Origin of the sequence: Bacillus sp. SM2101 (assembly GCF_018588585.1) — a bacterium.
GTDB classification, from domain to species: domain Bacteria; phylum Bacillota; class Bacilli; order Bacillales; family SM2101; genus Nanhaiella; species Nanhaiella sioensis.
Genome location: NZ_JAEUFG010000001.1, coordinates 230,685 through 288,355, shown reverse-complemented (window position 1 = coordinate 288,355; position 57,671 = coordinate 230,685). Strand labels below are relative to the sequence as shown.

The following is a 57,671-nucleotide window of genomic DNA, read 5'->3' as shown; positions in this document are numbered from 1 at the left end:
CTCCTGGTCCAGTAAATACAGCAACAGGTGTTGTATACGTAGCTGGAAATTTAGGCTGGGAAAATTATTCTCTAAAAAGTCACTTGGAAGCGATAACAGACCTTCCCGTTATTGTCGATAATGATGCAAATAATGCTGCTGCTGGTGAAATGTGGAAGGGAGCAGGAGGAGGAGCTGAAGACTTAATTTGTGTTACGTTAGGAACTGGAGTTGGAGGAGGTATTATTGCTAATGGTGAACTCGTCCACGGTATAAATGGTGCAGGTGGAGAAATTGGTCATATTACTTCTGTACTAGAAAATGGTGCTTTATGTAGCTGTGGAAAAAAAGGGTGTATTGAAACAATTGCTTCTGCAACTGGAATCGTTCGCGTAGCTAAGGAAAAACTTCAACAAACAACCGTTCCTAGTAAATTAAGAGAGTTTTCAGAACAGCAAGGACAAATTTCAGCAAAACTAGTTTTTGATACGGCAAAAGAAGGAGATCAATTGGCACTTGAAGTAATTGATTATATGGCCTTTCATCTAGGATTTGTTTTAGCTAGTTTAGCAAATGGTTTAAACCCTAAAAAAATAATTATTGGCGGCGGTGTATCACACGCAGGCGCAATTTTAGTGGATAAAGTAACTGAACAATTCAATCAATTTCTTTTTCCAAGGGTAGCACAAGGTGTATCTATTTCTTTAGCTACTTTAGGAAATGATGCCGGGGTAATTGGAGCTGCATGGTTAGTAAAAAAGAATGTATAAACAATAGGGGAAAACGCAAAGGTTGACACATAGTCAACCTTTTTTTGTTTCTCCTTTATTACATTGATTGATGCTTTACAAACTGAAAATTGAACCTAGTATCTTAGTGCTCATAGCACCTTTTTTACAAAACGGTTGAGTAAAACGACTTTTTTTCACCTAGAAAGGAGTCCATTGTTTTCATTTATGTGACAACATTGTAAGGAAAATGACATCTATAACGATAGAAGATGTAATACAAGTATATTACACTCATTATAGCTAGTTGAATGTCGATGTGTTAGATATACCCATTGACAAGAAGAGTAAGACAAAGTATTGTATATTCTGTACTATAACTGTTAGTACACATTTAACTTTCTTTAAAGGATTAGAGTTACAGTTCATTTATATTCAGTTGAATTTGCATTTCTTACTAACATTGATTTCTCGTTAACTTGTCATGTTTATTATACTTAGGCTATTTTTTATAACCTTTGTTAACTGTTAAGTAGAAGGATGTTATGTTTTTAGATTTGACCGTTGATAAGAACAGCTACCACGAACGCTTTTATGTCATTGTATGGCTACACACAAGTTAGCGCAGCAACAGCGTAAATAGCGCAACATAAAAGCTGTCGAAAGATGGTTCATCTAGGTTGTGTTATTATTGGAACAATTCTGAATATAAAAGTACATGAAACTTTTTGTTAGTTCATTCGTCTAATTATAGTAACCGGTGAATAAGATAAAAAGATTATTTTAACAGTAGATAGTTAATTTTAATTTGCATTTTAGTAAAAAAAGTATTAAGATAACCATTAGTTGTTTTTGTTAATAGCCTATAAATGTAAAAAAATACAAAAAATTTTCCATTAGATATGCAATGATCTAGGGAGGAATTCAGTATGAAAAAATCATCATTGTCAAAAATGTCTATAATTCTTATAGCAACAGTTTTATTATGGATTAAGACATATATTGTCTATAAAACTAGTTTTGATATTAAAATTGAATCTTGGAAGCAAGAATTTATTCTTTTTATAAACCCATTAAGCTTTTTACTCATTGTATTTGGTATAGCACTGTTTATTAAAGAAAAAAGACGTAATCGATATATTCTTATTACGAGTTTTATTGTTTCTTTTATCCTGTTCGCAAATGTAATGTATTATCGAGAGTTTACAGATTTTATTACGATACCTTTACTCTTTCAAGCTAATAATCTAGCAGATTTAGGTAATAGTATCTTTGAGTTATTACATGTGACTGACATTTTTATGTTTGTAGATGTGCTCATCTTATATTTCATTATGCGTAAAAACAATATACGTACATCACTAACAACTTTTACAAACAGAGAACGTAGGGCATATTTTTTAATGGTCGCAGCAGTTGTATTTTTTAACTTAGGTCTTGCAGAAACAGAACGTCCTCAGTTGTTAACACGTACATTTGATCGTGAAATGCTTGTGAAAAATATCGGGTCGTACAATTATCACATATATGATCTTGTGTTAACGTCAAAAACAAAAGCACAAAGAGCATTTGCAGACAGCAGTGAATTTGTTGAAATTGAGAACTATTTAAATGCAAATTACACAGAGCCAAATGAAGACTTTTTTGGCATAGCAAAGGATCGCAATGTCATTATGGTTTCAATGGAATCTTTGCAAAGCTTTGTGATTAACGAAACAATTAATGGCGAGGAAATTACACCATTTTTAAATGATTTAATTGAAGAAAGCTATTACTTTGATAATTTTTACCATCAGACAGGTCAAGGGAAAACATCTGATGGAGAATTTTTAGTTGAAAACTCGTTATATCCTTTAGGTAGAGGAGCTGTTTTCTTCACGAATGCTGAAAACGAGTTCCGTGCAACACCAGAGATTTTAAAAGAAGAAGAAGATTATTATTCCGCAGTTTTTCATGCAAATAATAAAAGCTTTTGGAATCGTGATGTTATTTATCCTAACCTTGGATATGACCGTTACTTTTCATTAGTAGATTACGATGTGAACGAAGAAAATTCAATTGGTTGGGGATTGAAAGATATTGAGTTTTTTGATCAATCTGTTGAGAAGCTTAAAACATTACCTCAACCGTTTTATACAAAATTTATTACGTTAACAAATCATTTCCCATTTGAGCTAGATGAAGAAGATAAAATGGTAGATGAATTTACGTCAAACAGTCGTACACTTAATCGTTATTTCCCAACGGTAAGATATATGGATGAATCATTGAAAAGCTTTGTTGAACAATTAAAGCAAGAAGGTTTATATGAAAATTCTATTCTCGTGTTTTATGGTGATCATTATGGTATTTCAGAAAACCATAATAAAGCAATGGGTGAGTTTTTAGAGAAGGACATCACACCGTTAGATGTCGTACAATTACAAAAGGTTCCATTCATTATTCATATACCGGGTGTGACTGATAAAAATCCAGAAATGATTTCTAAAGTAACAGGTCAACTTGACGTGAAGCCAACACTTCTGCATTTATTAGGTGTCGATACGAAGGATGATGTGCACTTCGGATCTGATATTTTCTCAGAAGATAAACTAGATTTTATTGTGCTTAGAGATGGAAGCTTTATTACTGAAGATTATATATATACAAAATCTACATGCTATGATAAAGAGACAGGCGAAGAGACGGATGGTTCTAAGTGTGAGCCTTATGAAGAAAAAGCGAAGCAGGAGCTAGAGTACTCTGATAACATTGTCTACGGGGATTTATTAAGGTTTTACGATGGAACATCTTATAATGAAAATTTAACAGAAGAAAAATAGTAATGAGCTTATTAAACACCGAATGAAATACTAAACGCTATGGCCATATGAAGTTGGTCATAGCGTTTTTATTCATGTTTTACTATTGATACTCATATTGTTGTATTAGGCTGTTTTCACATTCGTTATAGCTTCCCTTACTACAATTATCACGTATAACTAGTTCTTATGGCATTTTTTCTTCTATAAACAATGACATTCCCATAAAAGCTTTTCTCAATAAACGAATGTAGTTCAACACGATAACAAGTTTAAAAAAGGCTATTTCCACACTAATAAATAAACACGGACACGTTTATAATATATCTTTTCATGATAGTCACATAAAACTTCTTTTCACTGTGGTAATTTCGTATAAACACAAAATGTACGAAAAGAGCCTTGTAGTAACAAGATATAAGGAGGAATTACTATTGAAAGTTATAGTAAGAAAAGGTGATACACTATGGTATTTCAGCCAATTATTTCAGATTCCTCTGCAACTTATCATTGATTCCAATCCACATAAGAAGCCTAATATTTTGTCTATTGGAGATGAGGTGAAAATACCAGGCTTTACTTTAAGACCATATACAATTAAACCAGGGGACATGTATTGGAATATTGCGCATAGGTTTAATTTAGCAACCGATGCCTTATTACTCGTAAATCAGCACGTAAATCCAAATAAGTTAAATATTGGCCAACAAATTTATATTCCTATTTTCATTTCAAATGGTGTCATCCATACTAATACCTTATACGATTATCAAGCATTGGTTAGAGATATTAATAAACTATGTAAGGCATACCCATTTATTAAATTAAATGAAGCTGGGAAATCAGTATTAAATTCAAACATACCCGAACTTATCATTGGCAGAGGTCCAAAAAAAGTTCATTGGAACGGTTCTTTTCATGCGAATGAATGGATAACAACAGCTATAATTATGCAATTTTTAAATGAGTATCTGTTATCACTCACAAATAGTGGGTACATTCGTGGAATTTTAACACAGAAGTTATATGATTCAGTTATGCTGTCAGTTGTCCCAATGGTAAATCCTGATGGTGTCAATCTTGTCATTAACGGCACACCAAACCAAATGCCTTATAAAACTGAAGTAGTTCAAATAAATAACGGAAGTATGAATTTTTCTGATTGGAAAGCAAATATTAGAGGTGTTGACCTTAATAATCAATATCCAGCAAATTGGGAAATTGAAAAAGAACGTAAAAAGCCAAAGGCACCAGCTCCTCGAGATTATCCTGGTGATGCCCCATTAACAGAACCTGAAGCAATAGCAATGGAAAAACTAACAGAAATCCGCAATTTTGACAGAGTGCTAGCATTCCATACACAAGGAGAAGAGATTTATTGGGGATATGAAGGTTATGAGCCTCCATACTCAGAAGCAATTGTAAAAGAATTCGTTAGGGCGAGTGGATATAAAGCGGTACGGTACGTTGATAGCCACGCAGGCTACAAAGATTGGTTTATCCAAGAGTGGAGAAGATCAGGTTTTACTATAGAGCTTGGAAGAGGAATAAATCCATTGCCGTTATCTCAGTTTGATGAAATTTATAATAAAACGGTTGGAATCTTTCTAGCTTCTATGTATATGTGATTTTTAGGTTTTTCTTGAAATGAAACCATTCACGCATCATAATCGTATATACAAGTAGGTGAGGTGAACGATAATATGCGTTGGTTTTGGTTTGTTTTTTCTTTAATCATAGTTGTAACAGTGGTTACTGGTTGTTTTATAAATAATGGTACAAAAACGATAGATAAACAACCTTCATTAAGATTTGTAAATGATCTAACTAAAGGGAAAATAGACCAGTTGTATACACCCAATTCAGCAATTCAACCAATTGATGTTGATGAACGCAGTATTCAAACGGTTGGGGATTGGTACGATGATACGACGATATTGTATATTACTAACGAGAATGAAGGTTCTACTGTGTATAAGCACAATATCTACTCAGGGAAAAAGGAACAACTATATAAGAGTAGCTCAGAAATTTCAACAATAAAAGGGAACCATAATCAAAGTTATTTCTTGCTACATACTTTACCGACTACGTATGAGGCAGAGCTTGTTATTGTTGATAAGGAAGGGAAAGAGGTATTCAAGTGGGCTACAGGTTCTTACGAATTAAACTATGAATGGAACCCTTATAATCCTGAGCTATTATATGTAACGACTTTTTTTGCTGATTGGTCCTTTGAAACTTATTTGTTAAATGTTTCTAAACAGAGTGTTCAAGAAAATACAATAGATATACCATTTATTCAATGGGCTGGAATTGAAGAAGTTACATATTTAAAGTGGAACCAAGATGAACCATCTTACTCGGCACCTTTATATGAACAAAACCTACAAACGAAACAAGGGCGGCATTTGATAGAGGACGTTTCGATGTATGCCACTACAAATAATCTCTTAATGACAATTACAACAGATGGTGACAGCATTGCTTATTATTCCTTTTATCAAGTTAGTCCTATTAACAAAATGACCCAAATGGAAATTCCGCTGTTAGCTCTTTATTCACAATGGTTTTTCCCTTATTTTGACTTTATTGAAAGTAAGGATGAATTTATCACGTTTGCTCCATACGGTAGTGGTAATTATGATAGCTATCACGATGATTTTGAGTTAATTACCTATTCCGTACTAACTGGTGAAAAAAAATCAATCTTGTCAAATATAGCAAATCTACCGATTAATATGTCGCCAAATGGTGAGCTTTGTTTGTATGGATACTATAATGAAAAAATTATTAATCTTAATGACAAAAATATCTATGAACTTGTTCAGCTATAATAAGTTTTCTGCGAGTAATTTCTTTTATATAAAGGCTGTTTTGGCATAAATTATTGTTTTTCGTAATAATAAAATACACATGTATTCAACTAGATTTCGTGTCATATTTTCTTCTATAGCCCGATACCTTTATCTTCTAATTAGGGACTATAGCAACAAAGTTTACGTGAAAAATAAAAAACCATCGATTTACTTGATCGATGGTTTAATTATTTTGTTAGCTCTTTTTAGTGGGCAACTGCAGGGTAGCCATGATTAATAACAGTCATCACAGTAAAGAAACCAAATACAGCGACTGTTCCAAAAGCAAAAAAGAATCCTAGGAAATTTTTGTTTTTAAGTGAGCTAACAACTCCAATTGCTGCCAAAATTGTAACTAACCCAAATATGAAGACAAGTCCCATCTGTACCATCTTTGTGCCTCCTTTAGATCTTATTAGCTTATATGTAAAGGCTCAAAACATTCCTATTATATTTTAATCGTTTTCATCTTATTTGTCGAGATGAAAAAATGACACTTCTATGTCATAAGCTTTAGCGATACCACATATTAACTCGATGTGTTGTTTATCAACAAAATATATGATCTTCTGGCCATCCTCGATTGCAACCACAAACTCATTTATTTCTATTAATGCCATTTCAATTTGTTGTGGTTTACCACTTTTCACTGTGAAGGGTGAAACCATATCATTGTATATATAGTATTTACCTTTTTCAGATATAAATCCATAATCAGTAAAAATAGTAGTTGGTATTATTTTTTCTGCATGATATAAAAAGTACTCTTCTATATCATAATCATATGTTAATAAATATTCTTTTGCTAATATAGCATCTTCTGAATCAGAAAAAAGTAACAGCTGTTGATCAAAATCAAAAGTGGTAATGTTACTTATTCTTGCTGTTATTTCTAATAAATGAGTAGAGTCATCTACTTCTTCCGGCATTTCTACTCCATAATATGTGATCAATTTCTACACTCCTTAAAAGTCAACCTTATTTCGATCTTTCTGAGCATCTTTAATTAGTGTAAAATAAGATTAGAATGACTGCAATGGAGGAATACAAAATGATGAATTGGGAGCAAATTCCGCTAGGTCCCTTACAAACAAATGCTTACATCCTTAGAAATGAACAAAATGAGTGTATTATCTTTGATCCAGGAAGTGAAGGAGATTCCTTTAATGAATTATTAACAAGAAAATCTCTGCAGCCTTTAGCAATTGTTCTTACCCATGCACATTTTGATCATATAGGTGCTGTTGAAGATGTAAGAAAAAAGTGGGGTGTCCCTGTTTATATCCATAAAGCTGAACAAGATTGGCTTACAAATGCTTCATTGAATGGTTCAGCATTTTTTTCATTAGGCGCTGTTGTTTGTGATAGACCTGCTGACGTAATCATTGACAAGGAACAACAACTAACGATCGGATCATTTCATTTTACTGTTTTTGAAACACCAGGGCATTCGCCTGGAAGTTTATCATTTTATTGTGAAAGTATTAAGACGGTTTTTTCTGGTGATACACTCTTTGCGGGTAGTATAGGGCGTACTGATTTACCTGGTGGAGACCATCAGCAATTACTGGATAGCATTCATGCAAAATTATTATCTCTTCCTGAAGATACGATAGTGCTACCTGGTCATGGACCTGAAACGACAATAGAAATTGAAATGAGTAGCAATCCTTTTTTAAACGGGTTTTAATACTATGGTGAATATGAACACTATTATTAAAGATGCGATTAGTTCAAGTCCAAACAAGATGATTTCTTTTGCACAATTTATGGAATTAGCATTGTATCATCCTAATTATGGCTATTATATGCGAGAACAAACTAAGATCGGTAAGAAAGGTGATTTTATTACGAGTAGTAATATTTCGAATGTTTTTGCTGTCTTGTTTACTAATATATTTATTGATTTAGTAGAACAGCAAAAAGTGTCCCCAACAATTGTTGAAATTGGTGGAGGCAGTGGTCGATTTGCAAAATTGGTACTAGAAGAATGGAAAGAAAGATCTCCCCAGACGTATGAGCAACTTACATATATATTGATTGAAACTAGTCCATATCATCGTGAGCTGCAAAGGCAGCTGCTCATAAATGAACAAGATAAAGTGATTCAGTTTGAACATCTTCAACAGTTCTGTGAAAATCACCCTTTTTATCAGGGGATTGTTTTTACGAATGAATTATTCGATGCTTTTCCAGTTGAAGTAATTGAAAAACGTAATGAGGAATTACATGAGGTTATGGTGACACTAAATGATGACAACGAAATCGAAGAATACTTCGTACCGCTTTCAAATAAAGAAATTATCAAATATTTAGAAGAACAGAACATTGAATTAACTAATGGTCAACGCTTTGAAATTCCGTTGCAGATGAAAAGTTTTATCCACCAGCTTAGTAGCAATCTAGAACAAGCGGTTGTATATACTGTGGATTATGGCTATACACATAAAGAATGGCAACATCCTGCTCATATGAGAGGAAGTCTTAGAGGATACCACCGTCATCAGCTCATTAATAATCCTCTATTAAACCCAGGAAATATGGACATCACGTCACACGTTCATCTTGATGCCGTTAAATATTACTACCGTAAGGCTGGATTTACCGAAGTCGCTATGTTGAGGCAGGATCAATTCCTGCTTGAGGCTGGTATATTACAATATTTACAAGACAATAATGATACGAATCCTTTTTCTGAAGTTAGCAAAAGAAATCGTGCGATAAGAAGTTTAATTTTAGATGGCGGGATAAGTTCATATTTTCACGTCATCATGATGCAAAAAAACATGGATATAGCTTGGGAAAAAAACGATATGTGTTAAAATGTTAAAAATTATAGGTATACTTCTACACTGGGTTGTATCTTTAGTATGTGGAAGTATTCTAAAATCTTAAATGAAAAAGTTCGTTATAATCAAAACAAAAAGCGATGGAAAACCATCGCTTTTTGTTCTTGATTATAATCTCTTAATGTCCTGCGCCAGGTACCATAAAGAATGTAGTATAGTATGTGAAGCCCGCGAAAAAAATTGTTAAGTAAGCACCAAATATATAAAGATACATGCGCTCAGTTAGTTTTAAATAACCTAAAATAATAAAGAAGGCCGTTTGAGCGAAGAAAAGCAATGCTACTTCATCCATGTGACCAATATAAAACATAACAGCAAATATACCTGTCCAAAACCCTAATACACGAAACATACGATCCATATGTATAAGTCCCTCCTTTATCCCCTTATATTCCACTTACATATTATAATGTACAATTCAGGCGATTGTAAACATAAGATTGATACTAGTTTGTGACTTTGACTTGATATGAACAAGAGTCACAGCCGTGAATAATATTATCTTTTTCGATTAGTTTTACATTATTGAATAATACTTCGAACATTCCATGTAAAAAAGCATAATGCATGCCACAAATAGCGTCAGTATGTTTATCAGCTAGTTCTTTAAATGGACAATTGAAGATTTGGAAAAAGATGATCGTTTTATCTTCATTATGCTCAAATTCAGGGTGAAAACCTAAAGTAGTAGCAGAATCTTTTAGTATTTTCAACTTATGTTCGAATGACAGTGCTGTAGTTTGTGTGTCATTTGGGTGAAGCTGTGAATCGATTATTTCTTGACCGAATGCTTTCCCTGTATCAAATAATGCTTCTTTTCCAGCCTCACCTAGTTTCATCATTGATTGTATGGCTACTTTTGCTAATAATTGATAATCGCGAAATGGGAAAAAAAGTTGTACCACATCATCAGATAAACGATATAAACGGCTTGGTCTACCACCTTTTCCCGTCTTCTTTGCCTCTGAAACAAGCATGTTAACATCTTCTAACTTAGACAAGTGGAGACGTGCGACATTCGGATGAATTTTAAACTCATCAGCAATTTCTTGAACTGTTACCTCGCTATGTCTTTTAGTTATATATTGATAGATGTAATAACGAGTAGGATCAGATAATACATTCGTAATTTTTAAAGTTTGTTCCATACAATTCACTCCTAACAATGGAATCTTAATTCCATTATAATACAGGCGTATATACATTTAAATGTTATTTACGTGGTAAACATTAGTTGTTCTAAATTGTTCACAATTTGTTGATTATTTTTATTATTGACAAATCAAGCTTATTTATTTACGTTGATTGTGGAGTGAACAAGATAGCTATTTATCGTTCAACTTCTAAAGGTGAAGCTCTTCTCTTGTTGATGCTTACATAATAAGCTAAGGTGGAGCATCCGATAGTTAAATTTACATCTTAATTTTATAAGGAAAAAAAGAAGGGAAATGGAGATTTATGTAGAAATATGTTTATGAACCAATATAAAAAGGAGGTCGATACATTTGCCAGCGATTGAACGAATTGGTGATCGCTTATTAACTGAAGCCCAACACTTGGGAGTATCTGATATTCACTTTATGCCTCGAAAGAAAGATGCTCTAATTCAATTTCGGCTAGACAACGAACTAACAGCAAAGGAAATGATAAGTAAATCAACTTGTGAACGATTAATAGCACATTATAAATTTCTTGCAGGAATGGACATTGGTGAAAGACGAAGGCCGCAAAATGGTGCATTATCAATGATTATTAATAGCAAAAGCCTTCAACTTCGGCTATCAACCTTACCTACGATTAATAATGAAAGCCTCGTTATTCGATTATTACCTTCAGATTCATTTTATCCACTCAACTTTTTAACCCTTTTCCCTAATACGACAAAAAAACTAATTTCTTTACTAAAGCATGCTCATGGGTTAATCATTTTTACAGGTCCAACTGGATCGGGGAAAACAACCACATTATATTCTTTACTTCATTCATCCCAACACCTAATAAATCGGAACATTATTACGCTTGAAGATCCAATTGAAAAAAGGAGTGATAAAGTCATCCAAGTACAGGTGAATGAAAAGGCAGGTATCACATACTCAAATGGTCTAAAGGCGATACTACGACATGATCCTGATGTAATTATGGTTGGAGAGATTCGAGACGCAGAAACTGCCAAAATTGCTGTCCGAGCATCACTTACAGGACATCTAGTGTTAACCACTATGCATACAAGAGAAGCGAAAGGCGCCATTTATAGGCTGTTAGAATTCGGTGTTCCATTACAAGACATATCTCAAACTCTAATTGCAATTACCGCTCAAAGGTTAGTGAACATTAAATGTCCATTTTGTACTGGGGAGTGTTCGAGATATTGTAAAACGTTACGCACATATAGGAGAACGAGTATTAGTGAGTTTGTGTACGGGAAAGTATTAACAAAAATGATTGATGAAGCTAAGGGAGATTCAGTAGACTATAGTTATAAAAAAATGAAAGATATCATTAGTAAAGCAATAGCTCTTGGATTTATCTCTACTAAAGAATTCGATAAATGGGTATACAAAGATGAAATCGAAAAATAAATGGAATTTGAAACAACAAGCCCAATTTTGTCGAAGGTTAGGTGAGTTGCTAGAGAAAGGGTATACGTTATCTCAAGGTATTGAGTTCCTCACTTTACAATTGTCAAAATCACAACAAGAAGATTTACAATATTGCATAGGAAAGATGAAAGAAGGTTACTTACTTCACGAGGTATTAGAGCATTTATCCTTTCATAGGGACTTACTGAGCTATTTATACTTTTCTGAGCAACAAGGTGAATTAGCAAAAGCATTGCTCGAAGGCAGTTCAATTATAGCCAAAAAAGACGCATATTATAAAAAGTTTATTAAGGTTATTCGTTACCCTGTGTTTCTAATCGTCGTAGTGTCGTTATTATTTGTGGCAGTGCAACAAGTATTATTGAATCAATTTGACCAATTAAATCAATCAATGAAATTAACAAAAACTACTTTCTCAACAATACTGCATAATGTGTACGCAATTACACCTTATATTTTTTTAACTGGATTGTGTGGCCTTATCTTATCGTTAGCGTTTTATTTTACCTTCTTCAAGAAACAATCTCCTATTTTACAAATGAATATCATTTGTAAGATACCGTTCCTTCATTCATCAGTAGCACAAATAAACTCCCAATATTTTTCTTTTCAATTAAGTACTTTACTTAGTGGTGGCCTATCCATTAATGAAGCACTGTTAATTTTTGAGCAGCAGTATCATTTAGCATTTTTTCAGATAGAAGCAGCTCGTATTCGTCAGCAGCTAACTTCAGGGGAATGCTTAGAGGCAATTATTAAATCCAGACCCTATTTTGAGAAAGAATTAGCCTTAGTTATTTCTCACGGACAATCCAATGGAAACCTTGCAAATGAATTGTATCATTATAGTCAATATACATTACTAAGAATCGAAGAAAAAGTGATGTCGTTTTTAAATGTTTTACAACCAGCTCTTTTTATAAGTGTAGGTATGATCGTTGTGTTCATTTATTTAGCTATCATGATTCCAATGTTTCAGCTAGTTAAAGCTTTATAGTATGTGTGAAAGAGAGGAGATAATGATGGATGAAAGAGGTTTTACGTTAATCGAGATGTTAATTGTCCTTATGGTAATTTCAGTGCTATTAATTATAACAATACCTAATATTACTAAACATAGTAAAGTGATAAACGAAAAAGGGTGTGATGCATTAATGAATATGGTACAAGCTCAGGTGAAAGCTTATGAGATTGAACATGAAACGATTCCGACAATAACTGAACTTTTAGAAGAAGGATATATTACGACAAATACGTGCCCAGGTGGAAATGTTATAGAAGTGGGTATCGATGGTAGTGTGAAGGAAGGTGATGTGACTGAAGAATGACAATGAGCGGGGTTATACATTAATAGAAGTAATAATTGTATTAGCTATTGTCTCTATTATGGCTTCCGTTTCAGTTCTACAAATTAATCCTGTTATTGAAAAAAGAAAGATGACACATTTTTTTGCCCAATTAGAAAATGATATTTTTTACGCTCAAATTTATGCATTGAGCAATGACAAAAGCATAACACTTCTTTTCTCAAATCAGCATTCAACATATTATGTTCTTTCTAATGGTATGAGCTCTCCTATCATGCAACGCTCATTTGACAAAAGTTTAATCATTGAAAAAGGAACATTAGGGTTAAGTATATCTTTTCGTAATAATGGTGCTATAAGGAAAGCAGGCACATTAATTGTAAATCATCGTAATAAGAAATATAAAGTTGTTTTTTTGCTTGGAAAGGGAAGGTTTTATGTTCAAGAATTGTAATGGCTTTTCTATGATTGAACTATTAATATCCTTAAGTATATGGCTCCTTCTGCTCCTCATATTATTACCTCCGCTAACTCATATTGTTCAGGAACGAAAAAATATTCAGTTGATCAATACTGCTAATCACATTGTATCGAATAGACTTCAAATTTATCATACAGAATCGTATTTTATAGATGAGCAAATTGAGGTTAGCAATTATAAGTTCACAGTTGCTTGGGAAGACGCGAATGAATTATTAGCTAAAGTATGTGTATCGTATACAGATTTTCGAAAGGAAGAAAAGAAAAGGTGTGGTTATACAAACAAATAATTCGAACTGCTAAAGGTTTTACGCTCATTGAGGTTTTGTTATCACTAGCTATTTTTTTATTAATTGTTGCATTTTTACCTACTATGATATCTATTATTCATCCAAATTATTACAATGATGATCAAATCAATAAGCAAGAATGGGAATTATTTTTACAACAAGCGCGTATTGAATTGAGAGAAGCAATTGCTATCAATGTCAATTCCAATACATTATATTTAACGACTAGTCAGCAAAAAATGATTTCCTATGAACAGTACAAGACTATACTTAGGCGTAGGGTAGATGAGACAGGCCATGAAGTGTTAATACAAAACATTTCCTCTGTCATCTTTCGTCCTGTTACAGAAGGTATTATTATCCAAGTTATCGATCTTAGTGGTGAATTATACGAAGAGCGAATTTCTTCAATGGTAACTCTGGAGGTGCCTTGCCGTGAAAAAGAATAATGAACATGGTTTTATTTTTCCAGTTACGTTAGTTATGAGCCTGTTATTTTTTTTAGTGCTACTTCATCAAATAGAAATGTATGTAGTAGAAAAAAACTTTTATCATGAAATAGAACAACTTTATATACTAGAAAACATTATGCAAATGGCTACTACAGATATTTTAAAGGACATTCATGACAATGCTCACCCTATTCGAAATAAAATATACACATATCCAAATGGACAAGCAATGTACTCAACAGAACAAATTGAGGAAGGTATGCTTAAAATATCGATTGAATGTAAAACAATACAAAAACGTCTTTACAATGCCTTCTTTATTTATGAATTAGAAGAGGGTAGAATAATAAAATGGGTAGAAAACCGTTAGTGAACTCGTACAAAAAATTCAAATGTTTTCGGCAATTAAGGAGGAAGTATTACAGCATTACATTAACTACATTATCATTTAAATACTTTATTACTGTGGGGGGATAAAATGAAAGCAGTTATCTTAACAGGCTTCATGGGTGCTGGAAAAACTTCTGTAGGAAAACGTTTAGGGGAAGAGTGGAAGTTACCAGTAATTGATACTGATGATTACATTGAAAAAAAAATGGGTAAAAAAATTAGTGAAATTTTTGAAGAGGATGGAGAGGATACGTTTCGTCAATATGAAAGAGAATTGCTACTTACACTACCAATAGAAAATGTTGTGATTACTACAGGTGGCGGAATCGTTATTCAAGAAGAAAATCGTAAATGGATGAATGAAAATGGTTTTGTTGTTTATTTACATTGTGATCTAGATCAGATTATTTCAAGAATAGAAGGGGACTCATCTAGACCGTTAATGAAAAATAACAAAGAACAGATTGAACAGATATTGACAACAAGACTTCCATATTACAAAGATTGTAATGTGACAATTGATACAACAAACAAAAGTATAGCGCAAATTATAGATGAAATTAATTTAGAGGTTAAAAAAAGCATAGGAGGAGATAATAAGTAGTAGATGGTAGGAGGTGTAGCTGTTGTCTACTAATGATTATGTAAAATACGTTACCCAACAAATTGTTAGTTATATTGATCAACCGAAGGAAGAAAGAAAAAAATATCGTCAGAAACGAAAAAATGAGCGTACTTCTTTTGGAAATCGATGGTTTGGTGTTTTGCCTTTCGCATTTTCGATGTTTGTTCACAGGAAGATAAAGACGAAGTAAACTCTCGACATTAAATGCTGTTTATTCTATTAGGAAATATAACTAGCGTTGGCATCTTTTCTTTTGTAACATGATGACTAACATATAAAGCAACTTTTTATAGTATAAACTTGGCGGTAATAGCAACAAAGTTTTTGAAAAAGGCTATACAGATAGCATAAGTGTTACACGCATATATGTGTATGTGATAGTTCTGAAAAACTGAATATGTTTGGATTAGAACATCTTCACTTATGAAGATGTTCTTTGTAGCGTTGAAAATGATAGTCAATTGAATGAAAAAAGTATAGCTAATTAGTCATCTATCCCTTACATTGTATATTCGTCCTGCATTTACTACTTATATATGACAGTATTTTATTTAAGGAGGGTATATGGGGTGATTCAAAAGGGTGACAAAGTGGTAATGCATAGTTGTGACGAGGCAATTAAACATAACGGTAAAATTTGGACTTGTAGAACTGATGAATATGAACGACATGGAGAAAGGCTTGTTTTTCTAAAAAATTATAGTGGCTGCTTCCCTATTGAGTATCTACAGAAGGTATATCTTAAATCAGAAAAACGAGAGCTGCTAAATAAATTAAACGAACAACAAGAAGAACTTGAAAGGCTAAAAGAGCAGTTAGACTGTTCTGTTGATGCTGCTACTGATTTTTTTGATGATAAAAGTTTTTATAAACATGAGTTGGAAAAAGCAAAAAGGGAAATTAAACATTTAACTGAAGAAAACAATAAACTTAAAAGGGAAATTAAACATTTAACTGAAGAAAACATTAAACTTAAAAGAGAAAGCAAGCATAACAATAAGGATAAAAAGAAGAATATGGAAGAGGAAAAAAAGGACGTTCAGCATGAGAAATATTTTACTGATAAAGATAATAAGAAACAAAAAAAAGAATCAAGAAAACAAGCGCTGGAAGAATATTTTGATAAGTAACCTTTAACGTGAGGCTGTTACTATATAGTTTAGGTAGGATAAACGTTGTTGCTATTGAGACTGATTAATAACAGCAACAAATAAATTTATGTAATTTACTTCATTGTAAATCTGAAAAGTTGCTACGAAAGCTTGATTTATACGTAATTATTTCTTATTACTAAATACAATAATCAATGCAAAAAATACCATTTATTATAAGTACATTACAAACACATATAGCCATTTGTTTTTGATGCTATAACATGACGTTATGCATCTTTTTTAATGTTGGACATTTGTCTAAGGTAAAATAAGCCTCCGTTTATTACTTTTACATTTATTGTAGGTTCGTATTGTTCCTGTAGTGCTCTTTTTTCTGTTTCATAACAATCAGGCTTTTCTTCTACGTCTTCATAAAAGTGATTTAATAGTGATAAATCCTCATTCCATCTTTCATGTGCTTCATCAGCCCAAGAATGATCTTCTTGTTCAATCGTGTAATTAATATGTTGCTTCAATCGTACTAGTCCACTTTGTGGCATAATAAGTGGTGACATGGTAAAGCATAGGTCAGGTATTTTAGGTGTTAACCGAAGTTTATTTAATTGCTCTTGGAAATTTGTTACTATCATGCCATTAATCATATGAAGACCTAAAGAATAGATATAGTCACGTTTGCGATCACATTCGTACGATATTAGCACATTGATACCTATCCAAGGATAGAGAGGGATACTTGAATGGTTTGGTGATGTCACGTCATCTTCATATAAACGAATGTACCCCGCTAATTTTTGTAGCGAGGCAAAGATCTGATGTAAACGAGGCGAACCAAAATGGACAACCTCACCTTTTTTTGTCGTTGAAGCTTTGCTCTGATCCGTAATGAGTGTAAGCTTCATGGGATTTGGTATCCCTCCTGTTTTCTCTAAATAATGCCAATAAAATGGTCTGTTCATCAATTCTTTATCAAGATCAACTGATAATTGTACAGTTAAATAGCCATTTTCATTTTCAATAACATGACAATCGTTTGATGTGAAAAAATGGTATAAAAAATTATGAATTTCCTGTTGATGCATGATTTTCCCTCACTTCATTATTAATGTGTTCAGCAAATTGTATGGCTGATGTTAAGTTATCCATTTTAATTTTCATTTCTCCTTCGCTCCTTGAGTTGAATAAAATATCTTGTAGCTGGTCCTCTAAATTTTTTATGTCTAATCTTGTCAGAATTTCATCTAGCTCGCCAACCACTCTTTCGAATAAATGTATTTTTTCATATAGTAGCTTTAACATATGTTCTTCTACAGTATGTTTAATAGCAAAATTATAAATAAATACATCATTTTCTTGACCGAGTCGATGTACTCGTCCAATTCTCTGCTCAAGGCGCATTGGATTCCAAGGTAAATCAAAATTTATAATATGGTTGCAAAATTGTAAATTTATCCCTTCTCCACCTGCTTCAGTTGCAATTAATACTTGGGCATGGTTTTTGAATAATTGTTGCATCCAATCTTTTTTACCTCTTTTAAAACCTCCTCTGAATGGAACTGATGATATACCGTGTTGCTGCAAAAACCATTGTAAATATAGTTGGGTGGCACGATATTCTGTGAAAATAATTACTTTATTATTTATGGACTTGATTAATTCCAAAGCTTTTATAGCTTTTGAATTTTGAGTAACTCCTTCTACCTTTTTAAGTAACTCTTCAATAAATAATGGTGGCTGAATAGGCTTGCCTTCTTCATCTTTTTTATTAAGCATATTTTTTAATGTATAAAATACAGCTTCGCGGCTACTGCATGCTTCTCGTTGTAACGTGATGATTGAAAATTGACTATTTATGTATAGATGACTATTTGTTCGTATATTATTTATAGAGTCATATAGTTCTTGTTCTTCATTCGTGAAATCAATTGGCACAGTTTGAACGTGCCTTTTCGGCCATTCAATACCAGTATCGCCTCGACGATTTCTGAGCATAACTTTATTTACAAGCTCTTTTAAATATTTATCATTTTCAACTGTGCGATTTTTAGCAGAAAAAGCTTGTTCAAAATATTCTTGATTACCTAAATGTCCTGGTTTAAGAAGCGAAACAAGGTTAAATATTTCTTCAATTTTATTTTGTATAGGTGTAGCCGTTAATAATAAACAAAACTTTTTCTTTAAATGCTGAACAAACTCATAGTTTTTTGTTTTATTGTTTTTTAATTTATGGGCCTCATCAATAATAATTAAATCATAGCTTTGCTCAAAGATAATCTCTCGATGTGGATTGCGTTTGGCTGTATCAATTGATGAAACAACAACATCACACTGCTCCCAAACATAACTTTTCTTTTGTTGAATTGCTGGAATGAAAAACTTCTCATTTAATTCTTTACACCACTGTGTAACGAGAGAGGCAGGCACTAAAATTAATACTTTCTTAACCAATCCACGGATCATGTACTCTTTTAAAATGAGTCCAGCTTCAATCGTTTTTCCTAAACCAACCTCATCAGCCAAGATCGCCTTGCCGTTCATTTTTTCTACAACCTGTTTTGCCACATCTAATTGATGAGGAAGAGGTGTGAGATTTGGTAAATGTTTAGGAGCTAGTAATCCATCAAATGTTGGAATTACAGAGTGTTCAGCTGCTTCAATTGCCAACTTATACAGGTTGTTATTTACCCATGGCCCATCATCGTTAATGAGTTTTAAAAAGTTTTCTTGCCAGGTTTCATCAAATTGAATATTAACTTTCATATGCTATGTCCCCCTTGTTATAAAAAGTTTCTTATTTCGGGGAAAATCATTGTTTTATATCGATTTGACTAAAAATCAGTATTGTAAGCGATTTACTTTAGCAAAACACGAACATTTAATCTTTTCCCGTCCTATAACGTTAGAAATATTATATTGCCGAATCAGGCCAACTAATGGTAGGATGATAGTATATTTTATTGTAGTATGTGCAAGTTTTAAAATTAATATTAAAAGCGAATGATGGTAGAGGGAGAGACTACGTATTTGTAGCGCCGAAGGAGCAAGCATTAATTTGTGAATCTCTCAGGCAAAAAGACTTCTACTTGACGCAACTCTGGAGAATGTTCTTCATTTTTTGCGACAGCAACGTATTACATAGCGAAAATGCTGAACTACCAAAGGGGCAAGCTTTATTGAACGAACAAAAATCGTATCAATAAGGTAAACTTTCAGGTACCAGGACAGAGGTCTTCACAACTATTTTGTGGAGTTACTCTGTCTTTTTTTGCATGTGCATTTGGGTAACGTTTGGATGTCCAAGCGTTTAGCTACTCGAGGTTACTTCACCATATCACCTGAAGGTAAATGGCACCTTCAAGTATATGTCTCCAGTGCTTGTGGGGAATAAACAAGACGCTTACGCATTTAATTATTACAAAGGGGAGGAAATAATATGTCTCAATTAAAACGTACACCTCTATTTGAAGTATACGAACAATTTGGTGCTAAAACGATTGATTTCGGTGGCTGGGATTTACCAGTACAATTTTCTAGTATTTTAGAGGAACATGAAGCAGTACGAACACGTGCAGGACTTTTTGATGTATCGCATATGGGGGAAATCACTGTTAAAGGTGAAGATAGTTTAGCATATTTGCAAAAAATGATGACAAATGATGTATCAAAGTTAAAGATTGGAAGTGCTCAATACACAGCAATGTGTTATGAAGATGGAGGAACGGTAGACGATTTATTAATATATAAAAAGTCTGATAACAATTTTTTGCTCGTTGTAAATGCAGCGAATATAACTAAAGATTATGAGTGGTTACAATCACACCTTTTCGGAGATGTTGTTCTAGAAAATATTTCAGAGAAAGTTGCACAGCTTGCTATACAGGGACCATTAGCAGAGAATGTTCTTCAAAAACTAACATCAACGAATCTACAAGACATTAAGTTTTTTAAATTTCTCGATAATGTAGATTTGAAAGGATACAAAGCCCTTGTTTCTCGAACAGGCTATACTGGGGAAGATGGGTTTGAAATATATTGCGATAACGAAGATTCTATCCATATTTGGAGAGAAATTCTTGAAGAAGGTAAGCTTGAGGGGATTCAGCCATGTGGGCTTGGAGCGCGCGATACACTTCGTTTTGAAGCTAACCTACCATTATATGGCCAAGAACTTTCAAAAGCTATTTCACCGTTGGAAGCTGGCATAGGCTTTGCTGTTAAAGTGAACAAAGATGTTGATCATTTTTTCGGGAAGCAGCGGTTAGTTGAGCAAAAAAATGCGGGTACAGTACGGAAGTTAGTCGGTATTGAAATGATTGACAAAGGCATTCCGAGACATGGTTATGATGTGTATGTAGGAGATGAAAGAATCGGTGAGGTTACTACTGGAACTCAATCACCAACTCTTAAAAAAAATGTTGGTCTCGTCTTGCTAAAAACTGAATTTACTGAACTAGGAACAGAGGTTGATGTTCAAGTACGAAAACGAAAATTGAGAGCAAAAGTAGTTTCAACGCCGTTATATAAGCGTCCAAAAAAATAAGTACTTTATAGAAGAGAGGGGTAAAGTTATGAAACATCGCTATTTACCAATGACTGAACATGATAAAAAAGAGATGCTTGAAGCTATTGGGGTCACCTCAATTGATGAACTTTTTAATGATATTCCAGAAGGTGTGCGATTTAATGGGGAATACAATATTAAACAAGCCTCTTCTGAACCTGAATTAACACGAGAAATGGCTGCACTTGCTGAAAAAAATGCCAATACACAAACGCATGCTTCGTTTCTAGGTGCAGGAGTTTATAGCCATTATATGCCAATTATAGTCGACCATGTTATTTCTCGATCAGAATTTTACACAGCTTATACACCATACCAACCAGAAATTTCTCAGGGAGAGCTGCAAGCCATTTTTGAATTCCAAACGATGATTTGTGAATTAACAGGGATGGATGTAGCCAATTCTTCCATGTATGATGGCGGAACAGCACTTGCTGAAGCAGCCATGTTAAGTGCAGGACATACACGTAAGAAGAAAGTACTCGTTTCAAAGACGGTGCACCCTGAATCAATCGAAGTTTTGAAAACTTATGCTAAGGGGCAGCATATCGAAGTTGTTGAAATACCAACAAATAATGGTGTAACTGATGTCAGTGAACTAGCAAAAGAAATGGATGATACGGTTGCTTCAGTAATTGTACAATACCCTAATTTCTTTGGACAAATTGAGCCATTAAAAGAAATAGAAGAAATAACACATTCAGAAAAAAGTATGTTTGTGGTATCAAGTAATCCATTATCATTAGGGGCTTTAACACCACCAGGTGCATTCGGGGCAGATATTGTTGTTGGTGATGCACAAGTGTTTGGCATACCTACCCAATATGGTGGTCCGCATTGTGGATATTTTGCGGTCACTTCGAAGCTTATGAGGAAAGTACCTGGACGCCTTGTTGGTCAAACAGTGGATGAAAATGGACGTCGTGGTTTTGTTTTAACACTTCAAGCACGTGAACAACATATTCGTAGAGATAAAGCAACATCGAATATTTGTTCAAACCAAGCGTTAAATGCATTAGCAGCTTCTGTTGCAATGACTGCGCTTGGGAAAAAAGGTGTTAAACATATGGCAACTCAAAACATACAAAAATCCCAATATGCAAAAAATCAACTTAAAGCACATGGCTTTGAAATAGCATTTGAAGGTCCTTTCTTTAATGAATTTGTCGTTAAATTACCAAAATCAGTAAAAGAAATCAATCGTAGGCTATTACATAAAGGGATTATCGGCGGATACGATTTAAGTAAAGATTTTGCTGAGCTAGAGAATCATATGTTAGTAGCGGTTACTGAACTACGTACTAAGGTAGAGATTGATACATTTGTGAAGGAATTGGGGGATGGCAATGAATAATCAAGAGCAACCATTAATTTTTGAGTTATCAAAGCAAGGGAGAATTGGTTACAGCTTACCAGATTTAGATGTTCCCGATATAAATGTTAATGATGTTTTACCTAGTGATTATATAAGGGTAGATGAGCCAGAGTTACCAGAGGTGTCCGAGTTAGACATTATGCGCCATTACACAGCTTTATCAAATCGGAATCATGGAGTTGATTCAGGGTTTTATCCACTAGGTTCTTGTACGATGAAGTATAATCCGAAAATTAATGAAAATGTGGCGAGATATAGTGGATTTGCAAACATTCATCCTTTACAAGATGAGGGTACAGTACAAGGGGCACTTGAGCTCATGTATGATTTACAAGAGCATTTAGTAGAAATTACTGGGATGGATACTGTAACGTTACAGCCTGCAGCTGGTGCACATGGTGAGTGGACAGGGTTAATGATGATCCGTGCTTACCATGAAGCAAACAATGATTACAATCGAACAAAGGTTATTGTACCAGATTCAGCTCACGGTACTAATCCTGCATCAGCAACAGTAGCAGGCTTGGAAACTGTTACAGTAAAATCTGATGACAATGGACTGGTTGACCTTGAAGATTTAAAGCGTGTTGTTGGACAAGATACTGCAGCGTTAATGCTAACAAACCCAAATACTTTAGGACTATTTGAAGAGAATATTGTTGAAATGGCGGAGATTGTCCATGGAGCTGGAGGGAAGCTTTATTACGATGGTGCTAATTTAAATGCGGTATTAAGTAAAGCACGACCTGGCGATATGGGATTTGATGTTGTTCATTTAAATCTTCATAAGACATTTACAGGTCCGCATGGTGGAGGTGGACCAGGTTCAGGGCCAGTAGGAGTTAAAGAGGATTTGCTTCCTTTTCTACCAAAACCAGTATTAGTCAAAAATGAAGCAGGTTTTACATTCGATTATGATCGCCCACAAGCTATTGGCAGAGTAAAACCTTACTACGGAAATTTCGGAATTAATGTTCGTGCTTATACGTACATCAGATCTATGGGTCCTGACGGATTGAATGCAGTCACCGAATATGCAGTGTTAAATGCAAACTATATGATGCGACGTCTTGCACCACATTTTGATCTGCCTTTCGATAAGCATTGTAAGCATGAGTTTGTACTGTCTGGAAAACGTCAAAAAAAATTAGGTGTGCGTACACTTGATATCGCTAAGCGGTTGTTGGATTTTGGCTACCATCCACCTACAATTTATTTTCCATTAAATGTAGAAGAATGTATAATGATCGAGCCTACAGAAACGGAATCGAAGGAGACACTTGATGCTTTTATTGATGCGATGATTCAAATAGCAAAAGAAGCAGAGGAAAATCCCGAAATTGTTCAAGAAGCACCACATACAACAGTAGTAAAACGATTAGATGAAACAATTGCAGCCCGTAAGCCGATTCTAAGATATAAAAAATAACGAAAACAAAGGATTCACCAATCTCTGGCGAATCCTTTGTTTTTTCTTAAGCTCTTTTTGTAAACTAATGTTGCTATTGTTTCAAAGAGTAAAGGTGTAATGAACTAACTAATACTATACAAGAGATTTTGAAACAGCATGATTGAAAATTGTAGGTGTGTCTTACTTGTAGTTACTTTTTAGCTTTAATTTTTCCAGACCATTTCTTAAACCCGCCTTTTAAATGGTAGAGGTCTTTAAATCCTTTTCTTCTCAACGTTTGTGCAGCTCTTCCACTTCTAATACTGCTTTGGCAATATAAATATACAGGTTTGTCAGGTCTAAGTTCATTAATTCTCATTTTCAATTGTGACAATGGAATATTTCTAGCACCTAATATATGCCCACCCTCAAATTCATTTTGCTCACGTACATCTATTAATTGAGCTTTTCGATATCCCTCACGAAATTGCTCCTCAGTTAATGAAGTTAATATTCTTCTGCGGTATACCGTCATAATTACAAAGTAAACGAGCACAGCACCAACGATAATTAATAATAGTTCCACGAGTAATCTACCCCTTTTCTTCTCTTTCTATCGACATACATTATTATATAAGGCTAGGCTTTGATTAGTAAAGGAAATCCTTATTACTTTTCAAATATATCTTACATTTGGTAGACTATAGACACGCAAAAGAAAGCTAAATAAAAGAGGTAGAGATATGAAAGAAAAATGGCGGTTTATCGATTCTGGAAATTGTTCACCTGCATTTAATATGGCATTAGATGAAGCATTATTAGAATGGCATAGTCAAGGTAAGATTCCTCCTACAATTCGTTTTTATGGCTGGTCGCCACCAACATTATCAATTGGTTATTTCCAAAAAATAGAGAGAGAAATTGACTTAGATGCTGTAAAAAAACACGGGTTAGGATTTGTAAGAAGGCCTACTGGTGGTAGAGGGGTACTTCATGACAATGAATTAACGTATAGTGTAATTGTTTCAGAGAAATATCCTAATATGCCTCATTCAGTAACTGAAGCATACAGAGTCATATCTGAAGGGCTATTAGAAGGTTTTAAAAAGCTTGGCTTAGATGCATATTTTGCTATTCCAAAATCAGAGGAAGAGCGAAGCAGCTTGAAAAATCCACGATCTTCCGTTTGTTTTGATGCACCTTCTTGGTATGAGTTAGTCGTTGAAGGAAGAAAAGTAGCTGGAAGTGCACAAACGAGACAAAAAGGAGTCATCCTCCAACATGGTTCCATATTACTTGATTTGGATGAAGATGTGCTTTTTAGTCTTTTCAAATATCCTAACGAACGTGTTAAAGAAAGGTTACAAAGACAGTTTAAAAATAAAGCTGTTGCGATCAATGAATTAAGGGAAGAGGAAGTTACAATTGGAGAGGCGAAATCTGCGTTTAAAGCAGGGTTTGCAAAAGGGTTAAATATTGATTTAGAACCGTATCAATTAACGCAAGATGAATTAGCGTATGTAAACGACATAGCAACAAAACGATATGAGAATGATGAATGGAATTTTCGCAAATAACTGAAGGCTCTTTTCCTAAAAGGTGTATAGATAACACAACTATTAGTTCTTTATGTGCTAGAAGCAGTTAGAAAATAGTCTCATTAATTCGCTGTTTTCGCATTAATTATTGCTTTTCGTAATTAAAGCTAAATACGATAATGACACCTTTCCTTGAGTACAATGAAGACTAACATGTAATTTGATAACAATACCAACAAAGTTTACGAAAAGAGTATATTAAATTGAAGAGGGTAACTCAGGATGACTTGTCTCATACCCTATATGCTGTATATGAAGGAGGTATGCACCTTACTATTATACAAGATATAGGGTATGAGATATGTCCTTCGTTTATGAGTTATCCTTTTTTCATTGGCTTCTTTTTGTTCTTATTCCTAAAATCTAATAAAAACAGTCAATCTATTTTTTTTGAAAAACTACGAACTCTACTTTTATTTTTGTAGATTGTGCAATAGTGACTTGACAATTCATTGATAGTACAGCCTTTTTACACCACTACTATATATTATTTGGGACATACTTCCTACAGATAAAATAATGCAACTTCTAAATTAGTTAGAAATTCGTATATTAAACTACATATGCGACTGTTTCCTTCATTTTTCTATGAAATGTGTTCTTTTTTTTGTTTGACAAATCATAGAACACTTGACCTAAAATCAATATATAGTATTAAATGATATAAATGTAACACTATATATTGATCAATAGGCTGAAATATGGTAAATTATCAATGACATCATTTTTAAACATATGAACAATAATACTTCGTGAGAATGTACATACAAAATAGTGATATTAATAAAGGGAGTTGTAGCAATGACTGTTGTGCTAAAAGAGAAAATGAAAGTGAACGTAGAGAGATTAAATAAGGATATTCAACTTTATCCCCAAGTTCATCAAATTTCACCAAACATGAAGTTAACCCACAAAGGGGTTTCAAGGCTCGTAATGCTTGATCGGTACTCGTTTAAAGATACTGAAAAAGTTACTTTATCAGCAGGTGATTTTGTTGTGTTAACGATTAAGGAAGACCCGAAATTTCCTGCCCGTGGCCTTGGGTTTATTGAAGAGATTGATTGGAAGAACAAATTTGCACAAGTAAGGATAGAGGAAGAATATCGTGGTGCACTTGAACGTGCTGAAGAAATTGAAACAGGCATTGTAAAACGCTCACTAGACGTAATTGAAAAGCCGTTGGAGATTTATTATGAGCAAATTGCAAAGCGTAATGCAACTGGGCTTGCATCCGTTGAGTCAACTGAAGAAAAGCGTAAAGAGTGGTTTGAGAAGTATTATGATGAATTAGTTAACCTGAACTTTGTCCCAGCAGGAAGAGTGTTGTATGGTGCAGGTGCTAACACTGATGTGACATATTTTAATTGTTATGTTATGCCATTTGTTCAAGATTCACGTGAAGGTATATCTGAACATCGTAAGCAAGTGATGGAGATTATGAGTCGTGGTGGTGGTGTTGGTACAAACGGTTCCACATTAAGACCCCGCAATACTCTAGCAAAGGGAGTAAACGGTAAGTCGTCAGGGTCAGTGTCTTGGTTAGATGATATTGCAAAGCTAACTCATCTTGTTGAGCAAGGGGGATCACGTCGAGGAGCTCAGATGATTATGTTAGCTGATTGGCACCCAGATATTATTGAATTCATTATCTCGAAAATGCAAAATCCACGTATTTTGAGATTTCTATTAGAAAATACAAGTGATGAAACAATTATAAAATGTGCTCAAGATAAACTAAAGTTTAATCGTTTGACAGAGCAGGACAAAGCAATGTATCAAGGGATTGTTAACTATAAAAACATGCCTGGTCTTGGTGGCTTTACAACAGAGATTATTCATGACGCTGAAGAGAAATTACAAGAAAATGGGACTTACAGTGTGCATAACTCAGAGTTTTTAACTGGAGCTAACATTTCAGTATGTTTAACGAAAGAGTTTATGGAAGCAGTTGAAGCAGACGGTGATTATGATCTTCGGTTCCCAGATGTAGAAAGCTATAATGAAAAAGAAATGCAAGAATATAATGAGAATTGGCATAAAATAGGAGATGTAAGGAAATGGGAAGAGTTAGGGTATAAAGTTCGTGTATATCGTAAAATTAAAGCAAAAGAACTTTGGAATTTAATTAATATTTGTGCTACCTACTCTGCCGAACCAGGCATTTTCTTCATAGATAATGCGAATGACATGACTAATGCAAAGGCTTATGGACAACAGGTTGTAGCAACAAACCCTTGTGGAGAACAGCCTCTTGCCCCTTATTCAGTTTGTAACCTTGCAGCTGTTAACTTAGCAGAAATGGCTGATAAAAATACGAAGACTGTGAATTTTGAAAAACTGAAACAAACGGTTGAAGTAGGCGTTAGAATGCAGGACAATGTTATTGATGCTACGCCGTATTTCTTGCAGGAAAATAAGAAACAAGCATTGGGAGAACGTCGTGTCGGTTTAGGGGTTATGGGACTTCATGACCTGCTTATTTATTGTGAAACAGAGTACGGATCAAAGGCTGGTGACGAGCTAATAGATCAGGTATTTGAAGTAATTGCAACAACTGCATATCGCGCTTCAGTGGAACTAGCGCAGGAGAAAGGAAGTTTTCCATTTCTTGTTGGTGAAACTGAAGAAGATACGATTAGATTGCGTACAGCCTTCACAGAAACTGGTTATATGAAACGTATGCCTGAAGATATAAAAGAAAATATTAAAAAATATGGAATTAGGAACTCTCACTTATTAACGGTAGCACCAACAGGAAGTACAGGGACGATGGTTGGTGTATCAACAGGACTTGAACCTTATTTTTCATTCTCTTACTTTAGAAGTGGAAGATTAGGAAAATTTATTGAAGTAAAAGCAGATATCGTTCAAGAGTATTTAGATGAAAATCCACATGTAGATGCTAATGATTTGCCAAACTGGTTTATTTCAGCGATGGAACTTTCTCCACAAGCACATGCGGATGTGCAATGTACTATTCAGCACTGGATTGATAGCTCGATTAGTAAAACAGTAAATGCACCACGTGGATATACTGTTGAGCAAGTTGAGAGGGTATATGAACGCTTATATAAAGGTGGCGCAAAAGGTGGGACTGTTTATGTCGACGGAAGTCGAGATGCACAAGTACTTACTTTAAAAGCAGAAGAAAATACTGTCGATAAGAAAGATGCAGAAATTCCTTCACGAGATTCAGTAAAAAGCCACGTAGTCTTAGTAGATACAATTAATGATTTGCGGTCGACTGATGTAACAATTGGATCTGAAATTGGTAATACATGTCCAGTTTGTCGTAAAGGAACAGTCGAAGACCTTGGGGGCTGTAATACATGTACTAATTGTGGTGCACAATTAAAATGTGGACTATAACGAGATAACACTACTTTATTCAACAAGTTAGCAAGGGTGGATGTTTACATACTCCATCCTTTTTCTTTTAGCAAAGCTCTTTACGTAAACTCTGTTGCTATCGTTATCAAATTCGTACCATAAAAAGTATACAGAAGAAAAGGTGTCACGAACGCAAGTTGACGACTTGTTTATTTGTTAATACGAAAAACAACAATCAATGCGGAAACAGCATATGAAAAAAACAAGTGAAATTCCCTTGTAACACTTCTCCATATATTGTACACTTTTAATGATTATTGTTATAAAAATGGAGTAATTGGAGGGTATATCATGCCTACACCAAGTATGGAAGATTATATAGAACAAATCTATATTTTAATAAAAGATAAGGGTTATGCGAGAGTTTCAGATATTGCCGAAGCTTTGTCTGTACATCCCTCCTCAGTTACAAAAATGGTACAAAAACTAGACAAAGATGAATATCTCATATATGAAAAATATCGAGGATTAATGTTAACCACAAAAGGAAAGAAAATTGGTAAACGCTTAGTTGATCGCCATGAATTGTTAGAACAATTTTTACGAATTATCGGTGTAAATGAAAGTGAAATTTACAATGATGTTGAGGGCATTGAGCATCATTTAAGCTGGAATGCAATAGACCGGATCGGTGACGTTGTACAATATTTTGAAGAAGATGCAAATAGAGTTGAATCCTTAAAGCGTATTCAACAAAAAACAGGTGAGAATCCTTCATAAAATAAGAGTAAGAATATACGTATCATCCCCATGTCAACTTAACTAAAAAAATGACTTATGTTAGAGAGGCCTTTTCTCGATATTCAATCGAGAAGAGGCCTTTAAATTTCTCTTTAAGCATGCTAAAATACATCATTCTAAACTTATAAACTGTTAGGAATGCTTTAATCCTTGCTTTTGAGTGTTCTACATACAATTCCCTTTTTCAAACAACTATTGATACAAGCGTTATCACGACAATTTTTCTACTTATTAAGAAGATGTATCCGTGCTGTTTTGTTCTAATTGATTCTACTTCTGATTAGACATGTAGAAGATGCATTTCTTTTAGGGGGAGTAGAGATGTATATTGATGGAGTGTTTTCGGGTGGTGGCATAAAAGGGTTTTCATTAATTGGCGCCTATCAAGCAATAGAAGAAAAAGGCTTACACTTCACAAGAGTTGCTGGAACGAGCGCTGGAGCAATTATTGCTGCATTTATTGCTTCCGGATATAGCAGTAAGGAAATACTTTCAATTATGGAGGAAGTAGATGTAAAGACATTTTTAGATGCTCGTAAATCAATTTTGCCTGCTGCAATTGGCAAGTGGATTCAACTCTATTGGAGAATGGGATTGTATAAAGGCGATGAATTAGAAAAGTGGGTTGGCAGAGAATTAAGGAAAAAAGGTGTACGTACTTTTAGGGATTTACCTAATGGTTCGCTGCGTTTTGTTGCATCAGATTTAACAAATGGAAAAATGCTTGTCTTGCCAAATGATCTTCCTAAATATGGAATGAACCCAGATAGTTTCTCTGTTGCAAAAGCAGTGAGAATGAGTGCTAGCCTACCATATTTTTTTGAACCAGTAAAATTATTAGTAAAAGGAAAACCTGTGATTGTTGATGGAGGAGTTTTAAGTAATTTTCCTATCTTTTTGTTTGATGAAGAAAAGAAACTGAAAAAACGACCTGTACTAGGTATTAAATTAAGTGCGAAAGAGAGTGAACAACAGAATAATAAGATAAATAATGCAATTGAGTTATTTCCAGCATTATTTGAGACAATGAAGGTAGCACATGATGAACGTCACATCTCGCGAAGACACGAAAGAAATATAATCTTTATTCCAATGAATCATACAGTTACAACTGAATTTTCAATTTCTGATGAAAAAAAGCAGGAGTTAGTGAAGCTTGGGTATGAGCAAACAAGTAGTTTTTTAAAAAAATGGTCCTATTAGTAGTGGTATATAGAAAAGAGAGTAGCTCAAATGCTTGGCTAATAGTTACTAAAAAAAAGAAGAACCAAGCTGTTAAAATGATGCTCGGTTCTTCTTTTTTCCTTTTTTTCCTTCTATAACAGTTAAATGTGGATGATTTTTACGCTTTTGAATGTTAGGGTGAGCAGCTTTGTTGGATTGAACAGATTTTGACATTGGTCTAGCTACTTGGTTGTTTCGACTACGTTCATTATATCGCTTTTTTGATTGCTTCACTGCTTTCTTGTATGCAGAATGTTCAGTATTTCTTTTGTTATTACCAGATAGTAACTGCAAAATCATATAAAAAATACCAAAAACAATCAGTCCCGTTATAAGAGTTAAAATAAGTGTTTCAGGTCTATTAAAAAGCACGTACAACAATCCCAGGCCACTTAAACTAATTATTATAATCATTGGTAAAGACGAGCGACGTTGCAACGAATCCACCTCCCTAAACATTCTATATAACTATTGTATTAACCAAAATAGGTCAAGTTGACAAATGTTATACAATTTCTTCAGTTTTATTTATAGCATTAGGGTCATTTTCTAAACGTAATAATTCATTAAATGAAGCAATGGCTACTTCAACTTGACTATCAGTTGGCTCTTTCGTCGTTAGTAATTGCAGCCATAATCCAGGATACCCTAAATAACGAAGCAATGGGATATCGCGTAATTTATTGGTAATTTGCAACACTTCAAACGAAATTCCTAATACTACTGGAATTAATGCGAGTCGATTCACAACTCTAAGCCATAACGGTTCTGTTGCAACAAATGGAAGCATGTAGACAAAAACGCCAACTATCACAGTAAATATAATAAAGCTACTGCCACAACGATAGTGTAATCTTGATTGATTTTGAACATTTTGGACTGTTAGTGGTAAGTCACTTTCAAATGCATTAATTACTTTATGTTCTGCTCCGTGATATTGAAAAACACGCCTAATGAGAGGAGTTAATGAAATAAAGTAAATATAAGCTAACAGCAATAATAATTTAAAAAATCCTTCAACTAAAATTTGTGATAAATCAGATGAAAAAATTGGACGAGTAAGTTCCGCCAAAAAAACTGGAATCAAAGTAAAAATAAATTTACCAAATAAAAATGATAGAATACCTACTGCGGCAACACCAAGTATCATTGCTAACTTTGACTCAGATTGTGAATGATCAATATTTTCATCTTCACTAGGATCGACATCGTATCTTTCTGTTGAGAAATTAAGATGTTTTGATCCATTTGCACTTGCTTCAAGAATTGCAATAATTCCTCTAAGAAAAGGAATCTTTTTCATAGTCGTTAAAGCTTGTTTTGATTTCCTAGGTAGCCGAAAATATTCAATTGATTGATCTTTTCTTCGTATTGCTGTTACATAGTGACGTTTTCCACCAAACATGACACCTTCTACAACAGCTTGGCCACCGTAAACCGGTTTGTTTTCTTGAGACATTCAATTCACCAACCTAAAAAATTCATTGAGAAACTTCATCCTATGTATATTTTACAAGAAAATAATAAAAACCTCTAGGTTGATGTGTCAATTGTTAAGGCTCTTTTCGTAAATTTTGTTGATATTTTTTATTATAGTAGAGCAATTTGAGAGATTTTACACGATTATTAATGTATTAAGAAGAACTCCTTTGCTAAATACATACCTATTTCATATCTGAATAGTATAAAAATCATACGAAAACAAGCGATGTAAATATATTATACCCGTTACAATATATATTTACACATCTCTGCTAAAATTTCCTATTTGTACCACAGTTATAATTTACAAATATAAAGAAAATGAGGGGATATACTAGTATAAGAGGTGACTAAATATGGAATCAGAGCAACAAACATTAGAGCAAAATCAAAAGGAAACCCCGCTGCCACTTGTTACAAAGGTTATAGTAATAGGTTTATGTGGTGGGTTATTATGGAGTTCAATCTCGTACTTGGCGTACATCCTAAATTTTACTGAATTGAGTCCTAACCTTGTGTTATTACCTTGGGCAATAGGAGATTGGAAAAACCAGGTTTTAGGAAATGTGATTGGCATCATTGTTATTGGTCTTTTGTCAATCTTAACAGCATTGCTATATTATGGATTATTTAAGAAATACGACAATCTTTGGGTTGGGATATTATATGGAGTTGGTTTATGGTTACTTGTATTTTATTTATTTAATCCAATATTTCCTAGTTTAAAAGACATGAACGAACTTTCAAGGAACACTGTTATCACTACAATCTGTGTTTACATATTATATGGTGTATTTATCGGATACTCCATTTCTTTTGAAGTGAATGAACTTAATGATCAAAGTCATCCGCAACAACCTTCAACAGAGAATGAATAGTTGTTAAAATATCTCTTTTCATATAATTTTATTCCTATTGAAATAAAATTAAAACAGCAAGTTGAGGCTAAATATGACTATCCTCTTTTAAAGAGAAGAAAGGACGTCAAGCTTGTAAACGTTTTTTATTTCTTCGAACGAAAAAATCATCAATTGAAAACAGCATTTGTAATCTTTGTGGCTATATTTTAATCAAATAACATTGGTATTAAAGAAAACTCCGTAAAGGAAAAAGCGACTGAAAGAAGCTTCAGTTTATGGTAGAATGTTCTATGATTGAACATTTCTTGTGCAAGGAGATAAAAAGCTATGAATCGAGTCTTACTGATTAACGGACCTAACCTTAATCGGCTTGGTAAAAGGGAACCAACAGTATATGGAGTTGAGACATTAGAATCATTAGAAAAAAAATTAGATATATTTGCAAAGGACCAGCAGGTAGAACTTCATTGCTTCCAATCAAATCATGAAGGTGAAATCATAGATAAAATTCATCTTGCAGCAGATAACTATGATGGGGTGATCATTAATCCAGGTGCCTTCACTCATTATAGCTATGCAATTTTAGATGCGATTTCAAGTATCTCTACACCTGTCATAGAGGTCCATATTTCAAATGTTCATGCTCGTGAGTCATTTCGACATGTGTCAGTAACAGCTCCTGCTACAATAGGACAGATTGTTGGCCTTGGTACCTATGGTTATAAACTTGCTTTATTAGCATTAATAGAAAATATAAGGGGAAGTGAAAATAATGAGTAAATTAACAAAACTCCGCGAACAATTTTCCTCACACGATATCGATGGATTGTTAATTACCAATGGCTATAACCGTCGATATATTACAGGTTTTACTGGAACTGCAGGTGTAGCACTAGTTAGCTTACATAAGGCGGTTTTTATTACTGATTTCCGCTATGTTGAACAGGCAAATAAACAGATTCAAGGCTTTGATATTGTTCAGCATACAGCTCCCATTATGGAAGAGGTTGCAAAACAAGCAGAGTTGATGGGGATTAAAAAATTAGGATTCGAACAAGATAACATGACCTTCTCTACATATAAATCATATGAAAAGGAGTGCAGTGCAGAGTTAATTCCTGTTTCAGGTGCGATTGAAAAGTTACGGTTGATAAAGTCGGAGTCTGAGATTAAGATATTAAAGGAAGCTACGCAAATAGCTGATGCTGCCTATAAACATATTTTAGAATATATTAGACCGGGAATTACCGAGTTAGATGTGTCAAATGAGCTTGAATTTTTCATGAGAAAGCAAGGAGCCGTTTCTTCTTCGTTTGATATTATTGTGGCTTCTGGTTATCGTTCAGCTTTACCACATGGTGTTGCTAGCGATAAAGTGATTGAAAAAGGGGAGTTTGTTACATTAGATTTTGGAGCTTATTACAAAGGGTATTGTTCGGACATTACAAGAACAGTAGCAGTAGGTGAGGTAAGCGAAGAGCTTAAAAATATTTATCATATCGTTTTAGAAGCACAAATGCGTGGAATGAAAGGAATCAAGCCTGGTATGACAGGTAAAGAAGCTGATGCATTAACACGTGATTTTATTCAGGAAAAAGGTTATGGTGAATATTTTGGACATTCAACAGGTCACGGATTAGGTATGGAAGTACATGAAAGTCCATCTCTTTCTTTTAAATCTGATACAGCACTAGTACCTGGAATGGTCGTCACAGTGGAACCAGGTATATATGTTGCTGGTCTTGGTGGGGTACGAATAGAGGATGATACAGTTATTACTGAGGATGGAAATGAATCACTTTCTCATTCAACAAAAGAGCTAATTATATTGTAACCTTCATTTAGTAGGGTTTGAAATACACATAACAAAAATGGGAGGATATAACAGAGATGATTTCAGTTAATGATTTTAGAACAGGATTAACGGTAGAAGTAGACGGAGGTATTTGGAGAGTAATAGATTTCCAACACGTAAAACCAGGAAAAGGAGCAGCGTTTGTTAGATCTAAGCTTCGTAACCTTCGTACAGGTGCTATTCAAGAAAAAACTTTCCGTGCAGGTGAAAAAGTAGGGAAAGCACAAATTGATAATCGCAAAATGCAATATTTATATGCAAATGGTGATCAACATGTATTTATGGATAATCATACTTATGAACAAATTGAGTTACCTGAGACTCAAATCGAATATGAATTGAAATTCTTAAAAGAAAACATGCCAGTTGCTATCATGATGTATCAAGGTGAAACAATCGGAGTAGAACTACCGAACTCTGTAGAATTAGTCGTAACAGAAACAGAGCCTGGTATTAAAGGCGATACTGCTTCTGGAGGATCAAAGCCAGCAACTATTGAAACTGGGCTAATTGTTCAAGTTCCATTCTTCGTTAACGAAGGGGATAAGTTAGTCATTAATACTACAGATGGTACTTACGTTTCACGCGCATAATGTTTGAAAGCAATCGAAGCTGATTACCAATCTGAGTTAAAATGCTAAAAAAATATATTCAATATAAAACACCCATGTACTTGAATAAGTTGTACATGGGTGTTTTTTTGTAAGCTTTTTCCGAGATGACTAATCTAACTTAGTGAAAACAGTCGGCTCCGCATTTCAGAATTGTCTAGCTTCGCCTCCATGCCTCTCGAGGTCACTTCAGCCATACACCCGAAGTCAAAAAACGCCTTCTAGTGTATGGCTTCCAGTGCTTGTCGAGGCAAAACAGTCGGCTCCGCATTTCTAAATTGTCTAGCTTCGCCTCCATGCCTCTCGAGGTCACTTCAGCCATACACCCGAAGTCAAAAAACGCCTTCTAGTGTATGGCTTCCAGTGCTTGTCGAGGCAAAACAGTCGGCTCCGCATTTCTAAATTGTCTAGCTTCGCCTCCATGCCTCTCGAGGTCACTTCAGCCATACACCCGAAGTCAAAAAACGCCTTCTAGTGTATGGCTTCCAGTGCTTGTCGGGGATGAATAATGCGCTTCCGCTTTTCTTCATTGTCCATCTCCAGACCCCATCGGCTAGAGTCGCTTCGCTCCAACACACGAAGGTAAAAAGGACCTTCATGTGTTGAAGTTCCAGTGCTTATCGCCGATAAGCGAGTGCCTTCCGCATTTCTATTTGTCTAGCTCCAGCGCATATCCCCTCGAGGTCGCTTCGTCATATCAATCGAAGGCAAAAAGCGCCTTCAAGTGATATAACTCCAGCGCTTGTCGGGGATGAGCAATGCGCTTCCGCTTTTCTTCATTGTCCAGCTCCAGACCCCATCGGCTCGATGTCATAAGCCAAGTCGTCAAGAAGGTTAAAGAACAACCTTCCATCCGGCTTTTCTTATGCTTGTCGCCAATAAGCAAGTGCCTTCCTCTTTTCTATTTGTCTAGCTCCAGCGCATATCCCCTCGAGGTCGCTTCGTCAAGGCAAAAAGCGCCTTCAAGTGATATAACTCCAGCGCTTGTCGGGGATGAGCAATGCGCTTCCGCTTTTCTTCAATAGTTGCAGTCATAAAGTGGTCAAGCTGACCATACATTGTGTTATAAGGACATTCAAGGAGAAGTAGGGTTTTAGCAAAGACTCATTTATGAAGAGTATGAAATTTTTGGGATGTTCGTTAAATAGGGGGTGGAAAAATGGATGAGGTTTATAATGTGTTGCCACAGTCAATCTCTCTTCTTCTTACAAAATATTCTCCATCGACCCTCAAAAAAATAGAAGAAATACGAGTAAGAGTTACGAAACCATTGGAAGTTATCATTGAAGGTAAACCACAGTTTCATCCATATTTGGTTACACATGAGGATGGACGCCAACTTCTAAATAAAATCAGCCAATATTCAATTTATACGTTAGAAGAGGAGCTTAGGAGAGGGTACATTACAATTGAAGGTGGACATCGGGTTGGCTTGGCAGGAAAGGTTATAACAGAAAATGGGAATGTGAAAGCGATTCGAAATGTGTCTTCTTTTAATATTCGAATTGCAAAGCAAAAGATAGGTGTGGCAAATCATTTAACTAATTATTTATATAACAACCGATGGCTAAATACTATTTTAATCGGTCCACCGCAGACTGGAAAAACAACTCTATTGAGAGATATTACGCGGATAATAAGTTTAGGGATAGCTGATGAGAATATCCAGTCGTGCAAGGTAGGTATAGTTGATGAACGTTCTGAAATAGCTGGTAGTGTCAATGGTATCCCACAGCATGACCTTGGAGAAAGGGTAGATATCCTTGATGCTTGTCCAAAAGCAGAGGGTATGATGATGATGATTCGTTCTATGAGCCCTGATGTACTAGTAGTAGATGAAATAGGTAGAGTAGAAGATAGTGAGGCGATATTAGAAGCAGTAAACGCAGGGGTGAGATTATTTGTGACTGTGCATGGATACGAATGGCAGGATTTAAAAAAGCGTCCATCTCTTAGGCCCATTCTTGAAATGGAAGTGTTTGATCGGTTTATAGAATTGACGAGAAGGAATGGTCCAGGGACTGTTTCGCGAGTATTGAATGCTAGAGGTGAAAACATCATGAATAAAGTGAGAGTGACCTAAATGAAGTTTCTTGGTGCAGTGATAATACTAATTGCTTCTACGTGGACAGGTTTTGAAGCTGCTAAGCAATTAACGGAGAGACCACGTCAACTTAGGCAGTTAAAGGTGGCATTACAATCACTCGAGGCAGAAATCATGTATGGTCATCTTCCGCTGCATGATGCAGCTATGAATTTGGCAACACAACTTCAAAAACCACTCTCCTGGTTGTTTGAGGGTTTTGCGAAAAATCTAGAGGCAAGTGATACAAGTGTAAAAGATGCTTGGAATAAGAGCTTACAGGAAGTATGGAAGTTTACATCTTTAAAAGCAGGAGAAATGGAGATACTTAGGCAATTTGGCGAGACTCTTGGTCAGCACGACCGTACTTCACAACAAAAGCATATACTGTTAGCTTTAAATCATTTAGAAAGAGAAGAGAATGAGGCGAAGGAACAACAGCTACGATATGAAAAAATGGTAAAAAGTTTAGGATTTTTAGGTGGTTTATTACTAATAATTTTATTGCTGTAGTGATTAGGAGGAGAAGTACATCGTGGGCATAGATGTGGATGTCATATTTAAAATAGCTGGCGTAGGTATAGTAGTTGCATTTCTCCATACAATTTTAAAACAAATGGGAAAAGAAGATTACGCACATTGGGTAACCTTATTAGGTTTTGTTTATATTTTGTTTATGGTAGCTTCAATTGTCGATGACTTATTTAAAAAAATTAAGTCAGTCTTTTTGTTTCAAGGGTAAGCGAGGTGTTTAGTCATTGAGATTGTTCAAATTGTTGGTATTGGTTTGATTGCTACGTTCTTAGCGATGATTGTCAATGAACAAAAACCATCATTTGCATTTTTACTAGTTGTGTTTGTGAGCTGTATTATTTTTCTATTTCTAATAGATCAAATCTATGAAGTTATTCGAATGATAGAAAAAATAGCTGTGAATGCTAATGTGAATATGGTATACATCGAAACGATCATGAAGATTATTGGAATTGCATATATAGCAGAATTTGGTGCGCAGATTACTAAAGATGCAGGTCAAGGAGCAATTGCTACTAAGATAGAATTAGCCGGCAAAATTTTAATTTTAACGATGGCTATCCCTATTTTAACTGTCATCATTGAAACGATCATAAGATTAATCCCATCAATATGAAACATATGGATAGAGGGGAAATTAAATACCTTGCATGCTAATGTTCTAGAAGAGTTCACTTTGTGTAGGAGGTAAACAAATTGAAGCAACTATGTTTAATATTTTGCGCTTCAGCTTTGTTTTTGTTTTTTTTCTTTCCGAATAATGTACAAGCTTCTTCCCCTCAACAAGATTTTGTTGATCAACAGTTGGAGGCACTTGGGATTGAAGAAATTAAACAGTTTTGGGATGAAATAGTGACGAAGTATGGTGGCTTTTTACCAGAAAGCCAAAAAGGCAGTTTTTTTGATTTTGTTCGTGGTGAGAAAGAATTCTCAATTCAACAGTGGTTAATGGGGTTAGTAAAATTTTTATTTTACGAACTTGCCGCAAATGGAAAACTATTAGGAACTTTACTAATGCTAACAATCTTAAGTATGTTTTTGCAAACAGTTCAAAATGCTTTTGAACAGCAAACGGTTAGTAAAGTGGCTTATGCTCTCGTATATATGGTGCTAATCATCATTGCTTTAAACAGCTTTCATATTGTTATCCAATTTACGAAAGAGGCAATAGAAATCATGACGAATTTCATGATTGCGTTAATTCCGCTTTTACTAGCACTAATTGCTACTTCTGGGGGCATTATCTCAGCTGCTTTTTTTCATCCGATCATTCTTTTTTTGATGAACACAAGTGGTTTACTAATAAATTATATTGTGCTACCCCTATTATTCTTATCTGCATTATTAAGTATTGTAAGTACACTAACTGACCATTATAAAGTAACGCAATTGGCTCAATTATTAAAAAGTATAAGCATTGGCTTGCTCGGTACTTTTTTAACTGTATTTCTAGGCGTTATTTCAGTTCAAGGATCATCCTCTGCGGTGACAGATGGAATCACTATTCGTACTGCTAAATTTGTAACAAACAATTTTGTCCCTGTCATTGGTCGGATCTTCACTGAAACGACTGATACAGTCATAAGTGCATCTTTACTATTAAAAAACACTGTCGGTATAGTTGGAGTAGCAATATTGTTATTAATTGCGGTATTCCCAGCGCTGAAAATATTATCAATAGCAGTTATTTATAAATTGACTGCAGCTTTGATACAACCTATTGGCGGTGGTCCTGTTATAGATTGCTTAGATATTATTAGCAAAAGTATTATCTATATTTTTGCTGCTTTAGCAATCGTATCACTTATGTTTTTTCTAAGTATTACAGTAATTATTGCAGTTGGAAATATGACTATGATGGTGAGGTAGTTTTTTATAGCTGATGAGGTGAATGATGTGGAGTTTTTGCTTGAATGGATTACAAATGTCATCTTGTTTCTTCTTCTTGCAACAGTCATAGATTTATTAATTCCGGATACTAGCATACAAAAATATGTCAAAATGGTCACTGGTTTATTATTAATTACAATTATAATTACCCCACTTCTTCAACTACTGTCAACAGACATCGACCAAATCTTTTCATCAATGAATACAAAATCAGAGTTTCAAGAAGAAATGTTAGAAAATGAAATTGAAATGAAGAAAAAAGAAATACAAGCATCACATCGTGCATATATTTTAGAACAAACGGCTGTCCAAATGAAAGAAGATGTGGAAGAGGAGTTGATAGAAACGTATGGATACATGATTCAAGATATAGAAATCTTTCTTACTGATGACACAGTAACCGGAGTCGAAGTGATGGTGACAAAATATCATGCAGATGGAGTTACAGTTCCAGTTGTGAAATCAATTAGTATAAATACCTCCCAACCAATGAAGAAAAATAACAAGTCAGTAGCAGAACAAGATATTTCTAAGCATTTATCGGACGCATGGGAAATTGATTCAGAACTCATACATGTACAAATGGAAGGGGGGAGTAGTTAACAAGTGGAGAAAAATAGAGGGTTTATACAATGGATACAAAACTTCCTTTCAAAAAATAATGGTAGCAATGATAAAACAAAATCTAAGTATATATATGTACTTATATTGTTAGTATTGGGTGTCGTTTTAATACTATTAAATAATGTGATGTTTCCTAGTGAAGAAGCTTCATATACGAATCCATCTTTGTTAACTGAAGAGCAAAAGGATACACCTGTTTTTGGCGCGAAAAATACGCAAGATGAATCAATGAGTGATTATGAGACGAACTATGAAAATCAATTAAAGGATCTATTAGAACAGGTAGAGGGTGTAGGAGATGTAGCAGTTAGTGTTAACTTAGACTCAACTGAAATAAATGTGCTAGAGAAAAGCACTACAACATCGACCCAAACGACAAAAGAGACTGATAGAGAAGGTGGAAAAAGAGAAGTAGAAGATTGGTCTGTTGATGAACAAGCCATAATTATACGAGACGGTGAGAAGGAGACACCTATTGTTTTAACAACGAAAAAGCCTAAAGTTCGTGGGGTTCTAGTAGTTGCGAAGTTAGAAGATATGCAAGCTAAAAAAAGGGTGAAGGATGCAGTTATAAAATTGTTAGATGTACCTAGTCATAGAGTAGAAGTATTGCCGAAAAAATCTGAGGGGGAATGAGTAGATGCTTTTAAAAAAACAAACTGTATGGTTGTTAACGATGGTGGCTTTGGTTCTAATATTATCTGTATATTATATTACTAGTGATGGCGGAACGAGAAATGATTTAGCTTTTATTAATCAAGAGATGGTAGAAGAAGAACAATCTGGAACTGTAGTAGAAATTAGTGAACAAGGAAGTATGAGCGATATGGTAGAAGGATTGGAAGAAGATTCTCTTACTTTGTCTGCTGACGATTGGATTATAGCAAAACGCATGCAGCTACAAGATATAAGAAGTAAAGAGATGGAGAAATTACAAGACATTGCAGCTTCAAAAACTGCCACGATTGCTCAAATTAACGAGGCAGCAAGTAAACTTGAGGAACTTGAAACATTAAGTGCAAAAGAAGATACATTAGAAGTGTTAATTGAGTCCATGGGCTATGTTGCTGCACTTGTTGAGACAAATGGAAATAATGTGGAAGTAACTGTGCAGGCAGAAGCTTTATCTGCGAGCGAGGCTAATGCGATCATCAAGAAGGTGAATGAGGAATTTCAAGAAAGGAAAGATGTGCTAGTTAAGCACAATCCATAAAAAACATCATAGGTAACTGATTGATAGTATTTGTAAAGGTAATATAAATGTAAGTGGAAAAATATTTTTTAACCCAGCCGGCATAAGCGCCAGCTGGGTTTTTACGTACTTTAAAGAAAATAGTGTAGAATAATTTTTATACGAATGTTGTTAAACTGTTGAATTGAAATAGGTGTCTATCGTATGATGATGGTATGAGATACTAGAAACAAGTATAAGTTAAATAAGGAGTGCTCATATGTTGAAAATTCAAGAGATTCGAGAATTAATTAAACTAGTTGACCAATCAAATATTGACGAATTTGTTTATGAGAATGAAGGTTCAAAAATTAAAATGAAAAAACAAGGGACCGTTACTAAACAAATCATTAGTAACATTGCTGTTGAGGAAGCGCAAAAGCATCAACCTGTTGCACCAACAACTGAACTAAGTTCAAGTCCGGTGTCAGAAGTTACCGCTGAAAGCAGTAACGAACGCGTGGAAAAAGAAAGAAAAGATATTGAAGAACATACAGATTTACATAAGATTACTTCTCCAATGGTTGGAACTTTTTATGCTGCTCCATCACCTGATAGTGACAAATACGTTTCAGTAGGTGATAGTGTGCAAAACAACACAGTAGTTTGTATTGTAGAGGCAATGAAGTTATTTAATGAAATTGAAGCAGAAGTAAAAGGAGAAATCGTAGACATTCTTGCAGAAGATGGCCAACTTGTAGAATATGGTCAGCCCTTGTTCCTTGTGAAGCCTGTGTAAGTGAGTTTTCAATAAGAGAACAAAGAGGATGGAGTAGAACAGGAGAGAATGACGAATGATAAAAAAATTATTAATTGCAAACAGGGGTGAAATTGCTGTACGCATCATTCGAGCATGTACAGAGTTGGGAATAGAAACTGTTGCAGTATTTTCTGAGGCTGACCGTGACGCATTACATGTACAAATGGCAGACGAGGCTTATTGTATTGGACCTACCGCGTCAAAAGATAGCTATTTAAATTTTACAAATATTATTAGTGTAGCAACACTTACAGGTAGTGATGCTATTCATCCTGGCTACGGTTTTTTAGCTGAAAATGCAGATTTCGCAGATCTATGCAGGGAATGTAATATTACATTTGTTGGTCCAAGCCCAGAAGCGATCAACAAAATGGGTACTAAGGATGTAGCTAGAGAGACTATGAAGGAAGCTGATGTTCCAATTGTACCTGGGTCCCAAGGTATAATTAATAGTACGGATGAAGCAGTACGATTAGCTAACGACATTGGATATCCTGTTATTATCAAAGCGACAGCGGGTGGTGGAGGAAAAGGCATTCGTGTCGCAGAAGATGAACAAGAATTAATAAATGGTATCAACATTACTCAACAAGAGGCAGCTACTGCGTTTGGGAATCCTGGAGTTTATATTGAAAAATATGTTCAAGATTTTCGTCATGTAGAGATTCAAGTATTAGCCGATAACTATGGAAATGTCATTCATTTAGGTGAACGTGATTGTTCGATTCAACGTCGTCTCCAAAAGCTTGTAGAGGAAACACCGTCACCTGCACTAAATGAAGAAATACGTGAACGAATGGGAAGTGCAGCAGTTAAAGCGGCTGCAGCTGTAAACTATTCAGGAGCAGGAACGGTAGAGTTTATTTTTGACTATAACGAAAACGCGTTCTACTTCATGGAAATGAATACGAGGATTCAAGTTGAGCATCCAGTTACAGAGATGGTAACAGGAGTTGATTTAATAAAAGAACAAATCCGTGTAGCTTCTGGAGAAAAGCTAGCATACACTCAAGAAGACATTACATATACTGGATGGTCAATTGAATGTAGGATAAATGCAGAAAATCCTGAGAAGAACTTTATGCCTTCACCTGGAAGAATTAATATGTACTTACCGCCAGGAGGCTACGGGGTTCGTGTAGATTCGGCAGCATATCCTGGGTATATGATTCCACCATATTATGACTCAATGATAGCAAAATTAATTACCTATGGAAAAACTAGAGATGAAGCAATTGATAGAATGAAAAGGGCATTAAAGGAATTTGTAATCGAAGGAGTTCATACAACTATACCTTTTCATATGAATTTGTTAGAACATGAAAAATTTGTAGAAGGAAATTTTAATACTAAATTTCTTGAATTATATGATGTAATGGGCAATAAATAAAAATATAGGAGGTGTATTAAAATGGAAAGCAACTTATTAGAAATGAACCAAGGGAATAATAGTTTAGGGAAAATCGAAATTGCTCCTGAAGTAATTGAGGTTATAGCAGGCATAGCTGCATCTGAGATTGAGGGTATTGCACAAATGCGAGGAAACTTTGCTTCTGGAGTAGTTGAGAGGCTAGGTATAAAAAATCATGGTAAAGGTGTTAAGGTTGAACTCACTGAAGAGGGTGTTTCAATAGACGTGTACTGTATGGTGAAGTTTGGAGTTTCGATCCCGAGTATAGCTCATCAAGTACAAGACAACGTGCGTCAGACACTATTGAATATGACTGCTTTGGATGTTGATGAAGTTAACATTCACGTAGTAGGAGTTCAATTTGATAACCCAACACAAGAGACTGAAATAGAAGAACTTTAATACAGCTACAAACTATTGTTATTATCGTTTGAAAAACTAACTAATGACTAAAAAGGGTCAAACCCGCTACCCACCTTTGTATAATGAATGATTCTGAAGATATTATACAAGGTTTTAGGAGTAATGTGGTTTGATCCTTATTTTTGCGTTTTTTAGTATATGCTTGAGTGTGTTATTGACCTTATTTTCAATGAGATGGAGTACAAACTTTGACTGCTTACTTGATGTTCAAATATACTGCAGTGAATCAACTATAGAGCTCATCGAGGGAGTTAGGGTAAACACATTTTATTGTTTCAAGAATCGCAGATGTTTTTCGTATTAGAGATCTAGTAGAATGTGCAATCTGCTCGGGGTCATAAAGGCTCAAGAAGGTTAAAGAAACAATCTTCCACTAGTCTTTTTTTTGCTCGTCACCACTCTTTTCTTGGTGTCGAGCTTCAGTATATGACTTCAGCGCTTGTCAGCGATGATCAATGCTCTTCTACTTTAGGTGATTGTACTAAGGTGTTTGAATTGTGTTATGATCATGTTATGATAAATCGACAATATAGTTACTATTTGACAACATTCATAAAATAATGGTACGTGTTGTAGTAAAGTTTATAAAGGAGAAGGAAGTTATGAAACGTCGTACTGCTAGAAAAAAGGCACTACAAGCATTATTTCAAATTGACATAAGTGATATTGAATCAAAGGAAGCTATTGACAATGTAATTGGTGAACAACATAGCGATCCTTTCCTAGAAGAAATAGTCATAGGTGTAGCAAAGCACCAGGCTGAGATAGATGAACATATTCGTAAGCATTTAGAGAATTGGACGATAGAACGGGTAGCAAATGTTGATCGGTCCATATTACGCATTGCGGTGTTTGAAATGATGTATATAGATGAAATACCAACAAACGTAAGTATTGATGAGGCAATTGAATTAGGCAAGCTTTTTGGCGATGAACAGTCTGGGAAATTTATAAATGGTGTGTTATCAAAAATAAGTAATTCGATAAATAGGACATAACAATATTCCAAGGGGTTTTTGTTATATGGGTGAAAAAAAATTTGTAACAGTAACTGCGTTAACAAAATATGTGAAACGTAAGTTTGATGTTGACCCTCATTTACAAGATATATGGGTAAAAGGTGAAATTTCAAACTTCACCTTGCATAGCCGTGGACATATGTATTTCACCTTAAAAGATGAGGGAGCAAAAATTCAAGCAGTCATGTTTGCTAAGCAAAATCGTACGTTAAAATATAAACCTGAAAATGGCATGAAGGTGTTACTCAGGGGAGAAATATCGGTATATCAATCCAGTGGATCATATCAGATCTACGTTAAAGAAATGGAACCTGATGGCATAGGTAGCTTGTATACTGCATTTGAAGAACTAAAAAAAAGGCTTGATGAGGAAGGGCTATTTTTATCTAAGTACAAAAAAAATATTCCTAAGTTTCCACGATACATTGGTGTTATAACATCCCCGACTGGAGCTGCAGTTAGAGATATATTAACTACTATTAAAAGGCGTTATCCTATAGCGAATGTAATAATATTACCAGCTCTTGTACAAGGTGAATATGCACCACAATCATTAGTTGAAAAAATAAAATATGCGAATCAACTAGCATATTTAGATGTATTAATCGTTGGTAGAGGTGGGGGCTCAATTGAAGAATTATGGGCGTTTAACGAGGAAAGCGTTGTAAGAGAAATCTTTGCTTCATCGATACCAGTCATCTCTGCTGTAGGTCATGAGACAGATTTTACGATTTCAGATTTTGTTGCAGATTTAAGAGCACCTACTCCCACAGGAGCAGCTGAAATAGCAGTGCCTAAATTATCCGACGTTGCTGAACGGTTATCACAAAATAAAGTCCGTCTTATAAAGTTGATGAAACAAAGGCTAGTTAATGAAGCAGATCAATTAAATCATATGAAAAAATCATATGCATTTCGGTATCCACAACAACTCTATGCCCAAAAAAACCAAGAGCTTGATCGCATGCTAGAACAGCTTAAACGTACAGCTAGCCGATTAGTTAGCGTGAAACAAGACAGTGCCGAGCATTTAATGAAACGTTTAATCCAAAAGCATCCTAAAGAAATAATTCATAAAGCATTGGAGCAACATTCTTTAACAACAAAAGCTCTCCAAAAAGAAATACAAAATGTTGTAAAGCAAAAGCAACTCTTATTTACCTCTAATGTTTCTAAATTAGATGCTTTAAGTCCACTGAAAGTAATGGATAGAGGATTTAGCCTAGTTTATGATAAAAATGATCTTATAGTAAAAAGTGTTGAAAGAGTAAAAGTGAATGATAGCCTAACAATACAAATGAAAGATGGTAAAGTAGCTTGTGAAGTTTGCAGTGTAGAGGAGCGAATGATAGATGAATAAGGAGATAACATTTGAACAAGCAATGGAGCAGCTTGAAAAGATTGTTGAGAAACTTGAAGAAGGAGATGTTCCTCTGGAGGAGGCAATTGATTTCTTTAAAGAAGGTATGAAACTTTCATCATTTTGTCATGAAAAACTACAAAATGTAGAAAAACAAATGGATCAAATACTTCGTGAAGACGGTGAGCTTGAACCTTTCACTATTCGAGAGGATGAGTGACATACATGCAAGTAGAAGTAGCAGAATATTTGTCGGAACAAAAAAAAGTTATTGAAAAAAATTTATTAACTGGCATACAAGCATTGTCCTCACCTGACATTTTAAAGGAATCTATGAATTATTCTCTTCAAGCTGGTGGAAAAAGACTAAGACCAATGTTGTTACTTGCTACATTACGTGCTTTTAACAAAAATGAAGATCTTGGAATTGATGTGGCTGTTGCAATAGAATTAATACATACATACTCACTAGTTCATGATGATCTCCCAAGCATGGATGATGATGATTTGCGTAGAGGAAACCCTACGAATCATAAAGTGTTTGGTGAAGCTATGGCTATTTTAGCAGGAGATGCATTGTTGACATATAGTTTCCAATTAATTGCTGACATAAACCATCCATCGGTATCACCTGAAGTCAAGTTGTTACTTATATCAAAGCTCGCTCAAGCTGCAGGGCCCGAAGGTATGGTTGGTGGTCAAGTTGCTGACATACAAAGTGAAGGAAAAACACCTTCAATCGAGACGTTGGAATATATTCATAAGCACAAAACAGGTAAGCTCCTTGCTTACAGTGTGATTGCTGGAGCTATACTTGCAGGAGCATCAGATGCGCAATTAAGTGTTCTGAAAGAATTCGCAATGCATATTGGATTGGCATTTCAAATAAGGGATGACATATTAGATATTGAAGGTTCTGAGGACAAAATAGGGAAGCCTATAGGTAGTGATGAAGAACTGGATAAGATGACATACCCAGCTTTATTAACCTTGAGTGGTGCAAAAGAAAAACTGTCTTTCCACATCACTCATGCAAAGTTTAAATTACAGCAAGCGAATATCAATCATGATATTCTAGAATATATATGTGATCTTATTGCAACTAGGGAAAATTAAGCTTAAAATTACGATCAATTGAGAAATACTTAATTTTATGGTATATTTAATTTTAGCTAGGGGTGGTGCAGTATTCTAGTCAAACCACCGTTCCTGAAGGCGGGCCTAAAAATCCGCCAAAGGGCATATCGATGAAGTTCCTTGTGTCGGCTTGAGGCGCCCAGCCTTGGGTTGGTGCTGGGAGTTAAGGTTGCTGGGCGATCCACAATGGCATGTGGGCGTTGACCCAGCTTCCGCGGAGGCCCATACTTGTAGATTTATTAAATCTATGGGATGGGGAATGAACCTGTCACTGTAAGTCAAATTACAAGCAGCGTAGCCTGCCTTGAGTGGAGTTTGAGGGGATTATGGTTTAAGGTATACATCAGTTGGCCATTGATATATGCCTCATCAGTCCATATGAAATCATCTCTGCAAAAGAGGATAAGGATTTGGTTAAGGTTTGTTGAGGAAAACTCCTAGACTGTTCCATTGACATGAAAAGAGGATTATAGTACGGACTAAGTGGTAATCCAGTCTAGCATATGGTGACATAGCTAAAACAAGTTTGAAGGGAAACCGCCAAAGTGGCAACGCTTGGTACTTGCTTGGGAAAACCTACTGGACCTAAGCCGTAATTTTTACTCTTTTCATGACCACCCTACTATACATAATAAATTGACATTTATGTTTGAATATAAGATAGGAAATACGGTTGAATAGGGTGTAGTATACCACATGAAACAAGTTTTTCGACAATCAATAAATTGGAGCATGGGGATTGCCGTTATCACTTTTGTGTTAGCGGCTCTTTTTTCAGTTGTATCTACAAGTATGTTAAGCGGCGTAACTTGGGGATTAGGCATGCTCATCGTTTTAGCAATTGTATTAACTGGAATATTTTTTGATATGATAGGAATAGCTGCTACTGCTGCTAACGAAGTGCCATTTCATTCAATGGCTTCAAAAAAAATAAATGGAGCAAAACCAGCGATCCGAATCGTTCGCAATGCAGATAAATTTGCGAGCTTCTGTAATGATGTAATTGGTGATATATCTGGAATTATTAGTGGAACTGCTTCGGCGGTAGTGATTGTCCAGTTCACTGTATCTTTTCATTATAATGAAGGCTCGTTTTTCCAAATTATTGTATCAGTGATTTTTACAAGTGTAGTGGCTGCATTGACAGTTGGTGGAAAAGCAATGGGGAAATCACTAGCACTTGCATATTCTACAGAGATTATTTTTCAAGTTGGTAAGTTGTTTTATTTTCTTGAAGAAAAGTTTAATATTGAACTATTAAAGGATAAAAAGAAGAAAAACAAGCAAAGAAAAACCAGATGAAGGTGAGTGGTCCTATGGATCTATCGACAATAAAAGATCCTCGTTTTTTAAAAAACTTATCAAGTCACGAACTAGAACAACTAACTGAAGAAATTCGTAAGTTTTTAATTGGAAAGCTCTCGAAGACCGGTGGTCATATTGGACCCAATTTAGGAGTTGTTGAACTGACGATCGCCTTACACAAAGTATTCGACAGCCCTAAGGATAAATTTCTTTGGGATGTCGGTCATCAGTCCTATGTTCACAAAATATTGACGGGTCGTGCCAATGAATTTGATACGCTTAGAAAATATCAAGGCTTATGTGGCTTTCCGAAAATGAATGAAAGTGAACATGATGTTTGGGAAACAGGTCACAGTTCAACATCATTATCTGCAGCGATGGGAATGGTATTAGCTAGAGACCTAAAGAAAACTAATGACATCATTATACCAATCATTGGTGATGGTGCAATTACAGGTGGTATGGCTCTAGAAGCACTAAACCATATCGGTCATGAAAAAAAGAATATTCTTGTAGTTTTAAACGATAATGAGATGTCTATTGCACCGAATGTAGGTGCACTTCATACTGTTTTAGGTCGGCTTAGGACAGCAGGTAAATACCATTGGGTAAAAGATGAATTAGAGATGCTATTGAAGAAAATCCCATCAGTAGGGGGGAAACTTGCAACAACAGCAGAACGTGTCAAAGATAGTCTTAAGTACCTGCTAGTATCTGGAGTGTTTTTTGAGGAGTTAGGATTCACCTACTTAGGACCAGTAGATGGTCATAATTATGAAGATTTATTCGAAAATCTTCATTATGCTAAAAAAACTGAAGGTCCAGTTCTTCTACATGTCATTACCAAAAAGGGAAAAGGCTATTACCCAGCAGAATCTGATAAAGTTGGTACATGGCACGGAACAGGGCCATACAAGATAGAAACTGGTGATTTAATAAAACCAGTGAATACGCCTCCATCTTGGAGTGGTTTAGTTAGTGAAACGGTTCGTAAATTAGCACGCAACGATGATAGAATTGTCGCTGTTACACCCGCAATGCCTGTAGGATCGAAGTTAGAAGGCTTCGCTAGTGAATTTCCTGACCGTATGTATGATGTAGGAATCGCTGAACAGCATGCTGCCACGATGGCAGCTGGCTTAGCAACACAAGGGATGAAGCCTTTTTTAGCGATTTACTCTACATTCTTACAGAGAGCATATGACCAAGTCGTCCACGATATTTGCCGACAAAACTTAAATGTATTTTTAGGAATTGACCGTGCTGGTTTAGTAGGTGCTGATGGGGAAACACATCAAGGTGTATTTGACATTGCTTTCCTCCGTCATATTCCTAATATCGTGCTGATGATGCCGAAAGATGAGAATGAAGGCCAACATATGGTTCATACTGCAATACAGTATGATGATGGCCCAATTGCACTTCGTTTTCCACGAGGTAATGGTCTAGGTGTTGCTTTAGACGAAGAATTGAAAGCAATACCGATTGGTAGTTGGGAAATTCTTAAGGATGGATCCGATGCTGTTATATTAACATTTGGTACGACGATCGGAATGGCTTTGGAAGCAGCCGATATGTTAGCGAAAGAGAATGTTTCAGTACAAGTCGTTAACGCACGTTTTATCAAGCCTCTCGATGAAAAGATGCTAACAACAATATTGAAAAGAAAGATACCGATTGTAACAGTTGAAGAAGCTGTGTTGCAAGGTGGTTTTGGCAGTGCTATTCTAGAATTTGCGCACGACCAAAGCTTTTATGACGCGCATATTGAGAGAATGGGAATTCCGGATCGATTTATAGAGCATGGCAGTGTAAAAGACTTATTGGCAGAAATTGGGCTGACCAGTGAAGCAGTCGCAGATAGAATAAGAAAAAGTATACCTAAAATTCAAAAAAGGGCATAAAAGAATGAAAGTTAAGAAAGAACGAGTAGACGTGTTATTAGTGGAACGTGGGTTAGCTGAGTCCAGAGAAAAAGCAAAACGCTTGATTATGGCAGGGTTAATTTATTCAAACGAAGTTAGACTCGATAAACCTGGTGAAAAAGTTGATGTTACGATTCATTTATCTGTGAAGGGGAACGATCATCCATATGTTAGTCGAGGCGGGTTAAAGCTTGAAAAAGCACTAAAATACTTTGATATAACTGTGGAACATAAAACGATGATTGATATTGGTTCATCTACAGGAGGGTTTACTGATTGTGCTTTGCAAAATGGTGCAAAGCTATCCTATGCCATTGATGTTGGTTATAATCAATTGGCATGGAAACTGAGGCAGGATAAAAGAGTTATCGTGATGGAGAGAATGAATTTTCGTTATATTAAATCAACAGATTTAACAAATGGAATGCCAAATTTTGCATCAATAGATGTATCCTTTATCTCTTTACGCTTAATACTCCCTGTACTTAAAACATTGCTTAAGGAAAATAGTGATGTAGTAGCCCTTGTGAAACCTCAATTTGAAGCAGGTAAAGAATTTGTAGGCAAGAAGGGAATCGTTCGGGATAAAAATGTTCATCTATCAGTATTAAATGCAATTGTTCAATTTGCAGATGAGCAAGGGTATGATGTTATGGATGTTACATTTTCTCCAATAACAGGTGGTGATGGGAATATAGAATTCCTTCTTCATCTTAAATGGTCTGCAACAGACCAGAAAATTGAACAATTTCATACTGAAGTTATTGAAAAAGTTGTAGAGAATGCACATGAAGAGTTAAGGAAAAAATAATTGTTACTACAATGGAATCTTTTTATCTAAGGATTCTGTCGTAACCGTTGTTGTATTGTTAACAAATTAGAACATCAAGATGAGGATATAAATGAGATTTTGTTCTATTGAACAGTTGAAAAGATGCCTCTAGCATGTGTAGGTGTTTAACAACCACCCATGTGGAAACAGCATGGTCTAATTTTAACTATTTTGTAAACAATGCATAATTCAAATATGCACATGCCGACCATTCAGGTAATATAAGATTATGAGTATCACACCTTTATAATGGACGAAATAATTATACATGAGAGGTGCTTAGCATGAACAAGGGGCAAAGACATATAAGGATAAGGGATATCATTACTAATAATGAGATAGAGACACAGGATGAACTAGTTGACATACTGAAGGAAGCTGGCTTTAATGTAACACAGGCTACAGTATCCCGAGATATAAAAGAACTCCATCTAGTAAAGGTTCCAACCATGGATGGAAGATATAAATACAGCTTGCCAGCTGATCAACGTTTTAATCCGTTACAGAAATTAAAAAGATCATTAATTGATGCATTTGTTGGGATAGATGGCGCTAGTCATTTACTAGTAATGAAAACGTTACCTGGCAATGCCCATGCTATTGGTGCTCTAATTGATAACCTTGATTGGGAAGAAATATTAGGAACAATTTGTGGAGACGATACTTGCTTGATTATTTGTAGAACGCCTGATGATAGAGAGATCATATCTCAACGGTTTTTAGATATGCTGTAAGTGAGGTGTGGTATGCTAGCAGAATTAACAATAAAAAACTTTGCAATTATTGACTCCCTTTCGATTTCATTCGATAAGGGACTAACTGTGTTAACGGGAGAAACTGGTGCAGGTAAATCAATTATTATTGATGCCATCCATTTGCTCGCTGGAGGAAGGGGCTCTTCAGATTTAGTGCGTTATGGAGAAAAGAGAGCGGAAATTGAAGGGCTCTTTTTACTCGATGATGATGCCCATTCGTGCTACAATAAAGCAGCAGAATTAGGTATTGAAATAAGTGATGGAATGGTCGTCCTACATCGTGATATGTATACAACAGGTAAAAGTGTTTGTCGAGTGAATGGAAAGCTAGTAACAATTGCTACATTAAGAGAAATTGGTGCTACGTTGGTAGATATACATGGTCAGCATGAACATCAGGAGCTGATGATTGCTGACAATCATTTATATTTGCTCGACCAATATGGCGGAAAGAACATAAAGTCAGCTCTTAGTGAATATGATGTTCTTTATAAAAAATATGTTAAATTAACGAATAAACTCCAAAAACTAAATGACAATGAACAGGAAATGGCACATCGGTTAGATTTAATTCAGTTTCAATCGAAGGAGATTCAAGAAGCGAACCTGATCCCAAATGAAGATGATGAATTGTTTGATGAAAAAACGAAAATTGCTAACTTTGAAAAAATATATGAAGCATTACATAATACTTATCAGTCTCTTTTAGGAGAGCAAAGAGGGTTAGATTGGCTTGGGCTTGCGATGAACCATCTAGATGGTGTCTCCACCTATGATGCAAATTTAAAAGAAGCGTTTGAGACAGTTTCCAATAGTTATTATTTGGTGGAGGAAATTTCATATAAAATACGTAATCAATTAGATGAGCTCGAGTATGACCCAGATCGGCTGAATTTTATAGAAGGACGTTTGAATGAATTAAATCATTTGAAAAGAAAATATGGACGAACAGTTCAAGATATACTTGAATACGCAGCAACAATCGAGGAAGAAATTGATACGATTCAAAATCGTGATAGTCATGTTCTTCAACTGAAAAAAGAACTAGAAGGTATATCAGCTGATTTGTTATTAGAGGCTAAAAATCTTTCCGTTCTTAGGAAGCACTATGCTGAGCTGTTGATTAAAGATATTAAAAGAGAACTTAAACATTTGTATATGGATAAAACGACCTTTGACGTTGCATTGTCAAAAAAAGAGGGGATTCATGAAACATCTTTCTCGAATGAAACTCCTGTGAAATATAAAAAAAATGGCATTGATGAAGTTGAGTTTTTTATCTCAACTAATCCTGGTGAACCATTAAAGCCACTTTCAAAAGTTGCTTCAGGTGGAGAGTTATCTCGAATTATGCTTGCGATAAAAAGTATCTTCTCAAAGCATCAGGGCGTTACGTCTATTATTTTTGATGAAGTTGATACCGGAGTAAGTGGAAGAGTAGCTCAAGCAATTGCTGAAAAAATATATCATGTCTCTGTTGGATCACAAGTGCTCTGTATTTCGCATTTACCTCAAGTAGCAGCAATGGCAGATACACATTTGTTTATTTCAAAAAATACTTCACAAGATCGAACGACAACAAAAGTTACTCATCTTAATAAAAATGAGAAAATAAAAGAAATTGGTCGGATGATTTCAGGTGTCGAAATCACTGATTTAACTAAGAAACATGCAAAGGAATTGCTTGATTTAGCAAAAAATTTTAAAAATGCATGAAAAGCTATCCAAAAACGGCTAGCTTTTTCTCTGTTATATAGTTATAAATGTTCGCTTAGTAGGCTAAATTAATGATGTAGCCATGTAATTAATTTGGTGTGGGTTAGGGCGAGGAGAGTGAAAGTGATTGATAACAGAGAAGATAAGAAAAATAGTTGGTGCTGTTCTCCTTGTTACATTGGTAAGTATACTTTTTTTTGGTCCATTTAAAGAATATGTTGGTTTGCCAAAAAATATTATTGTTTTTGAAGGTCAGCAGCTTAAACTACCTTCTACATTACCTGTAACAGTTAGTCAACAAAACGATAATGATGTATTTTCAGTTTCAAATGCTGAAACTGGTTTAGCCGTTATGGGTGAAGCTTCTGGAAATGGTGAAATGCTTTTAGAGATGGCAGGTATCCCAATTAAAAAAATCAATGTAAATGTTCTTAATGATTTAAAGGTGATACCGGGTGGACAGTCTATCGGAGTCAAGCTAAATTCAATCGGTGTTTTAGTAGTTGGGTTTCATCAAGTTGAAACAGAGGAAGGTAGCGTGTCTCCTGGAGAAAGTTCTGGTGTGAAAATTGGAGACTTAATTACTAAAATTAATGGTAAGGAAATAGAAAAAATGAGTGATGTTGGTCCTTTTGTTAAACAGGCTGGGAAAGAAGAAAAAGCGCTTGAACTAACAATTTCCCGTGATAATGATGAAGTAACTACTACTTTGCAACCAATCAAAGATATAAATGATCACGCCTATCGTATAGGTCTGTATATACGTGATTCAGCTGCAGGAATCGGCACAATGACATTTTATCATCCTGATTCTAAAAAATACGGAGCTTTGGGTCATGTGATTTCAGACATAGATACAAAAAAACCAATTAAAGTTCAAGATGGACACATTGTTCGGTCGACTGTTACATCCATTCAAAAAGGGAGTACAGGGACTCCAGGTGAGAAATTAGCAAGGTTTTCAAAGGATAAAGAAGAGATTGGTACAATTAGTAAAAATAGCCCATTTGGAATTTTTGGTGAATTAACTAAAAAAATTAAAAATGGGATTAATGATCAAGCATTACCAATAGCATTATCACATGAAGTTAAGGAAGGTCCAGCAAAAATACTAACTGTGGTTGATGATGATAAAGTTGAGGAATTTGATGTTGAAATCATTAGCTCGGTTCCACAAAAATTTCCAGCAATAAAAGGTATGGTTATCAAAATTACAGATCCTAAGCTGTTGCGCAAAACAGGTGGTATAGTTCAAGGTATGAGCGGCAGTCCTATTATTCAAAATGGAAAGGTTATTGGTGCTGTAACTCACGTATTTGTTAATGATCCTACAAGCGGGTATGGCGTTCATATTGAATGGATGCTAAATGAAGCAGGGATTGACATTTACGAAAAAAATCAACAAAAAGCGAGCTAAAACAGCTCGTTTTTTACATAATGCTTTAACTGAAATACGTATTTCGACAAAAAGTTTTTTGTTATTTGTCGAATAATGAAAAACATAGGATAATAAAGGTTTTGGGAGAAAAGTATAGATTTTAGAGATTTTATATTATTTTTAAAAAATTAAAGGGATTTCATGTTATGTCGTCGAAATGTTCCATTACACTGAAGTCAGAAAATAATGAATCCTGATTTTATTTGGAGTTCGAGGAGGAAAGTGTGTGAAAAAAATTAAAGTTTGTATTATTGATGACAACAGAGAGTTAGTAAGCCTAATTGAACAATATATTGCTAATCAAGATGATATGGAAGTTGTAGGGGTAGCTTATAACGGGCATGACTGCTTGGATATTTTAAAAAATAATACCCCTGATGTATTGGTTTTGGACATTATTATGCCTCATTTAGATGGTTTAGCTGTCCTTGAAAAAATCCGTGAACAAAGAGAGAATCAACCAAATGTCATTATGCTAACAGCTTTTGGTCAAGAGGATGTTACTAAAAAAGCTGTGGAATTAGGGGCCTCATATTTTATTTTAAAACCTTTTGATATGGAAAATTTAATTAGTCATATTCGCCAAGTTAGTGGTAAAGGTCTTACACATGTTAAACAAACAACAACATTGTATCGCACACAAAATGAGTCTAAGCATAAAAATCTTGATGCAAGTATTACAAGTATTATCCATGAAATCGGTGTCCCTGCACATATTAAAGGATACTTATACCTTCGTGAAGCGATATCAATGGTGTATAACGATATTGAACTATTAGGGTCAATTACTAAAGTACTTTACCCTGATATTGCAAAAAAATATAACACTACAGCAAGTAGAGTAGAACGAGCAATTCGTCATGCAATAGAAGTTGCATGGAGTCGAGGCAATATTGAATCAATCTCGTCATTGTTCGGTTATACAGTCAGTATGTCAAAAGCTAAGCCTACCAATTCAGAATTCATTGCTATGGTTGCTGATAAGCTGCGTTTAGAGCATAAAGCTTCTTGAAAGGGTAAGGGTAATTAAACAAATTATAAGTGAAAAAATCCTATAAATAAGATGTAATTAACAAGAAAAGTACTAATGCCAATATAAATGTATTTAAGTTCTCTTTTTTAAGGGGGCTTTTTTGTTGTGTAAATACCATAAATATTTACAAATATTCTTTAGTTCTAGTACAGTGCAACATTCTGTTGTTTCATTACACTGTTTCGTATAGTTGAATAAACATTTGAAGGTTAACGAAATTTGCATGAAGTATTTTTTTCAATAAATCAGCCTATTGGAGTGATGTTTGCATGGTTTCTGATGTCATTCAATGTTGATAAATCGAAATAGACATTTTTTTGTTTTATTTTCTCCTTTTAAACTTCGAATTATATATACTTAAGTAGTAGTTCCAACTATATAAATTTGTATCATATCTGAAAAAATAGACTCGTTCTAATCTACCATAGTTTTAATATTTATAATTATTTAACAGTAAATAATACCTGAAAATTTTATCTGTTCATTAACCTTTGTCTAAATAACAAATATTGCTTGGAAATAAAAAAAATTCTATTTCTAAATAATAGTATAAATGGATTATTGATAAGTAACTATTCAAGTATTAAGATTCAATTATAAGAGTTTATTGGTAAAGTTTTATTTTTCCATATACATA

General features: G+C 34.8%; 58 protein-coding genes and 1 riboswitch (1 of these 59 only partly in view). Of the genes, 49 read left to right on the top strand and 9 right to left on the bottom strand.

What is annotated here, in order from left to right; genetic code table 11:
* The 4 genes from JM172_RS01440 to JM172_RS01425 all read left to right on the top strand — a co-directional run.
* A protein-coding gene (locus JM172_RS01440) for an ROK family glucokinase (RefSeq protein WP_214480446.1) crosses the window boundary here: on the top strand, positions 1-749 show its 3' portion. It extends 217 nt beyond the left edge of the window; only the last 749 of its 966 coding nucleotides appear in the window; its start codon lies off the left edge, out of view; the stop codon is at positions 747-749.
* 887 nt (positions 750-1,636) lie between these two features.
* Positions 1,637-3,529 carry an LTA synthase family protein gene (locus JM172_RS01435; protein WP_214480254.1) on the top strand — a complete coding sequence of 631 codons (1,893 nt, stop codon included), beginning with the start codon at positions 1,637-1,639 and terminating at the stop codon, positions 3,527-3,529.
* Between the two features lie 413 nt (positions 3,530-3,942).
* The gene (locus JM172_RS01430; protein WP_214480253.1) at positions 3,943-5,136 is read left to right on the top strand and encodes a M14 family metallopeptidase; all 1,194 of its coding nucleotides are present in this window, start codon (positions 3,943-3,945) and stop codon (positions 5,134-5,136) included.
* Between the two features lie 75 nt (positions 5,137-5,211).
* The gene (locus JM172_RS01425) at positions 5,212-6,345 is read left to right on the top strand and encodes a YqgU-like beta propeller domain-containing protein (protein ID WP_214480252.1); all 1,134 of its coding nucleotides are present in this window, start codon (positions 5,212-5,214) and stop codon (positions 6,343-6,345) included.
* Between the two features lie 227 nt (positions 6,346-6,572).
* Here JM172_RS01425 and JM172_RS01420 read toward each other — a convergent pair whose 3' ends face one another.
* Both JM172_RS01420 and JM172_RS01415 read right to left on the bottom strand, forming a co-directional pair.
* Complete coding sequence (locus JM172_RS01420) at positions 6,573-6,749, bottom strand: DUF2759 domain-containing protein (protein ID WP_214480445.1); 177 nt, start codon at positions 6,747-6,749, stop codon at positions 6,573-6,575.
* Positions 6,750-6,836: 87 nt separating this feature from the next.
* Positions 6,837-7,319 carry a hypothetical protein gene (locus tag JM172_RS01415; protein WP_214480251.1) on the bottom strand — a complete coding sequence of 161 codons (483 nt, stop codon included), beginning with the start codon at positions 7,317-7,319 and terminating at the stop codon, positions 6,837-6,839.
* Positions 7,320-7,420: 101 nt separating this feature from the next.
* Between JM172_RS01415 and JM172_RS01410 the strand changes: the two genes are divergently transcribed.
* Positions 7,421-8,056: an MBL fold metallo-hydrolase gene (locus JM172_RS01410; RefSeq protein WP_214480444.1), complete on the top strand. Its 636-nt coding sequence runs from the start codon at positions 7,421-7,423 to the stop codon at positions 8,054-8,056.
* Positions 8,057-8,069: 13 nt separating this feature from the next.
* Positions 8,070-9,188 carry a class I SAM-dependent methyltransferase gene (locus JM172_RS01405; RefSeq protein WP_214480443.1) on the top strand — a complete coding sequence of 373 codons (1,119 nt, stop codon included), beginning with the start codon at positions 8,070-8,072 and terminating at the stop codon, positions 9,186-9,188.
* A 145-nt stretch (positions 9,189-9,333) separates the two neighbouring features.
* Here the strand turns inward: JM172_RS01405 and JM172_RS01400 are convergent, their stop codons facing one another.
* Both JM172_RS01400 and JM172_RS01395 read right to left on the bottom strand, forming a co-directional pair.
* Complete coding sequence (locus JM172_RS01400; RefSeq protein WP_214480250.1) at positions 9,334-9,576, bottom strand: DUF2626 domain-containing protein; 243 nt, start codon at positions 9,574-9,576, stop codon at positions 9,334-9,336.
* A gap of 85 nt (positions 9,577-9,661) precedes the next feature.
* Positions 9,662-10,363 carry a helix-turn-helix transcriptional regulator gene (locus tag JM172_RS01395; protein WP_214480249.1) on the bottom strand — a complete coding sequence of 234 codons (702 nt, stop codon included), beginning with the start codon at positions 10,361-10,363 and terminating at the stop codon, positions 9,662-9,664.
* Between the two features lie 357 nt (positions 10,364-10,720).
* Between JM172_RS01395 and comGA the strand changes: the two genes are divergently transcribed.
* The 10 genes from comGA (at position 10,721) to JM172_RS01345 (ending at position 16,489) form a co-directional block, all read left to right on the top strand.
* On the top strand, positions 10,721-11,794 hold the full coding sequence (gene comGA / locus JM172_RS01390; RefSeq protein WP_214480248.1) for a competence type IV pilus ATPase ComGA: 1,074 nt from the start codon (positions 10,721-10,723) through the stop codon (positions 11,792-11,794).
* Complete coding sequence (gene comGB, locus JM172_RS01385) at positions 11,778-12,812, top strand: competence type IV pilus assembly protein ComGB (RefSeq protein ID WP_214480247.1); 1,035 nt, start codon at positions 11,778-11,780, stop codon at positions 12,810-12,812. Before comGA ends, comGB begins: the two co-directional genes overlap by 17 nt.
* A 25-nt stretch (positions 12,813-12,837) precedes the next feature.
* Entirely contained in the window at positions 12,838-13,143 is a 306-nt protein-coding gene (gene comGC, locus JM172_RS01380; protein WP_214480246.1) for a competence type IV pilus major pilin ComGC, read from the top strand.
* Positions 13,133-13,576, top strand: coding sequence for a competence type IV pilus minor pilin ComGD (gene comGD, locus JM172_RS01375; RefSeq protein ID WP_214480442.1), 444 nt, complete (start codon positions 13,133-13,135; stop codon positions 13,574-13,576). The genes comGC and comGD overlap by 11 nt, the downstream gene beginning before the upstream one ends.
* Positions 13,560-13,892 (top strand): competence type IV pilus minor pilin ComGE, encoded by a 333-nt coding sequence (gene comGE / locus JM172_RS01370; RefSeq protein ID WP_352222631.1) that lies wholly within the window; start codon positions 13,560-13,562, stop codon positions 13,890-13,892. Before comGD ends, comGE begins: the two co-directional genes overlap by 17 nt.
* On the top strand, positions 13,871-14,341 hold the full coding sequence (gene comGF, locus JM172_RS01365; protein WP_214480244.1) for a competence type IV pilus minor pilin ComGF: 471 nt from the start codon (positions 13,871-13,873) through the stop codon (positions 14,339-14,341). Before comGE ends, comGF begins: the two co-directional genes overlap by 22 nt.
* Entirely contained in the window at positions 14,328-14,714 is a 387-nt protein-coding gene (comGG, locus tag JM172_RS24660) for a competence type IV pilus minor pilin ComGG (RefSeq protein ID WP_214480243.1), read from the top strand. The genes comGF and comGG overlap by 14 nt, the downstream gene beginning before the upstream one ends.
* A 108-nt stretch (positions 14,715-14,822) precedes the next feature.
* Complete coding sequence (locus tag JM172_RS01355; RefSeq protein WP_214480242.1) at positions 14,823-15,338, top strand: shikimate kinase; 516 nt, start codon at positions 14,823-14,825, stop codon at positions 15,336-15,338.
* Between the two features lie 22 nt (positions 15,339-15,360).
* A complete protein-coding gene (locus JM172_RS01350; RefSeq protein WP_214480241.1) occupies positions 15,361-15,549 on the top strand; it encodes a YqzE family protein in 189 nt (62 codons plus the stop codon).
* Positions 15,550-15,928: 379 nt separating this feature from the next.
* Positions 15,929-16,489 carry a hypothetical protein gene (locus tag JM172_RS01345; protein WP_214480240.1) on the top strand — a complete coding sequence of 187 codons (561 nt, stop codon included), beginning with the start codon at positions 15,929-15,931 and terminating at the stop codon, positions 16,487-16,489.
* 251 nt (positions 16,490-16,740) lie between these two features.
* On the opposite strand, the gene JM172_RS01340 is transcribed toward JM172_RS01345, so the two are convergent.
* Positions 16,741-17,553 carry a YqhG family protein gene (locus JM172_RS01340; protein ID WP_214480239.1) on the bottom strand — a complete coding sequence of 271 codons (813 nt, stop codon included), beginning with the start codon at positions 17,551-17,553 and terminating at the stop codon, positions 16,741-16,743.
* Entirely contained in the window at positions 17,531-19,231 is a 1,701-nt protein-coding gene (locus JM172_RS01335) for a DEAD/DEAH box helicase (RefSeq protein WP_214480238.1), read from the bottom strand. The genes JM172_RS01340 and JM172_RS01335 overlap by 23 nt, the downstream gene beginning before the upstream one ends.
* A 237-nt stretch (positions 19,232-19,468) precedes the next feature.
* A riboswitch (glycine riboswitch) is annotated at positions 19,469-19,560 on the top strand.
* A 344-nt stretch (positions 19,561-19,904) separates the two neighbouring features.
* Between JM172_RS01335 and gcvT the strand changes: the two genes are divergently transcribed.
* Genes gcvT through gcvPB form a run of 3 tightly spaced genes read left to right on the top strand, consistent with a single transcriptional unit; the run spans position 19,905 to position 23,836 of the window.
* Positions 19,905-21,011, top strand: a complete 1,107-nt coding sequence (gene gcvT / locus JM172_RS01330) for a glycine cleavage system aminomethyltransferase GcvT (RefSeq protein ID WP_214480237.1) — start codon at positions 19,905-19,907, stop codon at positions 21,009-21,011.
* Between the two features lie 28 nt (positions 21,012-21,039).
* Entirely contained in the window at positions 21,040-22,386 is a 1,347-nt protein-coding gene (gene gcvPA, locus JM172_RS01325) for an aminomethyl-transferring glycine dehydrogenase subunit GcvPA (RefSeq protein WP_214480236.1), read from the top strand.
* Positions 22,379-23,836 carry an aminomethyl-transferring glycine dehydrogenase subunit GcvPB gene (gene gcvPB / locus JM172_RS01320; protein WP_214480235.1) on the top strand — a complete coding sequence of 486 codons (1,458 nt, stop codon included), beginning with the start codon at positions 22,379-22,381 and terminating at the stop codon, positions 23,834-23,836. Before gcvPA ends, gcvPB begins: the two co-directional genes overlap by 8 nt.
* 172 nt (positions 23,837-24,008) lie before the next feature.
* Here the strand turns inward: gcvPB and JM172_RS01315 are convergent, their stop codons facing one another.
* The gene (locus JM172_RS01315; protein ID WP_214480441.1) at positions 24,009-24,332 is read right to left on the bottom strand and encodes a rhodanese-like domain-containing protein; all 324 of its coding nucleotides are present in this window, start codon (positions 24,330-24,332) and stop codon (positions 24,009-24,011) included.
* Between the two features lie 208 nt (positions 24,333-24,540).
* On the opposite strand from JM172_RS01315, the gene JM172_RS01310 reads away from it, so the two are divergent.
* From JM172_RS01310 to JM172_RS01295, 4 genes are all read left to right on the top strand, one after another.
* Entirely contained in the window at positions 24,541-25,374 is an 834-nt protein-coding gene (locus tag JM172_RS01310; RefSeq protein WP_214480234.1) for a lipoate--protein ligase family protein, read from the top strand.
* A gap of 822 nt (positions 25,375-26,196) precedes the next feature.
* Positions 26,197-28,764 (top strand): vitamin B12-dependent ribonucleotide reductase, encoded by a 2,568-nt coding sequence (locus tag JM172_RS01305; RefSeq protein WP_214480233.1) that lies wholly within the window; start codon positions 26,197-26,199, stop codon positions 28,762-28,764.
* A 312-nt stretch (positions 28,765-29,076) separates the two neighbouring features.
* On the top strand, positions 29,077-29,505 hold the full coding sequence (gene mntR / locus JM172_RS01300) for a transcriptional regulator MntR (RefSeq protein WP_214480232.1): 429 nt from the start codon (positions 29,077-29,079) through the stop codon (positions 29,503-29,505).
* A gap of 342 nt (positions 29,506-29,847) precedes the next feature.
* Complete coding sequence (locus tag JM172_RS01295) at positions 29,848-30,729, top strand: patatin-like phospholipase family protein (RefSeq protein ID WP_214480231.1); 882 nt, start codon at positions 29,848-29,850, stop codon at positions 30,727-30,729.
* A 72-nt stretch (positions 30,730-30,801) separates the two neighbouring features.
* On the opposite strand, the gene JM172_RS01290 is transcribed toward JM172_RS01295, so the two are convergent.
* Complete coding sequence (locus tag JM172_RS01290; protein WP_214480230.1) at positions 30,802-31,188, bottom strand: SA1362 family protein; 387 nt, start codon at positions 31,186-31,188, stop codon at positions 30,802-30,804.
* A 67-nt stretch (positions 31,189-31,255) separates the two neighbouring features.
* Positions 31,256-32,209, bottom strand: a complete 954-nt coding sequence (locus tag JM172_RS01285) for a DUF1385 domain-containing protein (RefSeq protein WP_214480229.1) — start codon at positions 32,207-32,209, stop codon at positions 31,256-31,258.
* A gap of 379 nt (positions 32,210-32,588) precedes the next feature.
* On the opposite strand from JM172_RS01285, the gene JM172_RS01280 reads away from it, so the two are divergent.
* The 26 genes from JM172_RS01280 (at position 32,589) to spo0A (ending at position 57,013) form a co-directional block, all read left to right on the top strand.
* Positions 32,589-33,110 carry a YqhR family membrane protein gene (locus JM172_RS01280; protein WP_214480228.1) on the top strand — a complete coding sequence of 174 codons (522 nt, stop codon included), beginning with the start codon at positions 32,589-32,591 and terminating at the stop codon, positions 33,108-33,110.
* A gap of 309 nt (positions 33,111-33,419) precedes the next feature.
* On the top strand, positions 33,420-33,872 hold the full coding sequence (gene aroQ / locus JM172_RS01275) for a type II 3-dehydroquinate dehydratase (RefSeq protein WP_214480227.1): 453 nt from the start codon (positions 33,420-33,422) through the stop codon (positions 33,870-33,872).
* On the top strand, positions 33,865-34,926 hold the full coding sequence (locus JM172_RS01270) for a M24 family metallopeptidase (protein WP_214480226.1): 1,062 nt from the start codon (positions 33,865-33,867) through the stop codon (positions 34,924-34,926). The genes aroQ and JM172_RS01270 overlap by 8 nt, the downstream gene beginning before the upstream one ends.
* 56 nt (positions 34,927-34,982) lie before the next feature.
* Positions 34,983-35,540 (top strand): elongation factor P, encoded by a 558-nt coding sequence (gene efp / locus JM172_RS01265; protein ID WP_214480225.1) that lies wholly within the window; start codon positions 34,983-34,985, stop codon positions 35,538-35,540.
* Between the two features lie 1,177 nt (positions 35,541-36,717).
* Positions 36,718-37,641 (top strand): stage III sporulation protein AA, encoded by a 924-nt coding sequence (gene spoIIIAA, locus JM172_RS01260; RefSeq protein WP_214480224.1) that lies wholly within the window; start codon positions 36,718-36,720, stop codon positions 37,639-37,641.
* Positions 37,642-38,154, top strand: a complete 513-nt coding sequence (gene spoIIIAB / locus JM172_RS01255; RefSeq protein ID WP_214480223.1) for a stage III sporulation protein SpoIIIAB — start codon at positions 37,642-37,644, stop codon at positions 38,152-38,154.
* Positions 38,155-38,176: 22 nt separating this feature from the next.
* Positions 38,177-38,383: a stage III sporulation protein AC gene (spoIIIAC, locus tag JM172_RS01250; protein ID WP_214480222.1), complete on the top strand. Its 207-nt coding sequence runs from the start codon at positions 38,177-38,179 to the stop codon at positions 38,381-38,383.
* A 15-nt stretch (positions 38,384-38,398) separates the two neighbouring features.
* Positions 38,399-38,791, top strand: coding sequence for a stage III sporulation protein AD (spoIIIAD, locus tag JM172_RS01245; protein ID WP_320208060.1), 393 nt, complete (start codon positions 38,399-38,401; stop codon positions 38,789-38,791).
* Between the two features lie 80 nt (positions 38,792-38,871).
* Complete coding sequence (gene spoIIIAE, locus JM172_RS01240) at positions 38,872-40,044, top strand: stage III sporulation protein AE (RefSeq protein ID WP_214480221.1); 1,173 nt, start codon at positions 38,872-38,874, stop codon at positions 40,042-40,044.
* A gap of 27 nt (positions 40,045-40,071) precedes the next feature.
* On the top strand, positions 40,072-40,668 hold the full coding sequence (gene spoIIIAF / locus JM172_RS01235) for a stage III sporulation protein AF (protein ID WP_214480220.1): 597 nt from the start codon (positions 40,072-40,074) through the stop codon (positions 40,666-40,668).
* Between the two features lie 3 nt (positions 40,669-40,671).
* Positions 40,672-41,325 (top strand): stage III sporulation protein AG, encoded by a 654-nt coding sequence (gene spoIIIAG, locus JM172_RS01230; protein ID WP_214480219.1) that lies wholly within the window; start codon positions 40,672-40,674, stop codon positions 41,323-41,325.
* A gap of 4 nt (positions 41,326-41,329) precedes the next feature.
* Complete coding sequence (locus JM172_RS01225) at positions 41,330-41,902, top strand: SpoIIIAH-like family protein (RefSeq protein WP_214480218.1); 573 nt, start codon at positions 41,330-41,332, stop codon at positions 41,900-41,902.
* Positions 41,903-42,140: 238 nt separating this feature from the next.
* Positions 42,141-42,659 (top strand): acetyl-CoA carboxylase biotin carboxyl carrier protein, encoded by a 519-nt coding sequence (gene accB, locus JM172_RS01220; protein ID WP_214480217.1) that lies wholly within the window; start codon positions 42,141-42,143, stop codon positions 42,657-42,659.
* 55 nt (positions 42,660-42,714) lie between these two features.
* Entirely contained in the window at positions 42,715-44,070 is a 1,356-nt protein-coding gene (accC, locus tag JM172_RS01215) for an acetyl-CoA carboxylase biotin carboxylase subunit (RefSeq protein ID WP_214480216.1), read from the top strand.
* A 21-nt stretch (positions 44,071-44,091) separates the two neighbouring features.
* Positions 44,092-44,493 carry an Asp23/Gls24 family envelope stress response protein gene (locus JM172_RS01210; protein ID WP_214480215.1) on the top strand — a complete coding sequence of 134 codons (402 nt, stop codon included), beginning with the start codon at positions 44,092-44,094 and terminating at the stop codon, positions 44,491-44,493.
* Positions 44,494-45,116: 623 nt separating this feature from the next.
* A complete protein-coding gene (gene nusB, locus JM172_RS01205) occupies positions 45,117-45,512 on the top strand; it encodes a transcription antitermination factor NusB (protein ID WP_214480214.1) in 396 nt (131 codons plus the stop codon).
* A 25-nt stretch (positions 45,513-45,537) separates the two neighbouring features.
* A complete protein-coding gene (xseA, locus tag JM172_RS01200) occupies positions 45,538-46,893 on the top strand; it encodes an exodeoxyribonuclease VII large subunit (protein WP_214480213.1) in 1,356 nt (451 codons plus the stop codon).
* Positions 46,886-47,113 (top strand): exodeoxyribonuclease VII small subunit, encoded by a 228-nt coding sequence (locus JM172_RS01195; protein ID WP_214480212.1) that lies wholly within the window; start codon positions 46,886-46,888, stop codon positions 47,111-47,113. The genes xseA and JM172_RS01195 overlap by 8 nt, the downstream gene beginning before the upstream one ends.
* Positions 47,114-47,118: 5 nt before the next feature.
* Positions 47,119-48,009, top strand: coding sequence for a polyprenyl synthetase family protein (locus JM172_RS01190; protein WP_214480211.1), 891 nt, complete (start codon positions 47,119-47,121; stop codon positions 48,007-48,009).
* A gap of 717 nt (positions 48,010-48,726) precedes the next feature.
* The gene (locus tag JM172_RS01185; protein WP_214480210.1) at positions 48,727-49,332 is read left to right on the top strand and encodes a hypothetical protein; all 606 of its coding nucleotides are present in this window, start codon (positions 48,727-48,729) and stop codon (positions 49,330-49,332) included.
* Positions 49,333-49,346: 14 nt separating this feature from the next.
* Positions 49,347-51,239, top strand: a complete 1,893-nt coding sequence (dxs, locus tag JM172_RS01180) for a 1-deoxy-D-xylulose-5-phosphate synthase (RefSeq protein ID WP_214480209.1) — start codon at positions 49,347-49,349, stop codon at positions 51,237-51,239.
* Between the two features lie 4 nt (positions 51,240-51,243).
* Complete coding sequence (locus JM172_RS01175) at positions 51,244-52,071, top strand: TlyA family RNA methyltransferase (protein ID WP_214480208.1); 828 nt, start codon at positions 51,244-51,246, stop codon at positions 52,069-52,071.
* A 305-nt stretch (positions 52,072-52,376) separates the two neighbouring features.
* A complete protein-coding gene (ahrC, locus tag JM172_RS01170; protein ID WP_214480207.1) occupies positions 52,377-52,826 on the top strand; it encodes a transcriptional regulator AhrC/ArgR in 450 nt (149 codons plus the stop codon).
* A gap of 12 nt (positions 52,827-52,838) precedes the next feature.
* Entirely contained in the window at positions 52,839-54,563 is a 1,725-nt protein-coding gene (recN, locus tag JM172_RS01165; RefSeq protein WP_214480206.1) for a DNA repair protein RecN, read from the top strand.
* A gap of 130 nt (positions 54,564-54,693) precedes the next feature.
* Positions 54,694-55,980, top strand: coding sequence for a SpoIVB peptidase (spoIVB, locus tag JM172_RS01160; protein ID WP_483297232.1), 1,287 nt, complete (start codon positions 54,694-54,696; stop codon positions 55,978-55,980).
* A gap of 247 nt (positions 55,981-56,227) precedes the next feature.
* Positions 56,228-57,013, top strand: a complete 786-nt coding sequence (spo0A, locus tag JM172_RS01155; protein WP_214480204.1) for a sporulation transcription factor Spo0A — start codon at positions 56,228-56,230, stop codon at positions 57,011-57,013.
* The last annotated feature ends 658 nt before the right edge of the window (positions 57,014-57,671 follow it).

What these genes read in the sequence shown, in the direction of transcription:
- recN (WP_214480206.1), top strand. Translation starts at nt 52,839, where the DNA reads ATGCTAGCAGAATTAACAATAAAAAACTTTGCAATTATTGACTCCCTT.
- JM172_RS01395 (WP_214480249.1), bottom strand. Translation starts at nt 10,363, where the DNA reads ATGGAACAAACTTTAAAAATTACGAATGTATTATCTGATCCTACTCGT.
- JM172_RS01305 (WP_214480233.1), top strand. Translation starts at nt 26,197, where the DNA reads ATGACTGTTGTGCTAAAAGAGAAAATGAAAGTGAACGTAGAGAGATTA.
- JM172_RS01425 (WP_214480252.1), top strand. Translation starts at nt 5,212, where the DNA reads ATGCGTTGGTTTTGGTTTGTTTTTTCTTTAATCATAGTTGTAACAGTG.
- JM172_RS01335 (WP_214480238.1), bottom strand. Translation starts at nt 19,231, where the DNA reads ATGAAAGTTAATATTCAATTTGATGAAACCTGGCAAGAAAACTTTTTA.
- comGE (WP_352222631.1), top strand. Translation starts at nt 13,560, where the DNA reads ATGTTCAAGAATTGTAATGGCTTTTCTATGATTGAACTATTAATATCC.
- gcvPB (WP_214480235.1), top strand. Translation starts at nt 22,379, where the DNA reads ATGAATAATCAAGAGCAACCATTAATTTTTGAGTTATCAAAGCAAGGG.
- comGC (WP_214480246.1), top strand. Translation starts at nt 12,838, where the DNA reads ATGGATGAAAGAGGTTTTACGTTAATCGAGATGTTAATTGTCCTTATG.
- JM172_RS01195 (WP_214480212.1), top strand. Translation starts at nt 46,886, where the DNA reads ATGAATAAGGAGATAACATTTGAACAAGCAATGGAGCAGCTTGAAAAG.
- JM172_RS01405 (WP_214480443.1), top strand. Translation starts at nt 8,070, where the DNA reads ATGAACACTATTATTAAAGATGCGATTAGTTCAAGTCCAAACAAGATG.
- xseA (WP_214480213.1), top strand. Translation starts at nt 45,538, where the DNA reads ATGGGTGAAAAAAAATTTGTAACAGTAACTGCGTTAACAAAATATGTG.
- efp (WP_214480225.1), top strand. Translation starts at nt 34,983, where the DNA reads ATGATTTCAGTTAATGATTTTAGAACAGGATTAACGGTAGAAGTAGAC.
- JM172_RS01175 (WP_214480208.1), top strand. Translation starts at nt 51,244, where the DNA reads ATGAAAGTTAAGAAAGAACGAGTAGACGTGTTATTAGTGGAACGTGGG.
- aroQ (WP_214480227.1), top strand. Translation starts at nt 33,420, where the DNA reads ATGAATCGAGTCTTACTGATTAACGGACCTAACCTTAATCGGCTTGGT.
- ahrC (WP_214480207.1), top strand. Translation starts at nt 52,377, where the DNA reads ATGAACAAGGGGCAAAGACATATAAGGATAAGGGATATCATTACTAAT.
- gcvPA (WP_214480236.1), top strand. Translation starts at nt 21,040, where the DNA reads ATGAAACATCGCTATTTACCAATGACTGAACATGATAAAAAAGAGATG.
- JM172_RS01225 (WP_214480218.1), top strand. Translation starts at nt 41,330, where the DNA reads ATGCTTTTAAAAAAACAAACTGTATGGTTGTTAACGATGGTGGCTTTG.
- JM172_RS01410 (WP_214480444.1), top strand. Translation starts at nt 7,421, where the DNA reads ATGAATTGGGAGCAAATTCCGCTAGGTCCCTTACAAACAAATGCTTAC.
- JM172_RS01310 (WP_214480234.1), top strand. Translation starts at nt 24,541, where the DNA reads ATGAAAGAAAAATGGCGGTTTATCGATTCTGGAAATTGTTCACCTGCA.
- nusB (WP_214480214.1), top strand. Translation starts at nt 45,117, where the DNA reads ATGAAACGTCGTACTGCTAGAAAAAAGGCACTACAAGCATTATTTCAA.
- JM172_RS01355 (WP_214480242.1), top strand. Translation starts at nt 14,823, where the DNA reads ATGAAAGCAGTTATCTTAACAGGCTTCATGGGTGCTGGAAAAACTTCT.
- mntR (WP_214480232.1), top strand. Translation starts at nt 29,077, where the DNA reads ATGCCTACACCAAGTATGGAAGATTATATAGAACAAATCTATATTTTA.
- JM172_RS01315 (WP_214480441.1), bottom strand. Translation starts at nt 24,332, where the DNA reads ATGACGGTATACCGCAGAAGAATATTAACTTCATTAACTGAGGAGCAA.
- JM172_RS01270 (WP_214480226.1), top strand. Translation starts at nt 33,865, where the DNA reads ATGAGTAAATTAACAAAACTCCGCGAACAATTTTCCTCACACGATATC.
- JM172_RS01185 (WP_214480210.1), top strand. Translation starts at nt 48,727, where the DNA reads ATGAAACAAGTTTTTCGACAATCAATAAATTGGAGCATGGGGATTGCC.
- spoIIIAA (WP_214480224.1), top strand. Translation starts at nt 36,718, where the DNA reads ATGGATGAGGTTTATAATGTGTTGCCACAGTCAATCTCTCTTCTTCTT.
- gcvT (WP_214480237.1), top strand. Translation starts at nt 19,905, where the DNA reads ATGTCTCAATTAAAACGTACACCTCTATTTGAAGTATACGAACAATTT.
- JM172_RS01340 (WP_214480239.1), bottom strand. Translation starts at nt 17,553, where the DNA reads ATGCATCAACAGGAAATTCATAATTTTTTATACCATTTTTTCACATCA.
- JM172_RS01420 (WP_214480445.1), bottom strand. Translation starts at nt 6,749, where the DNA reads ATGGGACTTGTCTTCATATTTGGGTTAGTTACAATTTTGGCAGCAATT.
- accB (WP_214480217.1), top strand. Translation starts at nt 42,141, where the DNA reads ATGTTGAAAATTCAAGAGATTCGAGAATTAATTAAACTAGTTGACCAA.
- JM172_RS01190 (WP_214480211.1), top strand. Translation starts at nt 47,119, where the DNA reads ATGCAAGTAGAAGTAGCAGAATATTTGTCGGAACAAAAAAAAGTTATT.
- dxs (WP_214480209.1), top strand. Translation starts at nt 49,347, where the DNA reads ATGGATCTATCGACAATAAAAGATCCTCGTTTTTTAAAAAACTTATCA.
- spoIIIAB (WP_214480223.1), top strand. Translation starts at nt 37,642, where the DNA reads ATGAAGTTTCTTGGTGCAGTGATAATACTAATTGCTTCTACGTGGACA.
- JM172_RS01400 (WP_214480250.1), bottom strand. Translation starts at nt 9,576, where the DNA reads ATGGATCGTATGTTTCGTGTATTAGGGTTTTGGACAGGTATATTTGCT.
- JM172_RS01285 (WP_214480229.1), bottom strand. Translation starts at nt 32,209, where the DNA reads ATGTCTCAAGAAAACAAACCGGTTTACGGTGGCCAAGCTGTTGTAGAA.
- JM172_RS01435 (WP_214480254.1), top strand. Translation starts at nt 1,637, where the DNA reads ATGAAAAAATCATCATTGTCAAAAATGTCTATAATTCTTATAGCAACA.
- JM172_RS01280 (WP_214480228.1), top strand. Translation starts at nt 32,589, where the DNA reads ATGGAATCAGAGCAACAAACATTAGAGCAAAATCAAAAGGAAACCCCG.
- JM172_RS01210 (WP_214480215.1), top strand. Translation starts at nt 44,092, where the DNA reads ATGGAAAGCAACTTATTAGAAATGAACCAAGGGAATAATAGTTTAGGG.
- accC (WP_214480216.1), top strand. Translation starts at nt 42,715, where the DNA reads ATGATAAAAAAATTATTAATTGCAAACAGGGGTGAAATTGCTGTACGC.
- comGB (WP_214480247.1), top strand. Translation starts at nt 11,778, where the DNA reads ATGAAATCGAAAAATAAATGGAATTTGAAACAACAAGCCCAATTTTGT.
- JM172_RS01295 (WP_214480231.1), top strand. Translation starts at nt 29,848, where the DNA reads ATGTATATTGATGGAGTGTTTTCGGGTGGTGGCATAAAAGGGTTTTCA.